The following is a 57,671-nucleotide window of genomic DNA, read 5'->3' on the forward strand; positions in this document are numbered from 1 at the left end:
ACGCGGGCGCTCGGCACCACGGTCACTGTTGTACCGAGGACGCTCGCCGGCGCCGCCACGATCGTCACGGGCAGGGCGCTCATCCCGGTTGAACCGGGGGCGCTCAGCACCACGATCGTTGTTGAAACGAGGGCGCTCAGCACCACGGTCATTGTTGAACCGAGCACCGTCGTTGCGGGGGCGCTCGTCGCGGTGGTGCGGCGCCTCACGGCGACCAGACTCGGCGCGGCCGCGGATGCCACGAGCTTCGTCGCGACCGGCGCGCTCCTGTGCGCTCCAGCGGGTCTTGGATGCACCGCCCTCTGCGTCGGCGGCACGGTAGCCGCGGTGGCCCTGGCTCTTGTTTCCTGGGCGGCTGTCGTAGCCGCGACCTGCAGCGGCAGCTGAACGCTGTCCGCCAGCAGCCGGGCGTCCGGTAGAAGGACGGCCAGCACTCGGACGTCCAGCATCCGAACGCGAAGCATCCGAGCGACCGCCGCGACCACCCTCAGCAGGGCGACCTGCGTGACGGTCGTGGAACGACGTCTTCTTCGCGCCATAGCGCGGCTCGAAATTGCTCGAGGGTCGGCCACCCTGGGGCTTCTTGTTTTTAGGCAAGGTAAATCCTTCTGTTTCTCTGCACGAGAACAGCACCAATGCGCATGCGCTTCCAACATCGGTCGCGTACCGGTGGGGCACCGCGACCTGCGGGGATCGTCTTCAGGGACGAGGGCCATTCATGTGATGGTAAATGTGCGTCGAATGACGCTCACCATCGGCCCCTGGACTCACACTGAGACGAAAACTTCCGCATCCTTCGCCAAGCGAAGCGACACGGCTGTCCGAAGCCGACTGCGCAAGTCTACCCGACGCGTCTGAGAAAGACCCCCGTACGATGGCGGAGTGAGCTCGCAAACACCCACCGGCATCCAGATCCACCTTCAGCGCGGCGCCGTCTCGGCGCAGGTCGCTCAGGTCGGAGCATCCCTCCGCGGCCTCGCGGTTGGCAATGTCGACCTCGTCGCGCGTTACCCGGAGGACGTTCCCACGCCGTCGTGCTCGGGCGTCGTGCTCGTGCCGTGGCCGAACCGCGTGCGCGACGGCGCCTGGGATGACAACGGCACCACCCAGCAGCTCGCAATCTCCGAGCCGAAGCTGAACAACGCCAGCCATGGGCTGTTGCGTTTCACCGCCTATGAAATCGAGCAGACGGACGCGACCGCCACCCTGCGAGCGATAATCCACCCGCAGACCGGCTACCCCTACGAAATCGGCACCTCCGTCACGTACGCGCTGACGGATGCCGGCATCCAGATCACTCACACGCTGACGAACCGATCGGATGCCGCGGCACCGGTCGCCCTCGGAACGCACCCGTTCATGACAATCGGCGATGTCGATCCGCACGACCTGGTGCTCACGGTCCCTGCTCAGACCCAGTTCGAGACCGACGAACGGATGCTGCCTACCGGCACGTCCGCAGCACCGGAGGCCCTCCGGGAAGGTGTGCGCCTCGGTGACATCACGCTCGACACCGGCTTCACCGATTTGAGCCGCGACGCCGACGGCAAGGTGCGCCACTCGCTCGACGCACCAGACGGTCGCCGCGTCACTCTATGGCAGGGCGAGGGTTTCGACTTCGTGCAGGTCTACACCAGCACCGGGTACCCGGATCAGCCGCTCGCGGTCGCCATCGAGCCGATGACCGCTCCGGCCGACGCGCTGAACAGCGGTCTCGGCATCCGTCGCCTGGCGCCGGGCGAGACGTGGAACCTCAGCTGGGGCATCGAACTCAGCTGAGGCCGCCGCGCACTCAGACCGTCGGCGCCTGCTGGTCGCGCAACTCACGGCGCGTCAGCTGGTGAGCGGGCGCTGGCGTCTCGGGGCCAGGCTCGCTATCCACCGACGAAGCCGATGCATGCGGCCCAGCCTTGCGCGCATGACGCCGCTCTCTGGCACCCTCGACGAGGTTGTAGAGCGTCGGCAGCACGATCAGCGTCAGCACAGTCGACGACACCAGACCACCGATCACGACGATCGCCAGCGGCTGCGAGATGAATCCGCCGTGTCCGGTGATGCCGAGCGCCATCGGTGTCAGCGCGAAGATCGTCGCCAGTGCCGTCATGAGGATCGGCCGCAGACGTTTCTCACCACCGGCGAGGACGGCATCCTGGGTCGACAGTCCCTTCTCGCGATACTGGTTCACGAGGTCGACGAGCACGATCGCGTTCGTCACAACGATACCGATAAGCATCAGGACACCGATGAGCGAGGCGACGCCGAGCGGAACGCCCGTGATGATCTGCAGCAGAATCGCACCGGTGGCCGCGAACGGCACCGACACGAGCAGCAGCAGCGGCTGGCGCAGCGACTTGAACGCCGCAACCATCACGACATAGACGATCAGGATCGCCGCGAGCATGGCGAGTCCGAGCTGCGAGAACGAGTCGGCCTGCTGCGAAGCGACACCGCCGACCTCAGCACTGGTCCCGTCCGGAAGCTTCACGGCCTCGAGGGCGGCCGTGACCGACGCCGTCGCCACCGCGAGGTTGTCGGATGCCGGGGGAATCGTCACCGTCGCCGTCCGGCGCCCCTGCTCGGTGGTGATCGAGGTCGGGCCCTGACGCTCTTCGACGGTGGCAATGTCCTGCAGCGCCACCATTCCGAGTGCGCTCGGAATCATCATCGTGCGCAGCGCCTCGACGGTCGCGGGCGGCTCATTCGCAGCGATGTAGACGGTCAGTGCGGTGTCGTTGAGTTCAATCGTTCCGGCCTGCTGCGGGCGCATGGTGCCAGACACCAGGGTGCCGACGGCAACTTCAGACAGGCCACGATCTGCCGCGGCCTGGCGGTCTACGACCACAGCGATATACGGCAGGGATGCCGCAAGGTTGTCAGTGACCGCGCCGATGCCCTCGCGCCCGTCGAGCTCCGCGGTAACGGCTTTGGTCGCGCTGGCGAGCGCGTCGCTGTTCGGCGCGGTGATGTTCACGGCGATGTCGCTCGAGCCGAAGCCCGCTGCGGCGTTGACGCCAATCTCGCCGACGTCTTTGAGGTCGGCGACGGCATCCAGAACGTCGGCCCGAAGCTTCTCCTGGTCGACGTCAGCCGACGTCATGATCGAATACGTCACGCCGCGCCGCCGGAGAATGCGTCCCTGAGTGCGGAGCCGCTCGAGCCGATCGACAGCTGCACGTTTTTCGATGCCCTTGATGCCCTTGAGCGCCTTTTCGACGACAGCTGCCGCGGCATCCTGCGTCTCGAGGCTCGCGGTCGGGCCGAGGTCTTGTGTGACGGTCATCGTGTTCTGACCGGTGTCGCTCAAGAAGTTGATCTTCATCAGCGGGGCTGCAGCGAGAGTGGCGCCGAGCACCACAATCGCGATGATCACCGTGGCGCCAGAATGCTTGAGCGTCCACGTGAGAATCGGGCGGTACCTGCGCTGCAGAGCGGTGGGCGGGGCATCCGGGTGCTCGGGATCGATGACGTTGCCGTTCTCGTCGAGCAGCTCCTTGCCCGGCCTCAAGAACCAGTAAGCAAGCACCGGCACGATCGTGAGCGAGACCAGGAGCGACGCCACCATCGCGATCGTCACCGTCATCGCGAACGGCCGGAACAGCTCGCCCACCATGTCGCCGACGAACACGATCGGCAGGAACACCGCGACCGTCGTGATCGTGGATGCCGTGACGGCCGACGCGACCTCGCGCACGGCGAGACGGATGGCATCACCCTTGTCTGCGTCTCCTACGTAGTGCCGCTTGATGTTCTCGATGACGACGATGGAGTCGTCGACAACACGTCCGATCGCGATCGTCAGGGCGCCGAGCGTGAGGATATTCAGCGAGTAGCCGAACGCCTGCAGCCCGATGAACGTGATGAGCACGCTGGTCGGGATCGAGATCGCGGTCACCAGTGTCGAACGGATCGACATGAGGAACACCAGGATGACGATCACCGCGAACACGAGACCGAGCAGTCCCTCGGTGGCGAGCGTGTCGATCGACTGCACGATGAACGGCGCCTGATCGAAGACCACGGTGAACTTGGCATCCGGGAACGAGGTCGACAGTTCGTCGATCGCAGCGGTCACACCGTTCGAGACCTCGACGGTGTTCGCCGAAGGAAGCTTGGTGACCGAGATCGAGAGGGCGTCCTCGCCATTTACACGCGAAATCGATGAGGTGGGGTCCGACCCCAGCGCGACAGTCGCGACGTCGGCGATCGTGACCCCCGCGCCGACGAGGGGCAACGCCGCGATCTCGTCGACGGAGGTGATCTTCGCACCGGTCTGCACGGTCAGCGTCTCACCGTTCTCGGTGATGTCACCGCCGGGGAAGAGCGTGCCGTTCTGCTGCAGTGCGTCGCGGATCGCCTGGCTGCTGACACCCGCAGCGGCCAGCTTTGCGTTGTCGGGGGTGATGGTAATTCGTTGCCCGATACCGCCGACGATCTGCGCGGCGTTCACACCCTTGACGTCTTCGATCTTCGGGATCGCAACGTTCTCGAGGTCAGCCTGGGCTGTCTCGGCATTGTCGAATCCGGTCACCGCGATCTGAATCACCGGGAAGTCATCGATCGACACCGACAGCACCTGCGGTGTCACATCGGCGGGCAGTGTCGAGGAGATGCGGTTGATCGCCTGCTGCATCTTCTGCTCGGCCGTCGCGAGGTTCTCGCCGTAAGCGAAGGTTGCCTGGATGATCGAGGCATTGGTCGTGCTCGTGGCGCTGGTGGACTCCAGCCCCGGCACACCCTGAATCGCCTTCTCGATCGGGGTCGAAACGTCGTTCTCAACGACCTCCGGGGAGGCGCCAGGGTACGTCGTCATGACGACGAGCGCTGGCAGCTCGAGCGAGGGAATGAGCTCCTGCTTGAGGTTCGTCAGAGCGAGCCCGCCGAACACGGCGGCGACGATCGTGATGAGGGCGATCAGCGCGCGATTGCGCAGGCTGAGAACGGCGAGGTTCGACACGGCAGGACACTCTCGATTTGCTGTTATGCGGTAGGGATGCGCGGCCAGTATTCCATAGGCGACATACAGGATGCTGTACGCGGGCGATACTGCGCTCGCCTGTGCATCACAGCGAGCCGATCGCGATCCCGCCGAGGGCCGCGAGGACGCACACTGCGAACGTCCCGAGCAGGTGCAGGACCCAGGCCGGCCGCTCCCCGTCCTTCCACAGCGCGAGAGCATCGAGCATCGCGGTGCTGAAGGTCGTGTAGCCGCCGAGCAGGCCTGCGCCCACGATGAACGCAACGTCCGGAAGGGATGCCGCAACAACTCCGAGTGCGAACGAACCGGTGATGTTCACGACGACGATTCCCCACGGGAAGCGCCCCTTCGTCAGTGTCATGATCCCGATGTCGACGAGGTAGCGGAGTGCTGCTCCGATGCCGCCAGCAAGGGACGCGAGCAGAAAGATGAGCGGCGTCATCGGGCGCCACCCGGTCTTCCGATGCGCAGCCCTGCGAAGGCTGCACAAATGCCGAGCACAAGCGTGGCGAGCGCGTAGGCGCCGGCGAGCAACGGAGCGTCCGCCCACAACTGGATAGTGCCGACAGCAAACGCACTGTAGGTGGTGAACCCCCCGAGGATGCCCGTACCGAGAAACACTCGCAGATCCGCACCCCGATCCCCGAGTCTGTCGAAGGGTCGAGCAGCGAGCACTCCGATGAGCAGCGCCCCGATGATGTTCACCGCGAACGTCGCAGTGGGGAAGATGCCGGCATCCGGAATCAGAAAACTCAGGCTCAGTCGGAATGCCGTGCCGATCACGCCGCCCGCGAAGACGAGAAGCAGACGCCGGAGAGTCACGCGCACCGCGTCACAGCGATCAGAACGACCAGTCCGAACGCGATCCGCCTCATGTTTTTCGACGCTATCAGAGAGGTACGACCCACCCGTCCGCGTTCAAGTAGCGCAAATGACCCGATCCGGGGCTGAGTTCGGGTCATTTGCGCGACTCGAACGGTGGCTGGTTACAGGTTCGCTTCCGCGTAGACCCGGAGTGCGTCGCGCACGAACTCCGGGCCGCGCGTGCCGCCGTCGGCCGTGGCGTAGTTGGCGCCGAAGCGCGGGTCTGCGACATACATCTCGCCGAGTCCGAGCACGTAACTCTTGACGTCACCGCCTCTGGATGCTGGCGTGCCAGGCACCGAGGTCAGCCACTCCACATAACGCCGCGCAACATCTTGCGCCGCCTCGGATGCCGGATCAATTCCGCTCTCCGCGGCAGTGACCCAATCACGCCCAAGACCAGACACGCGCTGCTTCCACGCAGTGCGCTCGGCATCCGTCATGCCACGCCACCAAGCGTCGCCGCTGGCGTAGGCCTTCTTGCCCCAGCGCTGTTCGACCTCATCCTTGTACTGGGTGTGGTCGAAGCCGTCGAACATGTTCTCTGCCATGAGATCTTCTCCGTCTTTCAATGCCGTGATGGTGGATTCGACCGAAACGATCTGTCGCATCAGTCGGGTCTGCTCCTCGCGCAGGTAGGCGAGGTGGGCGGCGAGTGCGGATGCTTCCTCTGCTGCCCCTGTCGACGCCGCAAGCACCTCGGCGATCTGCGGCAGCCCGAGTCCGAGTTCTCGAAGCAGCAGGATCCGTTGCAACCGCACGAGCGCGCGCTCGTCATAGTGCCGGTAGCCGTTGTGCGCGATGCGCGATGGCTTCAGCAGCCCGATGTCGTCGTAGTGACGCAACGTCCTGCTGGTCGTGCCGGCGAGCCGCGCGATCTCTTGGATCGACCGGTCGCTTCGTTGCATGGCATCCTCCTTCCGTGGTCTTGCATCCACGATAGAAGTTGACGCGACGTCAATGTCAAGCGCCGAATTGCTCGCTTCGAATCGCGTAAGTTGCTGCATCCTGCGCGGAATAGAGCAACTTGCGCGATTCGAAGGACAGGGCGATAGGTAACTCGCGATATATCGTGTTATTGTGGTCGACGCGATATATCGCGACTCAATAGACCAGGAGAGTGCCTAATGACCGAGAAGTGGCTCATCGCCCCCGGCGAGGAACGCGTCATCGACATCGCCCAGGCGACCCGACTCAAGGTCGGTCTCGTCGGCGGACAGGTTGACGTCATCGCTCACGACGAACCCGGCATCCGCATCGAGGTGCACGGCGTCACGACCAAAGACCTGCGCATCGAGTGCAACGACAACGAGATCGAGATCGACCACCCGCAGTTGGGCTGGGACAACTTCCTTGAAGTGTTCCGCAACTTCGGATCCGGCGGTCCGCGCGCAGAGGTCAGCATCGCGGTACCCCGCAGCATTGCCCTCAACCTCGGCGTCGTCAGCGCTGGCGCTCTCATCTCCGGGCTCACCAATGATGCACGCCTGAACACCGTCTCCGGCGACCTGATCGTCGACACTCACACGGGAGATCTGACCGTGAATTCAGTGTCGGGTGACGTGCAGGTGCGGGGCCTCACCGGCTCCGCGAACGCGAACAGCGTCTCTGGCGACGTCGCGATCACCGGTTCAGTGCGCAAAGCAACGGTAGACACGGTCTCCGGCAGCATCTTGGTGGATGCCGCGGGCGCGGTGAACACCATCAACCTGAACACGGTCTCCGGCAACAGTACGATTCGCCTCGAGGAGACGCTCCCCGCCAACTACGTCGCACGCTCGCTGAGCGGACGCATGTTGATCGACGGTACAGACCGAGGAAATTCCGGTCCGACCAACTACACGGGCTCGACCGCGAGCTCGCCGGCTCGTTCGTTGTATGTGCGCTCCAACTCGGTCTCCGGAGACATCACTGTGCTCCGCCAGCCCATCATCACAGTCGCAGACGACGCGGAGTGGGACTCATGACCCCCGCCGTCTTCTCGCACGGCGACCTGCGCCTGTACCTGCTGTCGCTGCTCGCAGAGGCCCCGCAGCACGGCTACGGCATAATCCAGGCGCTCACTGATCGCACCGGCGGCACGTACACGCCGAGCGCGGGCACCATCTACCCGCGACTGGCGAAGCTTGAGGAAGAAGGCTTGGTCTCCAAGACCGTCGACGGTCGCACTACGATCTACGCGATCACAGATGCAGGCCGCGCCGAGTTGGCCGGTCGCGAGGGTGACCTCGCTGGCATCGAATCCGGTCTCGCCGACTCTGTGCGCCTCATCGCGAATGAGGTTCGACAGAGCGTGCAAGATGCGATGAAGAGCCTGCGTGCCGACCTTGCCTCCGCCGCGAACGATGAGCGCACCGCCGCGAAGTCCCGCCCGCGCTCATCTGCGTCAACACCCGATGACCGTGTCAGCAGCCGCGAGCAGCTTCATCGGGCGGATGCCTCAATCAACGCATTCCGCGCACGGGTCCGCACCGATGTGCGCACCCACGTCGCGCGCGGAGGTGTGCTGGCAGAATCCGTCGTCACGGATCTTGACACGGCTCTGGATGCCGCGGCTCGCGCCATCACACAGGCGCTGAGTTCCAGCTCCCGCTGACACCAGAGCCTCTGCGCCGGGTCGTATGAGATCTGCGCCGAAGCTAAGGAGATCTGAACGGACGAGCTAGTCCGTCCAGATCTCCTTCTGCTCGTCTGGCACTGATTCTTCAAGCGGAACTACCAGTACCGAACGGTGCTGGCGGTGAGCGAGGCGCGCGGCGACGGATCCGGTGAAGAACTCGCGGATCGACTCGCCGAGGCCGCGTTTGCGGGTACCGACGACGATGAGCTGCGCGTCGATCTTGTTGGCGAGCTGCTTTATCGCCAGTGCAGGATCGCCAACCAGCTGCCTGGCCGTCCACGTGACGCCGGTGTCGTCGAGAGCCGCAGCCGCTGCTGCCTGCACTTCTTCGAATTCAGCGACCCCCGCCTCGAGATTGAGATCGATCGGAGCCGAGTGCACATAGCCGTCGGGATCCTCATAAGTGACGAACCGTGTGACATCAACGTGTGCCACGACGAGCGGCGCATCGAGGAGAGTCGCATAGCGCACCGCCTCCTGCAAAACACGGGTCGCCTGACCGGGTTGCATGCCGACGATCACTGCTTTCTGCAATGCGGCGTTCTGCGTTGCTTCGTCGAGCGAGGAGGAGCTGTCGTCTGCCATGAGAATCGATCCCTTCAGGTGCCTAGGAAGGCCGGGAGGCCCGACCCTCATGCTATTCTGAATGCTACTCTTACCGGCCTACGCCGGTGTCGTGAAATGCATCGGGCCTCTAAACGCCCGCATCCTAACTCGTAAGGGGGTCTCGCGCATGGGCCGTGGCCGTCAAAAGGCGAAACACACCAAAATCGCCCGAGAACTCAAGGCGTATAGTCCGTCTTTGAACACCTCCGCGCTTGAGCGCGAACTTGCTCACCCCGTGGACGAAAATGCCTACGTCGACAAGTGGGCTGACGATTACGTGGATGAAGACGAAGACGAGCTCGAGAAAGCCTGAGCTCAAATGACTTCGACCCCGCTGCTTAGGTAGCGGGGTCTTCGTCGTCTCTGGAACGTTCCGCGAGCGACCGTTGGACTACCAGCGCCCGTGTTGGCGCTCCCACTCATCTTCGATGGTGCGGCGGCGACCTGCGATGATCCCGAACGGAATCGCAAAGATCAGCACGGCGCTGATGACGAGAAGCGGCGTGAGCCAGTCACCGGTCGCCCCGTGGAGGATGCCGATGACGAACGGGAACGCGGCGGCGCCGATGTAACCGACACTTTGCACGAAGCTGCTGAGTGCCACAGCACTCTCGGGGGTGCGCGCACGGATGCTGATAAGCACGAGCGCCAGCGGGAACAGGATGCCGACAACACCGAACAAGGCCGTCCACAGCCACACCAGCACCGGTGTCGGCGCCAGGATGAGACCCGCCACACCGCTGAGCCCGCATGCTATCCCGACGAGGAACAGCGCTCGCGTCGCCTGGAACCGCACGACCAGCACCGGGACGAGAAGCGATGCGGGCAGCCCCATGAAGGCGAAAAACGACAGCAAGAGTCCAGCGACGGATGCCGAAACCCCTGCCTGATCGATGAGGATGGAGGGCAACCAGGCGAAGGACACATACGCCATCGTCGAGGAGGTGCTGAAGACGACGGCGATCGCCCAGGCCAATGGCAGGCGCACGAGACGGGCGAAGATGCGGGAATCTCTCGGCGCGACGGCGATCGGTCCGGTGGCGAGGGCGACTGGGTCCATGTCGCGCCTGGCGCTGGCACTTCGACCTCCTCAGCGACCGACGGTGCCGCACTAGCGACCGACGCGGTAGCGGTTCCGCGCAGCAGCATCAGCACCCATGGGATCGTGCCAGCGAGGGCGAAGACACCCCACATCGCCAGCGAGAAGCGCCAGCTCACAGCATCCGCCACCGGCACCGCAACGAGCGGCGGGAGAAACGTCGAAAACGCCATCGCCGTCGTATAAAGCGTCATCATCAGCCCGAGCCGGTCGGGGAAGTGTTTCTTCACCAACGGCGGCAGCAGAATGTTTCCCATCCCGACACCGGCGAAGATCAGCGCGGTCGACGCCAGCAGCGTGATCGAGTCGATCGCCAGGCCCCGCACCACGAGCCCGACCGCGATCGCGATCAGAGCGATGACGGTTACGCGCTCTGGGCCGAATCGACGCACGAGCGTGGGGGTCAGTAGTCCGAAGATCGCAAAGCACACCGGCGGGGCCGTGCCGATCAGACCAACGACGGAAGAGGGAAGAGGGAAGTCGGCCGCGATGTAGTCGATCAGCGGAGACAGCGACGCGACCGCGGAACGTAGTGAAAAAGCGCACAGCACGATGCCGAGCACTGCGAGTACCCGCCCTCGCCAGAGTGGGCGTTGCTCGGTCACGACGTCTGAGAGCCTTCGACCCAGGCCAAGTACTCTTCGGTGACGCTGTCGGTGACGTAGCGACCGTCGAAGCAACTCATATCGAGGTCGGTGACCGCGGAGCCCTCAATGATCGCAGCCTTCAGGTCTTCGACCTCCTGGTATACCAGGTGATCGGCACCGAGCACTTCGGCGATCTCGGGAATCGTCCGTCCGTGCGCGATCAGCTCATGTTTCGAGGGCATGTTGATGCCGTACACATGAGGGAAGCGCACGGGCGGCGCCGCCGACGCGAACGTGACGGAGAGGGCACCGGCATCCCGAGCCATCTGGATGATCTGCTTGCTCGTCGTACCTCGCACGATTGAGTCGTCGATGAGCAGCACGTTCTTGCCCTTGAACTCGCTCGACATCGCGTTGAGCTTCTGGCGCACGCTCTTCTTGCGCACCGCCTGGCCAGGCATGATGAACGTGCGACCGACGTAACGGTTCTTGTAGAAGCCCTCGCGGTATTCAATGCCGAGCTTGCGGGCAACCTCCATCGCCGAGGGTCGCGCGGAGTCTGGGATCGGCATCACGACGTCGATCTTGTCGAGCGGTACGTGCTTGGCGATCGTGTCGGCGAGACGCTCCCCCATCCGCAGACGCGATTCGTAGACGGCGATGCCGTTCATGATCGAATCGGGACGCGCAAGGTAGACGTATTCAAATGCGCACGGTGTGAGCTTCGAATCTTCGGCGCACTGCTGGCTGAACAGCTCGCCGCGATCACTGATGAAGACCGCCTCACCAGGAGCAACCTCGCGCACGACCTCGTAATCGCCGTTCTCAAGCACCAGCGACTCGCTGGCAACGACCCACTCGTCGTGCTCTGCGCCGTCACGGCGGCCGAGGATCAGCGGGCGGATGCCGAACGGATCGCGGAACGCGAGCATCCCATACCCGGCGATCACGGCGATGACCGCGTAGGCGCCTTCGATGCGCTTCTGCGTGCGCGTCACGGCTTCGAAGATGCGCTCCGGGTCAAGATCGACATCGGATGCCGTCGACTGCAGCTCGCCCGCAAGCACATTCAGCAGCAGCTCGGTGTCGCTGGAGGAGTTCAGGTGCCGGCGGTCGCGCTTGGCCATGTCAGCGGTCAGCTCACGCGTGTTGGTGAGGTTGCCGTTGTGGATCAGGACGATGCCGTACGGCGCGTTCACGTAGAACGGCTGCGCTTCTTCTTCGCTGGATGCTGTGCCCTTGGTGGCGTAGCGGACGTGTCCTAGTCCGACGTTACCGAGGAGAGAGCGCATGTCGCGGGTGCGAAAGGCCTCGCGCACCATGCCTTCGACCTTCGTGATGTGCATGATGCCGTTTGGCTCCGCCGTGGCGATGCCGCTCGCATCTTGCCCTCGGTGCTGCAGCAGCAGGAGAGCGTCGTAGATGTCTTGGTTGACCGGGGCATTTCCGACCACTCCGACAATTCCGCACATGTGCTGTTACTTTGCTCCATCTGCGTATGCGCCCACGAGGCGCACCGCTCCGCCGTCGACGCCCTTGGCGCCCTGCTCGAATTCGCCCGCGGGGCGTGCACCAGTTCTGACACTCGCCACCTGCCAGGCGTGGATGCCTTCTTCGGCGAGCGCAGCGATAGCGGCATCCTTCTGGCTCTGGTCGATCACGGCGAGGAAACCGATTCCGAGGTTCCAGGTGCCTTCGGATGACTCCAGCGTGGAGCCGGCGATGTCGCTGAGCACGCGGAAGACGGGGCTCGGCGACCATGACGCACGGTCAACCTCTGCCCAGCTTCCCACAGGGAGCACGCGTGCGAGGTTCGCGGCGATGCCGCCGCCAGTGACGTGGCTGAGCGAGTGCACGGCGCCGTCGTCGAGTCGGTCGAGCAGGCGCAACAGCGGCAGCGTGTAGAGGCGGGTGGGCTCAAGGAGGGCCTCACCCCAGGTGGTACCGAAGTCGGCGGCGTTATCGCCGTAGGCAATGCCTGCTCCGGCGACGATGTGGCGCACGAGCGAGTAGCCGTTGGAGTGGAGGCCACTAGACGCCAAGGCGAGAACGACATCACCGTCGCGCACATGCTCGGCACCGAGCACGGCATCCGCTTCGACAACGCCGGTTGCCGCGCCTGCGACGCATAGTCGCGCACGCCGAGGAGTCCTGGGTGTTCTGCTGTCTCGCCGCCGACCAGCGCGGTGCCGGTCGCGGTGCACGCGTCGGCGATGCCGCGCACAATGTCGGCGATGCGCTCAGGGACGACCTTGCCGCAGGCGATGTAGTCGGTCATGAAGAGGGGCTTAGCGCCCACCACGACGATGTCATCGACGACCATGCCGACGAGGTCTTGGCCGATCGTGTCGTGCTTGTCGATCGCCTGCGCGATCGCGACCTTCGTGCCGACACCGTCGGTACTGGTCGCGAGCAGTGGCTTGGTGTAGCCGAGCAGTGCACTGGCGTCGAACAGGCCAGCGAATCCGCCGACACCGCCGAGCACTTCGGGACCATGCGTTGCGCGCACGGAAGACTTCATCAGCTCGACCGCGAGATCACCTGCAGCGGTGTCGACGCCGGCTTCGGAATAGGAATTGGTGGGGGAGGCTGCCACACGACAAGACTACCGTCGCTGGAGTGTCCGCATCTCCGCGTGACTTCTCAGGATCGAATGGCCAGATCGGGACACCGCGCGCGCGATCTCCCTAGGATGGGGCCATGGCCGACAAGCCGCAGTGGTTGATTCGTGAAGACGCCGGAGTCGCGGTGATCGTTGCGCTCGTCCTGCGGCAGATGCTCGGCATCCGCGCACCGGAGGACCTTCCTGTACTGCGCGACCTGCAGGTGCGCGCACCCGATGCGGTCGACGCCACCCCCGAGCTAGAAGCGCAGTGGCGCGAATACTGGGACATGACGGTCGAGCCTCGAGCACACCGCTCTGAGGTGCCGCTGGAGCTCATCGAGGGCTTCAACATGCTGGTCGCGCTGCCGGCCACCGGCGCAGAAGAGCTCCGCGACGCGATCATGCCTCTCGCCCCCATTGCCCTTCAATACGCACACGACGCACACGCCCGCTACTTCAACACTATGAAGACGGCGACCGGCGGCGGCGCGTACCGTGCCTACGCGAGTGCGATCGCTGAGTTCGAGCGCGAGATCGGGCGGCGAGCACACTCGTTCGAGCTGAACGTGCACGTGCTGCCGTTCTCGCAGCGCGGCATCTGGTGGGTCGGCGCGTTGACTGTGGCAGTTACCGACGGATTAAGACGTGACGTCGTGGCTTTTGACGCTGCCATCCGCCCGGTCATCGCCGAACTGGCGTGACAATCAGTCTGATTCGATGATCGTTTCTCGATCGACTCGCACGACGCGGTCGTGACGGCGGGCGATGCGCTCGAGCAGGATTGCGACCGCACCACCGAGTGCGAGACCGATCGGTACAGTCCAGAGCAGTGCGAAGCCGAACACCTGTCCTGGTGGGTAGATGACGTCGAGAACCGCAGACGGCTCGTACGTGCCGACCATGGTCAGGATGCCGGCGGCGATAATGCCGAGCACCACGCCGATGCCCATGAACACGCCGTACCGCGGCACGCGACGAACGGTCGCCTCGACGGTCTGACGGGATTCGGGGGAAGACATGGTCCCATTCTCCCACTGTTCTTCTATGGGCGCAGCGGGTGGGGCGGTGTCATTCCTCCCCACCCGCTGAATCTCAGGCGTCGACGGACTCGCTCGGCGCCTCGTTCTTGCTCGAGTTTCGACGAGCCATCAGCACACCGCCGCCTGCCAGCAGAAGCAGCAGCGCAGCGCCACCCACGAACCACGGCCAGACCGGCGCATCAGAGGAATCGATCGGCTCGACAGCGGCGCTGACCGCAGCGACGGGAGCATCGACCGCTTCTTCCTCGACGGTGACGGCACAGTCAGGACCCACAGGGATGACAAACGACACCGGATCGAAAGCTTCGCCAGCGGCGTAGGTGCCGAAGGCGGCAGCACCGGCATCCGTGAGCGTGGACTCGGCGCCGGTGACTGCAAGCACTCCGTCGAGCATCACAGCTCCAGCGAGCGAGTATTCGACGAATCGCACATCCTTCTGGTTGATCTGCTCGCCTTCCTGAGTGGTACCCGCGATGTCGAACACGATGTAGCCCGTGTCGCCGGCGAGTTCGATACGAGCAGCGTTCAGCTGCGTGTCGAGAGCGCCCTCGTGTCCGGAGAATGCGATCATTCCGCCGAACGCGACCAGACCACTGCCGGTTTCCGGGTCGTACGTTCCGGTGCCGCCGGACCAGACGTACTCAGGGAACTCGTAGACAACACCGGTGAGGTCCCAGCCTCCCTTGGCGATGCTTTCGATGTAGTTGCGGAAGCTCTCCTTGTACCCCCAGTTGAGCGTTGCCCCCTCGACCGTGCACATGCCGATCGCAGCCGTGGCCGCGCGGTCGAGGACGAAGACGAGCCCTCGGCTGATCGACCCTTGGAAGGTGAGCGTGTGTTCGCCGTCTTCCAGCGTCGCCGGAAGTGTGCCCGTCCACGTGGCGACGCCGTCGCATCCGCGTTCACTGTTCCCAGCAGGACAGGCGTCGAGTACACGACGACATTGATGTCCTGCTCATTCGTCTGGAAACCGGATGCCGAGATCGTTGTGGATGCGCCGGATTGAAGCGCCTCGAGGCTCGCTGCATCGATCTCGATTCCCCGCGTCGCCGGCGGCGCCGACGGAAGTGCGGCCTTCCGCTGGACGGATGCTGCAGCCACCGTGCCCACCGTACCGTTGGGGGCCGCGGCGACAGAGCCGATCGTGAACGTCACCGGGTTCAACACCGTGCTGTTGCCGTCGAGCACCTGGTCGCGACCGGCGGCCGTGAGCGACGTGGGTGCCGCCGTGTAAGTGACCGCACCGTTCGCCGTCGTCTTCGCCGCAGCCGCGAGGTCGATCGAAGCGAATGGCACCCGCGATCCGCCGCTGGTCACGTACAACGTCGCCGACGATGACGACGTGATCTCGATACGAGGGTTCGAGACGGTCACGTTGAGCGCCCCAGCGTGTCCGGTGAAACGCACCGAACCGGTGTAGCCCACAGCGCCGAGACCGGTCGCGGCGTCGTAGGTGCTGCCAGTTGCCTGACCGAACTGGAATTGACTACCAGAGCGCGTTGCACCACCCGAGACGAAGATCTCACCCTGCGCAATCTGGCCTGTGATGTAATTCACGAACGACGATGAGATCGCCCAGCGCAGCGAACCGCCTGCGACCGGATTCGTCGGTGCCGGCGGCGTGGTCGGCGTCGTCGGTGGCGTGGTTGGTGGGACCTCGGGCGTGCTGTTGTCGAGCTCCTTCCACTGATCAGCAGTGATGGTGACGCCCGTGCGCGCGTAGATGGTGTCCACGGTTGGCGTTGTGTGCTGTTGCCAGGCGATCACCTCGTACGACTTCTCCGGATCCAGCTTGTCGCCCGCAGCGGTCAGGTCGGTGGCAAAGGCGCCATCAGTAATCGTGCGCACGTACTGCATCGCGAGGAATCCGCCGGATGCGGTGACGTCAGCCTCCGCACCCTCCTCGATCAGCGCCACATATGCGCCCGCAATCGTGCCGAATCCTTGCCCTTCGACACCGACATGGAGGTCGGTCCCATCGGTGGAGACGTTCGTCTTCACCGATCTCTCCACTGCCGTCGAGTAGTTCAGCAGTGCACTCTGCTCCTGCGCGACGTTCGTCACTCCGCCCGCACCGTACGTGTACACGCCATATGCGCCGCCCTCAGGCTCAGCCGGAGCATCCTTCAGCGTCAGCGTCGCCCGGAAAGTGCCGTCGTCAGCGATGCCGACCCACTGTGCACGAATGATGTTCTGGTACTGAGAGGGAACCTGCTCGAGCACGCTCTCCGCGAGCGCCCACGCCTGAGTGCTCACCGAACGCGTGCCGGAAGTCGCACCCGCGGACGGCTGCCAGTTCGCAGCGAAATCACCGAACACGACATAGGTGCCCTGCGGGAGGTTCGCGGGGATCGGCACACCGCGTCCGCCGATGTTCGCCGCCGGGTCGAAGCCGCTGCCGTTCACAACGACCACATCTCCCGCTTTCAACGCGGTGTCGCGACCGGCGTCTCGCCATCCGCGAGGAGCACCTCGATAGCCGGCTGCATCTCAGCGGGCGTCTCCGGCTCAGCGGGTATCTCCGGCTCGGCGGGCACCTCCGGCTCAGCGGGTACCTCCGGCTCAGCGGGCGGGAAGACAGCGTCCCACTGCGCATCCGTGATCGACACGGCGGAGCGGCCGTAGAAGGTATCGGCCGAGAAGTTGCTGTGCTGCTGCCACATGACCACCTCGTATGACAGCGAGCGATCCAGCTTCGCCGTCGGCGCTGTCAGCGTGAAGGATGAGTTTCCTGCGCTCACCACGGGGAATGGCAGAGCGAACGCAACGTACTGCTGGTTGTTCAGCGCGTCGTCCTGCCCTTGCACGATGAGCGCCGCGTATGCGCCGGTAGCGTCGCCCAACCCGGAGGCGTCGACGTGGATTGTGAAGCCGGACTCAGAGGCAGCCGTGACCTGTGCGTTGACACCCGCACCGTCTGCGGCGAACGCCGCTGGCGCGGCGAGCGAGCCGAACACGGTCATCAGCACCGCCATCATTGCGGCTAGTACTGCACGGGTGCGACTCGATGTCGCAGGGGTTTCGGTCTTGTTCACGGATGTCTCCAGGCGTGCGTGTGCGCTCGGGTGCGCAATAGCGGGGCGTCTTCATGTCAACTGCTGTGGACAGGATTGGTTAGGCTTAGCTAACTTCCTCGCATCTGACCCTAGACGGACTGAGATCATTCCGTCAACTCTTAGGATAGGCTACCCTAATGCGCGCTAATCTCTGTCTTCTGATCTCGGCGGCGCTCATCATCGGACTCGCCGGCTGCGCCTCTCTCCCGGCGAACGCAGGGGCGGAGGACGCCGCATTCGATAGCTGTCCCTCAGCCGCACGACAGCTTTCAGAGCTCGACCTCGCCGACGACATCCGTGCGACCACCGGCGGCTCCACCGCATGCCTGCCGACGCATGCGATCGAACCGGTTGCCGACACCACCGCCCCCGACCTCCCCATCACAGTCACGGATGCAGAGGGTCGCGAGGTCCAGGTCACTGATGTCAGCCGCATCCTGGCCATCGATATCTCCGGCACGATCGCCTCGACTGTCTTTGCGCTCGGGATGGGTGACAACGTCGTCGGTCGCGATTCGTCGACCGCCTTCGTCGGAACCGAAGAGCTGCCGGTCGTCACGAAGTCCGGCCACTCGCTGAACCCGGAGGCGATCCTCGAGCTCGCACCCACCGTCATCCTCACCGACTCCTCCATCGGTCCGAAGGAGGTGCGCCAACAGCTTCGAGACGCCGGCATCCCCATCGTCGTCATCTCAGATGATCGGCGACTCAACAGCACCGACCAGCTCATCGGCGAGGTCTCCTCGGCGCTCGGGATCCCCAGCCGCGGAGAAGAGCTCATCGTGCAGATGGACGCAGATCTCAACGCGGCGCTGGACGAGATCGCGCGGGTTGCACCCACGGAGAAGTCCGATCGCGCGCGGATGCTGTTCCTCTACGTCCGTGGCAGCGCCAACGTCTACTACATCTTCGGCAAAGACTCTGGGGCAGATTCACTCATCGACGCAGTGGGCGGTGTCGATGTCGCGGCAGAGATCGGCTGGGAGGGGATGAAACCGATGACCGCAGAGGCACTCGTCGCGGCCCAGCCAGATGTGCTGGTCATGATGACAGATGGCCTGGAATCGGTCGGCGGTATCGATGGTCTCATCGAACGCATCCCCGCAGTGGCCGAGACGCCGGCCGGCATCAACCGCCGCGTGATCGACATGGCCGATACCGAGATCCTCAGTTTCGGTCCGCGCTCACCCGAGGTCCTCCGTGCGATCGCACGTGCACTCTACGCACCCGAGGCCGGCTCCTCCGAGACCACAGAATGACCGGCGAGGTCGTCACCTCGACGCCGTCGAAGCATCGAGGGCTGCGGTTCATCCTGGTCACGATTGGGCTGCTGGTTGCGCTGGTACTCACGTGCGTCATATCACTCGCGAGCGGTCAGTACACGCTGTCGCCGGCGCAGATTATCGGCATCTTGCTGCACGGCGTCGGCATCGATACCGCCTGGAACCCTACGAACGTGTCCGACGCCGGCGTGATCTTCAACATCCGGCTGCCGCGACTCGTGCTGGGCATCCTGGTCGGTGCGGCACTCTCCGTCTCCGGCGTGCTCATGCAGGCAATTTTTGGTAACCCGCTCGCGGATGCCGGTGTCGTCGGCGTCTCATCGGGCGCGGCACTGGGCGCGGCGGCCAGTCTGACCTTCGGCCTCACCACATTCGGCATGTGGACCACTCCGACGATGGCGTTCGTCGGAGGGCTCATCGCAGTGTTCGCGGTGTATTTCATCAGTCGCTCCGGCGGTCGCACCGAAGTCGTCACACTGCTGCTCACCGGGATCGCCATCAACGCCATCGGCGGGGCAGGGATGGCGTTCCTGACGTTCCTCGGCACGACCTCGACTCGCGAGCAGATCATCTTTTGGCAGCTCGGCTCGCTCAACGGCGCACTGTGGCCGAACATCGCCGTTGTCGCGCCGCTGACCGGACTAGGCGTCGTGATCGCACTGATTGTCGCGCATCAACTCGATCTCTTCGCCCTCGGTGAGCGCACCGCCAGACACCTCGGCGTAAACGTCGAACTGCTGCGGATCATCGTGATCATCACCGTCGCGGTCCTGGTCTGCGCCGCGGTCGCATTCGCCGGAATCATCGGCTTCATCGGTCTCGTGATCCCACACCTCATGCGCATGCTCATCGGCCCTGCGCACCTGCCTCTCATCATCTCCTCCGCGATCGGCGGCGCGCTGCTCATTGCGATCGCCGACCTCGTCGCGCGCACAGCCGTTCCCCTTGCGGACATGCCGATCGGCATGATCACGTCGCTCGTCGGCGGGCCCTTTTTCCTGTGGCTGCTCGTGCGGACCCGCCGCCGCTCCGGAGGCTGGGCGTGAGTGTGCAGCTGACGGCGACTAACATCACCGTGCGTCCATTTTCAGGGGGGAGTGCGATCCTTGAGGATGCCTCGATCTCGGTGAATCCGGGCGAGATCCATGCGTTGGTCGGGCCCAACGGCGCGGGCAAATCCACGATGTTCAGTGTGCTCGCAGGCGACCTCACGCCAGAATCCGGCACGGTCGAGCTCGCCGGCCAACCCATCGCGAAGATTCGTCCACGCGATCTGGCACGCACCCGCGCGGTACTGCTGCAGGAAAACGCGGTGTCCTTCCCCTTCTCCGCTGAGCAGGTGGTGCGCATGGGGCGTGCGCCGTGGGCACGCACGGAATCCGAGGCTGATGACGACGACGCAGTCGCCGCTGCAATGATCGCGACCAAAGTCGGCGCTCTTGCGCACCGATCGGTGTCGTCCCTGTCTGGGGGCGAGCGTGCACGTGTAGCGCTGGCGCGCGTGCTCGCTCAGTCGACACCGATCGTGCTCCTTGACGAGCCGACAGCATCACTCGATCTCAAGCATCACGAGGATGTGATGCGCCTGGTGCGTGCGCGGGCGGATGCCGGGGCCACCGTCGCCGTCGTCTTGCACGACCTCAATGCCGCGCTCGCTCACGCGGATCAGGTGACGCTTCTCGCATTCGGTCGGGTCATTGCGACCGGCCCTCCTGGGGATGTGCTCACATCCCCGCGCATCGAGATGGTCTACGGGCAGCCCGTCGATGTGTTCCCGCATCCGATCACGGGGGTACCACTGATCGTGCCGAAACGATGAGCACATGCTAGGGGTAGACCTGTCGCGGTTGAGCATGCAGGTGTGCCGGGCTACGGGCGCAGCGGCAGCAGATCTGCGAGATCGGCGCGTGTGCCGGATGCCTGCACACGACCCGCGGCGACAACCTCAGCCCACGACTTCGCACCGGTCGCGATGGAGATCCAGGTCGCGGCATCCATCTCGATGACATTCGGAGGCGTGCCTCGAGTGTGCCGCGGCCCCTGCACCACCTGCACCGCGCCGAACGGCGGCACCCGCACCTCGACGCTGTTACCCGGAGCCTTCTCATCGAGCAACTGCAGCAGGTAGCGCACAGCCGTCGCCATAGTGAGGCGTGCGGGCTTCTCGCCCGCGGATTGCGCGGTGGCCACAGCATCCAGCGCGGTCCTGCCTTCTGCGGTGTCGATCTTGCGGGCCATGCTCTCAGCCTACGACTGCGCGTAGGCTCGATACGTGACTGACAGCCCGCATGCGGAAGGCGCCCGCGCCCAACTTCTCGCAGCGGCGCACTCCGGCGACTGGAGTCGGCGGACACTCCCGCAACTGGCCGACCCCTCCGTTGCGCGCACGTCCGCCGTACTGATTCTGTTCGGAGTGCTCGACAGCATCCCTGCGCCGACGATCGATGCCGTCGTCGCGAAAGAGCTCGACGTGCTGCTTCAGCGTCGAGCATCCACACTGTCCTCGCACCCCGGCCAGGTCTCGTTCCCCCGGCGGCGGTCGGGATCCTGAAGACAGCGACATCGTCGCCACAGCGTTGCGTGAGGCCGAGGAGGAGACCGGCCTTGACCCTGCTGGCGTCGAGATTCTCGCGACACTCCCGGAGATCCCGCTCGCCGTCAGCAACCACCAAGTCACCCCGGTGCTCGGATGGTGGACCAGGCCGTCGAAAGTCGCAGCCGTGGACCACGCCGAGACCGTTGAGGTCTTTCGAGTGCCCGTCGCGCAACTGCTGGACCCGGCGACCCGATTCACTTCAGTGACCCGTCGTGGCGGCACGACCTTCACGGCCCCCGCGTTCGACGTTGACGGCACGATCGTCTGGGGCTTCACAGCGATGGTGCTGGATCGGCTGTTCGACACCTGCGGGTGGACGGTGCCGTGGGACGAGACCGTCCAGCGCGATGTCGTCTGACGGGGGCGCGCGCCGCTCGATAGTCTGGACGGGTGAAGATTCTCGTCCTCGGTTCCGGTGCCCGTGAGCACGCGATCATTCTCGCCCTCAAGGACGAAAGCGCGGATCACGAGCTGTTCGTCTCCCCCGGCAACGCCGGCATCGCGCAGGATGCGACGCTCGTCGCAGTCGACCAGCTCGATGGTGGCGCAGTCACCACTTTCGCCAATGAGAACTCGATCGATCTCGTCATCATCGGTCCGGAGGCTCCGCTCGTAGCCGGCGTCGCCGATGCGCTGCGCGAGCGCGGCATCCCCGTATTCGGGCCGGGCAAGGCTGCGGCCCAGCTCGAGGGGTCGAAGGCATTCGCGAAACGCGTGATGGATGCCGCATCCGTGCCGACCGGGCGCGCGGTGCGCGCAGCATCCATCGCCGATGTCGAGGCCGCATTCGACGACCTGGGTGCGCCGTACGTGGTGAAGGCCGATGGGCTCGCCGCCGGCAAGGGCGTCATCGTGACCTCCGATCGCGCCGAGGCGCTCGCTCACGCCACGCACTATCTTCCGGATGGCCCTGTATTGGTGGAGGAATTCCTCTCCGGCCCCGAAGTCTCACTCTTCTTTCTCTCCGACGGCGACACCGTGCGGGCGCTGAGCCCGGCGCAAGACTTCAAGCGCGCCTACGACAACGACGAAGGTCCAAACACCGGTGGCATGGGCGCGTACTCGCCACTGCCGTGGCTTGCTGAGCAGTTCGGCAGCGAGCAGTCGTTCGTCTCTCTGGTCACCGAGCAGGTCGCGCTCCCCGTCATCCGGCAGCTGGACGCGGAGGGCACCCCCTTCATCGGGCTGCTTTACGCGGGCCTCATTCTCACCGACCAGGGCGTGCGCGTGATCGAATTCAACGCGCGCTTCGGCGACCCCGAGACGCAGGTTGTGCTGCCGCGACTGGTCACTCCGCTTTCCGAGCTGCTGTTCGCCGCGGCATCCGGCACCCTCGAAGACCAGCCGGAACCGGTCTTCTCCGACGATGTCGCAATCACCGTCGTGCTCGCCAGCGAGGGCTACCCGGAGGCACCGCAGACCGGCCGCCAGATCTCGGGCCTTGCTGCGGCGGCCGCCGTTGAGGGCGTCCGTATCGTGCACGCCGCGACCGCAGGACCCGATGCACCAGGAGGCGACCTCGTCGCAACCGGCGGCCGCGTGCTGAACGTCGTCTCGGTCGGCACCGACTTCGCATCCGCTCGCGCTCAGGCCTATGACGCGATCGGTCGCATCACTCTCGACGGCGCGCACTTCCGCAGCGACATCGCCGCCCGCGTCGCCGAGTAGTCGCGCGCCCTACCTCTTCGCCCCCAGCAGGTTCGCCGGGCGCCGCAGGAACAGCACCGCAACGACGCCGAGCAGGATAAACGCCGCAGGCAGCAGCATCGTCTGCGCCATGGCATCGGCAAAGGGCCCGGCGACGGCATCCGGTAGCGCACCGCTCCCGAACCCTCCGGATGCGGCACCGCCAGAATCCGGCAGGTTCGCATCGAGGCGGCTCTGCATGAATGCCGCAACGGCGGCCGAGCCGAGAACAGATCCGATCGTCCTGGTGGTGTTGTAGATGCCGGCACCCGCGCCCGCCTGACGTGGAGGGAGGTTGCGCGTTGCAGTCGTCGCGAGCGGACCCCACATGCCGGCGTTTCCCAGCCCGAGGATCGCCGAGGGGACCAGCATCCAGAGAATATCGACTTCGGTGTTCATCATCATGGCGAAGAGGAACAGCGAAAGCGACACCAGCAGCAGGCCCGGGACCAGCATGATTCGGGGGTCGATTCGATCCAGTATCCGACCCGCGATCGGCGAGAGCACGCCCGCCATGATGGCCATCGGAATCAGCAACAGAGCAGACTCTGTCGGTGTCAGCCCGCGTGCCAGCTGAAGGAAGAACATCAGCGGCAGCCCCTGCGCTGTCACCGTGAAGCCGACCAGGGCGATGCTGATGTTCGACCAGGAGAAGTTGCGGTCGCGGAACAATTCCATCGGCACCAGCGGCTCGTTCTTCGTGCGCGACTGATACCAGATGAACAGCGCGAGCACGACGACTCCAGCGATGATCAGGCTCCACACCGAGATCGGCCCCCAAATCATTCCCCAGTCGTAGGTCGCGCCCTCTTGCAGCCCGAACACGATGAGGAAAAGCGCGATCGCACTGAGGAAGACGCCAGGGATGTCGAAGCGGTGCGGGTGCGTTGCGAGCCGCGGCACGTAGATCCATGCCAGCACGAAACCGATGATGCCGACCGGAATGTTGACGATGAAGATCCATTCCCAGCCGAGACCGTCGACGAGGAATCCGCCGGCGAGCGGCCCGACGAGCATCGCGACGCCCGAGGTGGCGCCCCACAGCCCCATCGCCGCTCCGCGCCGCTCGGGCGGGAATGTGCGGGTAATCACAGCCATCGTCTGCGGAGTCATGCACGCCGCACCGAGACCCTGCACGGCGCGCGCGACGATGAGACCGTCGAGCGTCGTCGACAAACCACACCAGAGGGATGCCGCGGTGAATACGGCAAGCCCGATCAGGTAGATGTTCTTCGGGCCGAACCGATCACCGAGTCGCCCCGTGATCAGCAGAGGGACCGCGTAGGCGAGCAGATAGGCACTGGTGACCCAGACCACCCGGTCGAGGTTGTTGGTCGTCGGGTCAAGGGCCGCCTTGATGGCGGGGTTGGCGACGGAAACGATCGTCGTGTCGACGAGGATCATGAAGAACCCGATCACCAGCGCCCAGAGCGCTGGCCATGGGCTCTGCGGGCGCTGTCCGACGGCGAAGGTTCCCGTCGAGGGGCCGGTAGACACCGGCGCGGATGCCGTGGCCTTGCGTTCGGCCCGGGTGGAATCCGTCATTGTTGTGCAGCCTTTCGCTGAGCGAGGTAGCGGTCTGAGTCATCGAATCCGGCGGCGCCCCAGGGGATCGCGCCAGCTTCGAGGCGAGTGAGGAGAGAGTCCATCCAGCCGATTTCGGCTTCAAGCAAGGTCTCCTGGCGCTGGATTTCTAGCAAGAATTGTTCCGGAACACCGCGCGCGCTTGTCTTGTGCAGATCAGCGAGATGCATCTCATGGTCGGCAGTGAGTGCCGATCGACGCGCGTGCAGAAGGCCGATCACATCGCTCAGTTCGAGGTTGTGAGACTCGGCGAGCGCGATGCGAAACTCGGTCGGTCGATCAGTTCGAGGCAACTCGCGCTCCACCCAATCTCTGACAGCATCGCGACCGCTTTCAGTGAGCGTGTAGGTGGTGCGCTCGGGACGGTTGCCGTCACGGTCGGTGCCCACCTCGTCGATCAGAGCTAGCTTCTGCAGCCGCGCGACCGTGTGATAGAGCGTGCCGTTGGTGATGGTCAACAGACGATCGTCGCGACGTGCGCGCATGAGACGCGCCATCTCGTAGGGATGCATGTCACCCTCACGCAGCAGCGCGAGAACCATCACGCCCATCGGCGTGAGTCGGTCCAGCAGGTCTCTCACTCTTGGTCCATTCCGATTAGTCCAGATGGACTATAACAGATGAGTGAGGCGCGAAACTAGCCCTCGCACCGGGATAATGGGCGGATGAGCACTCCCTCGGACAGCACCTCCCAGAGCATCCACGGCTGGCGACACATTTACTCCGGCAAGGTGCGCGACCTCTATGCCTCAGAGGATGCCGATGACACCCGCATCCTCGTCGTCGCCTCTGATCGGGTGAGCGCCTTCGACTTCGTCCTCTCCCCCGGAATCACGGGGAAGGGCGCACTGCTGACCCAGCTCAGCCGTTGGTGGTTCGCGCAGCTCAGCGAGTTTCCCAACCACCTCGCTGAGGGCGACCTCCCTGCCGAGGTCGCAGACCGCGCGATGCTCGCACAGTCGCTGGAGATGCTGCCGATCGAATGCGTGGTGCGCGGATACATCACCGGCTCCGGCTGGGCCGAGTACCAGGAGAGCGGCACGGTCTGCGGCATCGCGCTGCCTGCGGGCCTAGAAAACGGTGACCGCCTGCCAGAGCCACTGTTCACCCCCGCGTACAAGGCACCCATGGGCGAGCACGACGAGAACATCACGTTCGAGCAGACCGTCGAACTCGTCGGTGAGGGTCGCGCAGCAGAACTCCGCGACACCTCACTCGCGATCTATGCACGCGCCGCGGCCATTGCCGAAGAGCACGGTCTGATTCTCGCCGACACCAAGTTCGAGTTCGGCATCGACACCGACGGCGTTCTGCGCCTCGCCGACGAGGTGCTCACCAGCGATTCGTCTCGCTATTGGGATGCCGCGACCTGGGAGTCTGGCACGACCCCGGCCGCGCGGATGGCGAGCTTCGACAAGCAGATCGTGCGCGACTGGCTGGCATCGAACTGGGACAAGCAGGGCGAGCCGCCGGTGCTTCCTGACGAGATCGTCGAACGTACCGCCGACCGGTACCGCGAACTGATCCAGCGCCTGAGCGCCTAGTCGGGGGAGCTTCAGGAGCCGGAACATTTGCTCGCTGAGCCTGTAGAACTTTGCGTCAGGCCATCTGCCTCACGTCGGCATCCGGCATCGCCTCTGCCCAGGGAACACTCAGGAATCGATAGTGTTGCTCCAGCATTCCTGCCACCCGCGATACATTCCCGACACCCCGATACTGAGGAGCCCCCGCATGCCCGTGTGGAAAATTCATGGCGATGGCCACACCGTTGCCCCCGGCGAGGTCGTGAAGCCCGACGAGCGGCTGAACTGGCCGGCCACCTTCGCGATCGGCGCCCAGCACATCGTCGCGATGTTCGGTGCGACGTTCCTGGTGCCGATCATCACCGGCTTTCCAGTGTCGACGACCCTGCTATTCTCCGGCGTCGGAACGCTGCTGTTCCTGCTGATCACGCGCAACCGGCTGCCCAGCTACCTGGGTTCGTCCTTCGCCTTCCTTGCACCGATCACTGCGCTCAACGGCGGCAACGCGCTCGAGACACCGGAGCAGATCGGACAGGCACTCGTGGGAGTGCTCGTCGTGGGGCTGCTGCTGGCCGGAGTCGGCTTCCTGGTGCAGGCGGTTGGCAGCGGCTGGATCGACAAGCTCATGCCTCCGGTCGTCGCAGGTTCGATCGTCGCACTCATCGGCTTCAACCTCGCGCCTGCGGCGTGGAACAACTTCACCCTGCAGCCTGAGCTCGCCACCGTGACGCTCGCCGCCGTCGTGCTGTTCAGCGTGCTGTTTCGCGGGTTCCTCGGGCGGATCTCGATCTTCCTGGGCGTGATCGTCGGCTACATCATCGCTGTCTTCACCGGTCAGGTGAAATTCGAGGGCGTCGAAGAGGCCGCTTGGATCGGGTTGCCCGACTTCCACCTCGCCGCAGTCACCGACCCTGGCGCCTGGGCGATTGTGCCGATGTTTCTGCCGGTCGTTTTGGTGCTCATCGCCGAGAACATCGGCCATGTGCGCGGTGTCGCCACGATGACGAATGACCCATCGATCAACAAGCACACCGGCCGCGCGCTGCTCGCCGATGGTCTTGCCACCACACTCGCTGGCGGCTTTGGCGGCTCTGCCACCACCACCTATGGCGAGAACATCGGCGTGATGGCAGCGACCCGCGTGTATTCCACTGCCGCCTACTGGGTTGCCGGATTCGCCGCGATTCTGCTTGCCTTCTCCCCCAAGATCGGTGCCGTGTTCAACACGGTCCCCCCGGGCGTGCTCGGCGGCGTGACCACCGCGCTGTACGGCCTCATCGGCGTCATCGGCATCAAGATTTGGGTCGACAACCGCGTCGACTTCTCGCGCCCGGTGAATCAGTACACGGTCGCAGTCTCGTTCGTCATCGCGGTCGGCGGGTTCGCCATGAACTGGGGTGGGTTCCAGCTCGGCGCCATCGTCCTCGGCACCGTCGCGGCACTAGTGATCTATCACCTCGGCAATGCAATCGCCCGCTGGCGCAAGACCGGTGCGGATGACGGCGGCCCCATCCCCGCCGTCGGACAGCTGGGTGGCGACCCAGAGTAACGCACCGCTTCTGGTGGCCGCACGGATGGGCGGACTTCGCAGTGTCGGGCGGAATAATCCGGCCCGCGGCTCCGCCCATCCGTGCGTTCTCCGCCCGAGCGTGCGGGCGGGAGCGCAGCACGGATGCCGCGATTCAGCCGATGCGGGCGATCACTGCGCCGGCATCGACCATGTCTCCTACAGATGCAGCGTGCACCAGCACCCCGGCGCGGTGGGCGGTGACCTGAGTCTCCATTTTCATCGCGTCAAGCACGGCTGCGGCATCGCATCCGAACGCCTTGTGCTCGGTGCTTTCGCCCGAATGGGCAGCGCGTGAGAGCGGACGGGAATATCCTGCCGTAGCTGCTGGTTGAGACCAACATGAACGAATTACTTGCCCCGGCAACAACGATGGGTGCGGTCACGCTTCTCGTGTCCGACCTCGATGGGATGACGGCGTTCTACCGCGATGTCATCACACTGCAGGTGCTGCGCGCAGACGGCAGCGAGGTCGCGCTCGGTCGCGCCGGGCACGAGCTTGTCGTCCTCCGACACGAGCCGAAGTTGCGCCACGCGGCACCCGGATCGGCCGGCCTGTTCCACACGGCGATCGTGTTCGAGTCGCAGGCTGCCCTCGCGGCAGCGCTCGCCTCGGTCGCTCAGCGCGCCCCGCAGACGTTCACCGGCAGCGCCGATCACCTGGTCAGTCAGGCGTTCTACCTCACAGATCCCGAAGGCAACGGCGTCGAGCTGTACTGGGATCGCGCGCGCTCCGAGTGGTCGTGGACCCACGGTCAGATCGAGATGGCGACCCTCTACCTCGACCCGAATTCCTACCTCCAAGACCACCTGACCGACGAGGTCGCTGCTGGCTCGACCGCAACGGATGCCGCGCAGATCGGCCACGTGCACCTCTCGGTCGGCGATGTCGCCTTTGCCCGCGACTTCTATGTGCGTCGCCTCGGCTTCGATGTCACGGCATCCATGGGCGAGCAGGCACTGTTCGTCAGCGCTGGCGGCTACCACCACCACATGGCGATGAACGTCTGGAACTCTCGGGGTGCAGGACCGCGGATGCCGGCACTCGGCCTCGGCCAGGTCGATCTCGCACTGCCGAACCCTGACGCTCTCGGCGAGCTCAACGAACGCCTCACGCACTTCGGCACTCGGGTACAGGACGACGGGCGAACTCTGAGCTTCCTCGATCCTTGGAACAACGCGCTCAAGGCGCAGGTCGCTGCCTGAGCTGTCCTCAGACCTAAGCGGAGCGCCGCACCACGAGTTCGGTCGGCAGGATAGTGACGTGATCTGGCGAGCCGCCGGAAAGGCGGTCGAGCAGCACGTTCGCCATCGTCTCGCCCTGTGCCACCATCGGCTGACGCATCGTCGTCATCGGGGGAACTGAGGATGCCGCAACGGCAGAATCATCGAAGCCCATCACCGCGACGTCCTCGGGGACGCTCAGACCGGCGGCGCGCAGCACCCGCAGTGCGCCTCGAGCCATCAGGTCACTACCCACGAAGATGGCGTCGGGCGTGCCGACCGCAAGGATCCGTTCCGCTGCCTCGGCACCGCTCTCTTCGGAGTAGTCGCCCTCAGCCTCGGCGAACGGTGTGAGTCCGGCATCCGCCAGCGCATTCCGAAACCCCTGAATACGATCGATGGCGGGGAGCATTGTCAACGGTCCGGAGATCGTGGCGATGCGCGTGCATCCCCGAGCGATCAGGTGCTCTGTGGCAGTTCTGGAGGCAGCAACGTTGTCGACATCGACGTAGTAGTCGTTATCGCGACTGCGTACCGGCCGGCCGCCGTAGACAACGGGCACGGCATCCGCGATCCGTTCGATGAAGGCGTCACTGGTGTGCTGCGAGACGATGAGTGCGCCGTCGACGCCACCATTGCGCACGAAGCTCGTCATCTTGTCGCCGGGATCGTCGCTGGCAACCAGGAGATTGAGCAGGTAGTCCGAAGCCCGCAGTCTTCCGGTGATCCCGGCGACGATCGAAGCGAAGAACGGGTCGCCGAAGAAGCGCGTCGTGTCTTCAGGAACGATCAGGGCGATCGCGTGCGTCTGCCGGGAGGCCAGCGATCGTGCGGCACGATTGGGAACGTAGCTGAGCCGTTCGATTGCCGCACGCACCGACGTGAGGGCTTCCGCACTGACAGAGGTGGAACCGTTAACGACCCGTGACACGGTCGAACGGGACACCCCGGCCGCGTCCGCCACCTCTTCAATGGTCGCGCGTGACGACACAGTTCTCCCTTCGGCCGGCGCTACGCCGGATGCTCCTGTGCCGTTCGCGCTCGATCAGAGAGCGCGTTCGGCAATTATGCGAGCGTACTCCCGACCGCTGTCCTTGAGGCTGCGCTGCTGGGTGTCGTAGTCGACTCGGACGATGCCGAAACGCTTGTCGTAGCCCCAGGCCCACTCGAAGTTGTCGAACATCGACCAGTAGAAATAACCGCGGACATCGACTCCGGCATCCGCCGCGTCGAGCACAGCGGCGAGGTGCAAGCGCAGGAACTCGGCGCGGTCAGCGTCGTGAACGCGCGTCTCGCCATCCTCTATGACGACCTCGTCGTTGTAGGCGGCACCGTTCTCGGTCATGTAAAGAACTGTTCCGGCGGGCTCCGCGTAGTCGGTCCAGACCCGCTGCAGCAGGCGGGTGAGCCCCTCGGGCTGCACTTCCCAGTTCTGCGCGGTGCGGGCAAGACCGCGTTCCACGGAATGGATGCCGTCGCTGGAGGGGTACGGGCTGCGCACCTGCCTCGATGTGCCGGGGCCACCAGAGGCAGGCGGCACTGCCGGGGCCGTTCCCGACACGAGGTCGCCGTGGTAGTAGTTCACGCCCTGCGTGTCGATCTTCTGCGAGATCGTCTCGAGGTCGCCGTCGTGGATGGCGGCTTCGAACTGGTCTACGGCATCCGCATCGATCGCTCGAATGTCTTCAACGATGTCTGCGGGGTACTCACCACGGTAGATCGGATCGAGGAACCAGCGGTTGAACTGTCCGTCGACGCGGCGGGCCGCGTCGACATCGGCGGGAATCTCGGGATCTGCCGGGTCAGCGACGGTGTGGTTCAGAGTGATGCCGAGGTTGAGCTCAGAGTCACGTGCGCGCAGTTCACGAACCGTCTGGCCGTGCGCGAGCAGAAGGTGGTGCGAGGCCAGCAGGCCCTCGGCGACGCTGGTGTGCCCCGGAGCATGTTCGCCCCCGGTGTAGGAGAGGAACGACGAGCACCACGGCTCGTTCAATGTCGTCCACACATTCACGCGGTCACCGAGCGCATCGTGCATGGTGCCGGCGTAATCGAGAAAGCGGTCAACGGTGTCGCGGTTCGTCCACCCGCCCTTCTCTTGCAGAGCCTGCGGCATGTCCCAGTGGTACAGCGTCAGCCACGGCAGGATGCCAGCACCGAGCAGTTCATCGACCAGGCGCTGGTAGAAGTCGACGCCGGCCTGATTGACCGCGCCGCCGTCCGGGCGCACGCGCGACCATGAGGTCGAGAAACGATACGTCTGCAGTCCGAGCTCGGTCATCAACGCGACATCTTCGGGATAGCGGTGATAGTGATCGCACGCCACATCGCCGTTCTCGCCGCCGATCACCGCACCCGGCACGCGGGCGAAAGCATCCCAGATGGAATCCGTGCGTCCGTCTACGCGCGCTGCGCCCTCGATCTGATAAGCCGCAGTTGCGGCGCCAAAGAGGAAGTTCTCGGGGAATGCACGGGTCATAGAAGTCATCCTTTCACCGCGCCAGCCATGATGCCACTGACCAGCTGCTTGCCTGCGACCACGAAGAGCACGAGCAGGGGCAGGGTCGCGAGCACCGCGCCGGTGAGCACGATCGAGTAGTCGATGTAATACCCCGACTGCAGCTGGCTGAGCGCCGTCTGCAGTGTGGGGTTCTGGGGAGAGAGCACGATGAGGGGCCAGAGGTAATCGGTCCACGCCGTCATGAAGGTGAACAGCCCCAGGATCGCCATTGCCGGGCGCGCAGCCGGGATACCGACGGTGAGGAAGGTGCGGAACTGGTTCGCGCCGTCCATGCGTGCGGCCTCGATGAGCTCATCAGGGATGACGTCGACGAGGTACTGGCGCATGAAAAAGACGCCGAAGGCGGTGACCAGCGTCGGCACGATGACCGCACCGATACTGCCCGTCCACCCGAGCTCGCGCATCACCATGAACAGGGGGATGATTCCGAGCTGCGTGGGGATCGCCATAGTGCCGATGACGAAGATCATGAGCCCCTCGCGGCCCTTGAACCGCAACTTCGCGAAGGCATAACCTGCGAGCGTGGAGAAGGTCACGACCGAGATAGTGATGATCGCGGAGATGAGGAAGGAGTTTCCGAGCGCCAGCCAGAACGGGATTGCGTCGAAGACCTTGGCGGCGTTGGCGAAGAAGTTGCCACCGGGGATCAGCGGCAGCGTCTCACCACGAGTGGCGTTGGTGCCGCTGGCCACGACGACTGACCACCAGAGCGGGTACACGCTGCCGATGATGAAGGCGGCGAGCAGACCATAGGTAAGGAATCCGGGACGGCTGCCGATGCCGGCGGAGCCGGTTTCCCCGCCGCGACGACGGCGGATCTTCTCTGGCACACTCAGTGCCTGCGTGGCGGTCATCGTTCGACTCCTGTCGTGCTGGCGTTCTTTCGGGCGCGGCGGCGCTGACTGCGTGGTGAGGCATCGCCGGTAGCGATTCGCCGTGAGATCAGGAAGTTGATCAAGCCGATGACGACGATCAGTAGGAACAGCAGGATGGCGACGGCGGATGCTTCACCGAGGTTCCTGCGGAAGAACGCGAGTTCCCAGAGGAACAGCACTGTGGTCTGGAACTGTCGGTCACTACCGCCGATCCCGCCGGCGGTGGAGACGTCGAACAAGCGCGGCTCGGCGAACACCTGCAGACCGCCGATGGTCGCCGTGATGATGACGAAGATGAGAGTGGGGCGGATCGTGGGGATCGTGATCGAGAAGAAGCGGCGGATGGGGCCTGCGCCGTCGATGGCGGCGGACTCGTAGAGATCGCGCGGCACTGCCTGCATCGCGGCGAGCAGGATGAGGGCGTTGTACCCGGTCCAGCGGAAGTTCACCATCGTGGCGATCGCGATGTGCGAAAGGAAGGTGTTGTGCTTCCACTCCTGATCGACGATGCCGATGAGGTTCAGCAGGTTATTGGCGAGGCCATCTGCCTCGTTGAAAATGCTGGAGAAGATGATCGCCACGGCGACAGGGGTGACGACGAATGGGATGAGAATGCTCATTCGCCAGAATGTGGCCGCCCGCAAACCGCGGTCAAGCAGGTAGGCGACGATCAGCGCGACAGCGAGCTGCGGAATCGCGGAGAGCAAGAAGATGCTCAGAGTGTTGAAGATCGAGTTCCAGAACATCGAATCGCCGAGGATCTCGACGAAGTTACCGAGGCCGACAAACTCGCCCTGTCCTTTGAGTAGATCCCACTCGAACACAGCAACGTAAATCGTGTAGAGCAGCGGGAAGAGGCCGACCAGGCCGAACAGAAGGAAGAACGGCGAGACGTACAAGTACGGCGACGCGTTCTGGTCGAAGCGGGAGACGCGGTGACGCCACGACGGCTTCGCCGTGGCGTCCGGCCGCCTGCTGGATGCCATGTCCCGGCGCTCCTCAGGCTTGGTCGTTGTGAGTGTCATTTTTGATTCCTCGTCGTGTGCGCGTGGCGGTGCTTCGACAGGCTCAGCAGCCGTGGACCGGCTCCCCATAAGCCGGGCCTGCGACTCCCCAGAAGTCGCAGGTCCGCTACCGAGCCTGTCGAAGTGGGATCAGTTGACGAGCTCGTTCAGAAGCTTGATCGCCTGGTCCCAGGCGCCGTTGGTGTCAGTTTCGCCACGGTCGAGGCTGTTCAGCGCCGGACCGAAGACGTTCTCCTGGATGACGGAGTCATCCGCACCCTTGAACTGCGCGACAACGCCCTTGGCGCGCTCCGCGAGAATTGCTCCGGTCGGGGCATCGTTGAAGAATGCGTTCGGCGTCGCATCAGCGGCCAGAGTCTCCTGCGCCTTGATGGTCGAGGGGAAGTTGCCCGCAGATGCAGATTGCTTCACCTGCTGCTCAGGCTGAGTCAGCCAGTCAGCGAGTGCTGCGGCTGCTTCCTTGTGCTGCGAGCTCTCCGGGATCGTCAGGAACGCGCCACCCCAGTTGACAGCTCCTCCAGGGAACACGTCGGCGAAGTCCCAGCCGGTCGACGCGTCTCCGCCGCCAGCTTCGACCTGACCCTGCACGACACCCAGCATCCAGCCAGGGCAGACGAAGGTGGCGAAAGTACCGTCAACGAACGACTTGCCGCCGTTCCAGTCCCACGCTGCCTGTGCAGCTGACTGGCCGCCTTCAACGGCAGCTCCCAGCAGCTCAAAGCGGTCCTTCAACTCGGCGTTGCCGTCGACGTTCAGTTCGCCGTCGGCGGTGTAGTAGCCCTCATCGAGCTGATTGACCATCGCGTTCCAAACGAAGCCGGAGTGATCGAACCATGCCTTGCCGGTCTTTGCCTTGTAATCGGCGCCGACGGCGAAGAAGTTCTCCCAGTCGCCGTTCAGCAGCTCCGCCACGGACTCTCGGTCACTGGGCAGGCCAGCGGCTTCGAACGCCGCGCCGTTGTAGCAGATACCGCTCGGACCGATGTCCGTTCCGTAGCCGATCACACGGCCGTCGGCGTCGGTGCCCTGCGCGTACTTCCAGTCCACCCAGTCGCTCTTGCGGTCTTCGATTCCGTAATCACGGAGGTCGACGAAGCTGTCGGAGACCTCCATGACGGCGCCGAGCCAGCCCTCTTCGATCGCGACGATGTCGCTGAGGCCGGATCCGGCGGCAAGTTTGGTGAAGGCGTCGGTGCGGGCGTTGCCACCGGTGTCGATGTTCGACGCTTCGATGGTGACGTTCGGGTTCTGCTTCTCGTATTCCTTATACAGGTCGTCGTAGCCGAAGGTGCCGAAAGTCGTCACGGTCAGCGTGACTTTCTCATCGGCGCTGCCGCCGGAGTCGCTCGCGTTAGTGCCGCCGGCGCAGCCGACAAGCGCGAGAGCGGAGATGGATGCAACGGCAACTGCCGTCGTCATCCGGCGCTGGGTACGTGTGTTCACGGGTCACTCCTTTGTGTGGTGATGATTCTTGGTGATGCTTCGGGACAGCTGTGGGAGCGCTCCCACAGCTGATGAGTCACTCTATGAGAGCGCTCCCACGAATGTCAAGCACTCCGACACAACCCATGGTCAAGTAGCCTTGCCCGGTGCCTTTCTCTGAGCTGTCGCCCGCCCTCGTCCGTGCCGAATCACTGATCCGCAGCATCCCGGACTATCCAGAGCCCGGCATCCTGTTTCGTGACATCACGCCACTGCTGGCCGATGCCGAGGCGCTCCGGGTGACCACCGAGGCGATCATCGAGCCGTTCGCCGGGCAGTTCGACGTGATCGCCGGAATCGAAGCGCGCGGTTTCCTCATCGCCAGCGCTGCCGCACTGGCAGCTGGCGTCGGCCTCATCCCGATCCGCAAGGCTGGCAAGCTGCCACGCCCCGCGGTGTCTGTCGACTACGCGCTGGAATACGGCACAGCGACAATCGAAATGCACGACGATCTGCCGAAGGGCTCGCGTGTACTGCTGATCGACGACGTCCTCGCCACCGGAGGTACTCTCGCCGCCGGACGCCAGCTGATCGAGCAGCTGGGTTCGCACGTCGCCGGCATCTCGGTGCTATTCGAAATCGACGGTCTCGGCGGTCGCGATCTCATTGGCGACCTGCACACCGTCTTCCACTCCTGAAGCTTCCACTCCTGAAGCGCCCTTCCACCCCCCGACCAGGAATGCAACCTCGGCGGTGCCGATAGACTGATAGCGCCCGCTTTTCCCGCGACATCCGGAGCCTTCAATGCCCACCATCGTCGTTGACGTCATGCCCAAGTCTGAACTGCTCGACCCGCAGGGGAAGGCCGTCTCCGGAGCGTTCGCGCGTCTGGGCGTTTCGGGCTTCAGCGATGTCCGCATCGGCAAGCGCTTCGAGCTCAAGGTCGACGGTGAGGTCACCGATGAGATCCTCGCCGAGGCGAAGAAGCTCGCCGATGACGTGCTGTCGAACTCGGTGATCGAAGACGTCGTGGGCATCGAGGTTGTCGAGTGAGCGTCCGCATCGGCGTCATCACCTGGCCCGGCTCGCTGGATGATCGCGACGCGCAGCGCGCGATCCGTCTGGGTGGCGGCGAGCCCGTTGCCCTCTGGCACGGTTCTCACGACCTCGAGGGGGTCGACGCGCTCGTGTTGCCCGGCGGTTTCAGCTACGGCGACTACCTGCGCAGCGGCGCAATTGCCGCGCTCTCGCCGATCATGTCTGAGGTGAAGGATGCGGCCGGCAAGGGCATGCCGATCCTCGGCATCTGCAACGGGTTCCAGATGCTCGTCGAGGCGCACCTGCTGCCCGGCGGCCTGATCCGTAACGACCACCAGCACTTCGTGCGGCGCGACCAGAAACTCACGGTCGAGAACAACGACACCGCCTGGACGAATGAGTTCCGCAGAGGCCAAGAGATCGTCATCCCGCTGAAGAACGCCGAGGGCGGCTACGTGGCGGACGACGAGACACTCAACCGCATCGAGGGTGAAGGTCTGGTTGCTTTCCGCTACGCGGGAGTCAACCCGAATGGTTCGCTGCGCGACATCGCCGGACTCACGAACGAGGCGGGCAACGTCGTCGGCCTCATGCCGCACCCCGAGCACGCCACCGAAGCGGGCTTTGGCCCCACGACGAGCGCCGCGATGCGCTCCGGTATCGACGGTCTGGCATTCTTCACGAGCGCGATCTCCGCCGTCTCGCGCGTCGCCGCCTAGCGAGAGACCCCCTCAGGCTCACCCTCTCGCTCACCCGAGGGCCGGAGGCCACACCCCGATCAGCACGGCCATGATCACGATGGTTACGAGTTCGTGCGCGATGTTCATGGTCGTGAGCGCGGTCGGTCGACCTTCGAAGGCGTCGTGCGTGATGAATCGCGCGGCGGTAAATCCCGCCCACAGCAGGATTGCCGTCACGACAGAGGCCGCGAAGAACGATCCTTCGTAGAAGTGCCAGGCGATGGCGGATGCTCCGGCCAGAACCCATGCAGTGATGAAGCTCACAATCACGGTGGTGATAATCGGCCACAGTGCGCTCTTCGCGGAGCCGGAGAGGTCGACCTTCGCGAGTTGCGCCCAGCGATTGCCGAAGACTTTCGGCGTGTACCAGATCGTGCCGACGATCATGGTCGAGAGCGTGGCCAGCAGGACCGCCCAATAGTTGATCTCGGGAATCATGATGTTCCTCCTCATCGACGGATGCCGCTCAGGCTACTCCTCGGCAGGGAACTTTCCGGGATAGGAGCGCATCGGGCCGCAACGCCTAAGGGCGCGGGCACCGCCGATAAGCTCAACGTGTGAGTCTCTTTGTCACCGTCCCCGCTGCCCACCTGGTCGAGAACATCGGCGCGCTCCCCGAGGGAGTCGAGCTTGAGGTGTGGGACATGCAGTCTCCGGCCCCACGCGGGCGGGTCGACATTGTCGTGCCGCCGTACATGGGTGGGTCTTCCACATACGGTGCCCTCGAGAACATCGAGGTCGGGCTCGTGCAGAGCCAGTCGATCGGTTACGACGGTGTGGCAGACAAGCTCCCCGCTGGCATCCGGTTCGCCAATGCCGCGAGCGTGCATGAGACGTCGACGGCAGAGATCGCACTCGCCCTCACGCTCGCTGCACAGCGTCAGTTCCCTCGTTTCGTGCTCGCGCAACAGCAGGGCGAGTGGTCCCCCGTGTTTGCCGAGAGCCTTGCCGACCGACGGGTGCTGCTTGTCGGCTTCGGCGGCGTCGGCGAAGCGATTGCCATGCGTCTTGAGCCGTTCGAGGTGAAGCTGACCGTCGTCGCCCGCACCGCCCGTCCGGTGTGGCACGAGCGCCTCGGCCGCCTCGATGTGCACGCGATCGATGAGCTGCCTGCGCTGCTTGCGGACGCGGAGATCGTGGTGCTCGCCCTGCCAGGCGGAGACGCGACACAGCACTTGTTCAACGACGAGATGCTCGGGCTGATGCCCGATGGTGCGCTGCTCGTCAACGTCGGTCGTGGCACGCTCGTCGATACGGACGCGCTCGTCCGACAGGGCGGTCGAATTCGCGCCGCACTCGACGTCGTTGATCCCGAGCCGCTTCCGGCGGAGCATCCGCTCTGGAAGACCGATGGCGTGCTCATCTCGCCGCACGTCGGCGGGGCCTCGACCGCGATGGAACCGCGAATCGCGCGCCTTATCCGCACCCAAATCGATCGGATGCTGCGCGGCGATGCACCGGTCAATGTGGTGATCAACGGCGACGCGTGATCAGCCGCGCCGGGTGACGGATAGGCTCATGGCATGACAGATCTTGAGCAGTTTGCCGCGCCCGGTTCCGAGTGGTGGCGCAGCGCCGTTATCTATCAGATCTACCCGCGCTCCTTCGCGGATGCGTCGGGCGACGGAATCGGCGACCTTCCCGGAATCACCTCCCGTCTTGATGCTCTGCAAGAGCTCGGCGTCGACGCGATCTGGCTGAGTCCGTTCATGACCAGCCCGCAGAAGGATGCCGGCTACGACGTCGCCGACTACCGCGACGTCGACCCGATCTTCGGCACGCTGGCGGACTTCGATGAGATGCTCGCACAGGCTCATAATCGCGGCATCCGCCTTATTGTCGACCTGGTGCCGAACCACTCCTCCGACCAGCACGTCTGGTTCCAGGAGGCGCTGAAGGCGGCCCCGGGCAGCCCCGAGCGCGCGCGCTATGTGTTCCGCGACGGCAAGGGTAAGAATGGCGAGCTTCCTCCGAACAACTGGGAGAGCGTCTTCGGCGGCGGCATGTGGGAGCGCGTGACCGAGGCCGATGGCACGCCTGGGCAGTGGTACCTGCACATCTTCGACGTCAGCCAGCCCGACTTCGACTGGACGAATGAAGAAGTGAAGGAAGAGTTCCGCTCGATTCTGCGCTTCTGGCTCGACCGAGGCGTCGACGGATTCCGAGTAGATGTCGCTCACGGCATGATCAAGGAAGCTGGCCTTCCCGACTACGCGCCCGTGGCCGATGCCGACTCGATGGGTGGCGGCGAAGCCAGTGTCCCGTATTGGGGCCAGAACGGCGTTCACGACATATACCGCGATTGGCATAATGTCCTCGCTGAGTACGACGGCGACCGGGCGATCTGCGGCGAGGCGTGGTTGCCGACGCTCAAGATGACGGCGCTCTGGGTGCGTCCGGACGAGATGCACCAGACGTTCAACTTCCCGTACATGATGACCCCGTGGGATGCCGAGAAGCTCGCGCCGTCATCCGCGAATCGCTCGAAGAGTTCGGCGCTGTCGGAGCGCCGAGCACTTGGGTGCTCTCTAACCACGACGTCATCCGGCACGCATCTCGCCTCGCACTGACGGCCGACAGCCCGCAGGGCGAGGGCATCGGCCCGCTCTCCAAGGGCAAGCCCGACCCCATTGTGGGTCTCTCGCGCGCGCGAGCAGCAACAACCGTGATGCTGTCCCTGCCCGGATCCTCTTACATGTACCAGGGCGAAGAACTCGGCCTGCCCGAGGCGATGGAGATTCCCGACGCATTCCGTCAAGACCCCACCTGGTTCCGCACGGGTGGCAAGCGCTACGGCCGCGACGGATGCCGCGTGCCGATCCCGTGGGAGGCCAATGCTCCGGCGTTCGGCTTCAACACCACCGGTGACGCCTGGCTGCCACAGCCGGCCGAGTGGGCAACGTTCGCCCGTGATACCGAGCAAACGGATGCTACGTCCACCCTCAATCTGTATAAGCAGCTCTTGCGCCTGCGGCGCGAGCGCGAGCTCGGCACGGGTTCGCTGGTGTGGGAAGACCTCGGCGAGACGGCCGTGGCGTTCCGCCGAGGCGACCTGCATGTCGCAATGAACCTCGGCACTGAACCGCTGGAACTTGGCGACGACGTGACCTTCGTCGTGCAGAGCCAGCCGTTCGACGGCACAAGCCTGCCGATCGACACGGCGGTCTGGTTCACCAAGAACTGACCGGCGCCTGAGGCCGTTGGGAAAACCCGGATCATCCGCACCCACCACGGCGTGTCCACACCCGACGCGCCGTGGGGATGACGAATCATCCGGGTTTTCCAGAGCACAGGGTTTTCCAGAGCACAGCGCGGTCACGCAGGCGGGAAGCCGCCGCTCAACCGGTCGTGAAACAGGCCGCTCGCATCATTCAGCCCGACGAGCTCGACCGTCTTGCCGTGGCGCGCGTACTTCGTCTCGATAGCATCCAGCGCGGCAACCGTCGACGCATCCCACACGTGCGAGCGCGACATGTCGATCACGACGCGGTCGGGATCGTCGGCGTACTCGAATTGCGTCGTCAGGTCGTTGCTCGAGGCGAAGAACAGTTCTCCGTCGACGGCATAGTGAGCGGTGTCGTCCGTCACCGTGCGAGTGACGGTGACGAAGTGCGCGACGCGTCTGACGAACAACACAGATGCCAGGACCACACCGGCCACGACCCCGATCGCTAGATTGTGCGTGATGACCACCGCCAGCACGGTCACGAGCATGACCACGGTCTCGCTCTTCGGCATCCGCTTCAAAGTCGACGGCCGGATGCTGTGCCAGTCGAACGCGCCGATCGCAACCATGATCATCACCGCGACGAGCGCCGCCATCGGGATGGTTGCGACGAAGTCGCCGAACACGACGACGAGCAGGAACAGGAAGACGCCGGCGAAGAAGGTGGAGATACGGGTGCGCGCACCGACGCCTTCACATTGATCATCGTCTGGCCGATCACCGCGCATCCACCCATGCCGCCGAAGATGCCGGACAGCATGTTCGCGACACCCTGCGCCCACGCTTCGCGCGTCTTTCGCGAGTGGGTGTCGGTGATCTCGTCGACGAGCTTCGCGGTCATCAGCGATTCGAGGAGACCCACGACGGCGACGGCGAGCGCGAATGGGGCGATGATCGTGAAGGTCTCCCAGGTGAGCGGCACGTTCGGGATGAACAGTTCGGGAAGGCTGTGCGGCAGCTCACCCTGATCGCCCACGGTGGGCACGTTGATCGCGAACACGATGACGACGGCCGTGACGATGATGACTGACACGAGCGGCGCCGGATGATCTTCGTGATGCGAGGCATGAAGATCATGACGAGGATGCCGAGTGCCACGAGCGGATACACCAGCCACGGCACATTGAGCAGATGCGGCACCTGCGAGCTGAAGACGAAGATCGCGAGCGCGTTCACGAAGCCCGTCATCACGCTCCGCGGGATGAAGCGCATGAGCTTCGCAACACCGAGCACCGCGAGCAGCACCTGGAAGACACCGGCGAGCATCACCGTCGCGATGAAGAAGTCGATGCCGTAGAGCGGAGCGACCGGGGCAATGACGAGCGCGACGGCGCCAGTGGCTGCGCTGACCATCGCCGGGCGTCCACCGAGGAAAGCGATCGATACCGCCATGATGAACGACGAGAACAGCCCGACCTTGGGGTCGACGCCCGCGATCACCGAGAACGCGATGGCCTCGGGGATGAGTGCGAGTCCGACCACGAGTCCCGCGAGGACCTCGCGCGTCAGCATCCGCGGAGATTTCAGCGCGGTGAGGACGGACGGGTTCGGCCGGTAGCGGGCGCGGTCGTCGGCGGCAGTGGTCACGAAGTTCAACACTAACCGTCCGCCTTTACCCCCAAGGGTCAGGCAACGGTGAACTCGGCTGTGAGTAACACCTCGTTCCGCGAACTCGGGCCCACGAGCAGCTCGAACTTCCCCGGCTCCACCACGCGTGTACCAGTGGCATTCACCAAAGTGCACTCCTCGACGGGCAGTTCGAGCGCAACGCGAAGGGACTCCCCCGGCTCGAGCGACACCTGCTGGTAGGCCTTGAGCTCTTTATCGGCCCAACTCACACTGGTTACTGCATCCCGCACGTACACCTGTACGGTCTCGACCGTCGGTCGGGCACCCGTATTGGTGACGGTCACGTGCCCGGTGATGGTGTCCTCGATACTCAGCTCGGACTGCGAAAGTTCGAGCGCAGAGTACGAAACACTCGTGTACGAGCGCCCCTCCCCGAACGCCCACGCCGGCGACTGAGTGAGGTCGGCGTATCGGTCGCCGTGTTGACCGCGAATCTGGTTGTAGTACGTCGGCTGCTGGCCGGCATGCCTGGCGAACGAAATCGGCAGACGCCCGGTGGGCTCGATTGCCCCGGTGAGCAACTCAGCGATGGCGCGACCGCCCTGCATGCCCGGGTTCGCGACCCACATCACAGCGGCAGCGCGTTGCACGGATGCTGGCAGCACCAGCGGTTTCGACGCCAGCAGCACGACGACCACAGGGGTGCCGGTTTCGACCAGCGCGTCGAGGAGCGCGTTCTGTCCACCGATGAGTTCCAGCGTCGCGGTCGAACGGCCCTCGCCAAAGAGACCGAAGGTGTCTCCGACGACGGCGACCACGACATCCGCTGAGGTGGCTGCGGCAACCGCTTCGGCAATCTGAGCGTCATCGGGTGCACACGCTCGCACTACGGGCGGCCTCGGCTGGCCGTCCGGCCAGGTCGCACCGGACGGATCAGGCTCGAGTGTGAGGATGTCGGCGCCGCGGGCGTGCACGACGTCCCACGGTGCGATCTCACGCAGTCCATCAAGCACCGTGGTGATCATCTCGCGCGGTTGTCCGTCGAGCCAGCCGGCCTGGCCGGAACCGCCGGCCCAGTCCCCGAGCTGCGTCTGCGCGTCATCCGCCAGTGGCCCCACGACCGCAACGCGCACCGTCGCGGCAGGCGCCAGTGGGAGCACACCGTCGTTCTCCAGCAGCACGAGCGAGCGCCGTGCCACTTCCAGATTCAGCTCGGCATGCTCGGCAGTACCGACGAGTCCGTCGAGCTCGTCGAGCGGGATTCGCGGGTTCTCGAAGAGTCCGAGTTCGAACTTCAGAGTGAGGATCCGCTCGACAGCGGCGTCGAACGCACCTTCCGTCAGTAGACCGTTTTGCACAGCATCCAGAGCGCCCTCGAAGAAGGTGGGCGTGGTCATGATCATGTCGTTACCAGCAGTGACAGCAGCGGCAGCAGCATGCGTGATGTCGGGATGCACGTGCTGTTCCCACACCATCCGGCCGACGTTGTCCCAGTCGGTGATGAGCGTTCCGGTATACCCCCACTCGCCGCGCAAGACATCGCTGAGCAGCCAGTCGTTGGTGCTGATCGGCACACCATCCATGGTCTGGTAACCGAGCATGAATGAACGGCAGCCCTCACGGGCCACGCGCTCGAACGGCGGCAGGAACCAGCTGCGCAGCTTCCGGCGCGAAATGTCAGCCTCGCTGGCATCCCGTCCGCCCTGCGTCTCGGAGTACCCGGCAAAGTGCTTGGCGGTGGCGAGAATCGCGGTCGGGTCCTCCAGCCCTTCACCCTGATACCCCTTGACCATCGCGGAGGCGAGCTCGCCGAGAAGGAACGGATCCTCGCCGAACGTCTCGTTCACGCGCCCCCAGCGCAGGTCTCTGGCAATGCAGAGCACGGGTGAGAACGTCCAGTGGATGCCAGTGGCCGCCACTTCGACCGCGGTCGCGCGCGCAACCTTCTCGACCAGTGGGGCATTCCAGGATGCCGCCATGCCGAGCTGGGTCGGATAAATCGTGGCGCCCGGCCAGAACGAGTGGCCGTGCACGCAATCTTCGCCCACGAGCAACGGGATGCGCAGCCGGGTCTGAGCGGTCAGCTGACTCGCCTGGACGATGCGCTCCGGCGAAGTGTGCAGAATCGACCCGACGAGCCGCCGCAGCACATGGTCTTCGAGATCGTCGCGCGCGTCGAGCTGCAACATCTGCCCGACCCTTTCTTCCAGCGTCATACGTGCGAGCAGGTCGGCTACCCGTTCGGAAATGGACAGGTCGGCGTTCAGATACGGCAGGGTCAGGGTCTCAGGAGTCATCACTTCTTGTTCTCTGTGTTCGATTCGGCGCTGGTGCGCACCACGGTGACCGCGTCGTTGACGTCAAGGCCCTTTTTCTTCATGGCGCGCGCACGCTCACCCGCAGAACGCAGCCGCGGGTTGACGTACTCGTCGATGCCGAAGTTGATCAGCGACAGAGCGACACCGATGGCGGCGATGCACAGCCCGGGGGGCATGTACCACCACCACTGGTTCTGCCCGAACGCTCCCTGGGCCGAGGCCCAGTTCAGGATCGTTCCCCAGTTGTAGGTCGTCATCGGAATCACGCCGATGTACGACAGCGTCGTCAACCCGAGGATGGCCGCGGTCACCGTCCCGACGAAGCTCGCGGCGATCAGCGCCATCAGGTTCGGCAGCATCTCCCTCGTGATGATGCGACGCAGTGGCTCTCCGTTCGCACGCGCGGCCTGAACGAAGTCGCGATTGCGCAGCGACATGGTCTGCGCGCGCAGCACACGAGCGCCCCAGGCCCACCCGGTGAGTCCCAAGACGGCGGCGATCAGCACGAGCGGAGGATCCTCGAACATCGCAGCCACGATGATGATCAGCGGGAGGCCGGGAATCACCAGGAACACGTTGGTCAGTGCCGACAGCGCCTCGCTCTTCCATCCGGACAGGTACCCGGCGATCACACCGACGACGATGGCGATCACTGTGGCGATTGCCGCGGCGAGGAATCCGACGACGATGACGCCGCGTGCGCCGTGGATGACCTGGCTCAGCACGTCTTCGCCGATATGGGTGGTGCCCAGCCAATGCGCAGCGGACGGCGGTTGCAGTCTTGCCGTGTTGTCGATTTGCGTTGGCGAGAAGGGCGCCAAGACATCGGCGAAGATCGCGACCAGGACAAAGAACGCCAAGATAGCCAGACCCGTGATCGACTTGCCATTGCGGAACATTGCGAAGGCACTAGTGAACTTCGCCCAGAGCGTCTGGCGTGGCTTGGTGTTCTGGGCGCCTGAGCCGCTGGTGCGAACGGCGAGCGTCTCCGGGGAACCTGCACCGGTCTGCCGCCGAAGGGCATCCGTCGTTTTCGCTGTGGTGGTCACTGTTCAGGCCTCCGTCTGGCGCGTGCGCGGATCAAGGAACGCGTAGGCGATATCAGCGACGATGTTCGCGACCAGCACCGAGAGAGTGATGACCAGGAACACGCCCTGCATCAGCGCGTAGTCCTTGGCGTTGGTGGCATCCAGTAGCAGCTTGCCCACCCCGGGGTAGCTGAACACCATCTCCATCACGATCGTGCCGCCCACGATGAAGCCGATCGAGAGTGCGAAGCTCTGAATCTGCGGCAGAACCGCGTTGCGGGCCGCGTACCCCCAGAGCACACGCCGTTGCGGCATGCCCTTGGCCTGAGCGACGGTGATGTAGTCCTCATCGAGCACCGTGAGCATCATGTTGCGCATCCCCAGCATCCAGCCGCCGAGTGATGCGATGACGATCGTCGCGGCGGGGAGCGTGCCGTGATGGATGACCTGCCCGATGAACTCGGGGGTGAGGCCCGGCGACGTCCCGATGCCGTAGGCCTTGCCGATCGGGAACCAGCCGAGGTTCACCGAGAAAACGGCGATCGCGAGCAGCCCCAGCCAGAAGTAAGGAATTGTGCTCAGGAACGTGGTGATGGGGATGAGTGCATCAAGCCTGCCCCCGCGTCGCCAACCGATGATTCCGCCACCTATGGTGCCGATCGCAAACGACACGATCGTCGCGAAGCCCACCAGGCCCACGGTCCACGGAAGCGCCTGACTGATCACTTCAGTTACCGGCCGCAGCCCGTGCAGCAGCGAAACACCCAAGTCGCCGTGCAACAGCAGACCCCAGTAATCGAGGTACTGCTGGAACAGGGACTTATCGGTGTCCAGCCCGAGAAGCGCGCGCAGCGCGTCCGCAGCTTCCGGAGAAACGTTGCGGTTGCGCGCGAGGTACTGGCTGACCGCATCGCCCTTCATCATCCGAGGCAGGAAGAAGTTGATGGTCAACGCCGCCCACAGCGTGAAGAGGTAGAACGCTGCGCGACCGCCGAGGAATCCCCACGGAATGCGTGATCTGCCTGCGATGACCTTCGTCGCGGTGGTGCCGATCTCGACGGCCGTTGAGGGGGATTCTGCGAGGGGAAGCTGGGGTTCAACGGCAGTCATCATTTGCCTCCGAATTCGCTGGTCATCGATGCAAAATGCCGCTCAGGGTCTGGGGATGCCGCGCGGAGTTCTTGGGTATAGGGGTCCTGCGGTCGCAGGATGACATCGTCTGCAGTGCCGTGCTCGACGATCCTGCCCTGATTGAGCACCATGATCTCGTCGCTGAAATGCCGCGCGGTGGCGAGGTCGTGCGTGATGTACAGCACGCCTAGCCCCTCTTCGCGTTGCAGGTCGGCGAGCAGGTTCAGCACTCCCAGACGGATCGAGACGTCAAGCATCGATACGGGCTCGTCAGCGACCAGGATTTTCGGTCGCGAGGCCAGCGCTCGGGCGATCGCCACGCGTTGACGCTGTCCGCCAGACAGCTCGTGAGGTCGGCGGTCGATCACGGCATCAGGAACCAATCGAACACGCTCCAGCAACCAACGCACCTCCGCCTCCGTCTCCGCCTTCGCAACCACGTTGTCTAGACGCAGGGGGCGTTCGAGGTGGTATCTGATGGAGTGGTACGGGTTGAGTGAAGCGAACGGGTCTTGGAAGACCATTCGCAGCTGTTGCCGGTACTTCCGCAGGCCTCGGCCTCGGCGCGGAATGGGTTTGTCATCAAGCAGCACCTCGCCGCTGGTCGGCGTCTCGAGTTGCGTCAGGATCTTCGCGATCGTCGACTTGCCGCTACCCGATTGTCCGACCAGACCGATTGTCTGGCCTGAGTGCAGGGTGAAGCTCACATCGTCGAGTGCGGTGAGTTGACCTGCCCCACGGACGTTGTAGACCTTGGTGACGTGTCGCAGTTCGAGGACGCTCATCGCACCACCACGCCCTTCTCACCGGTGAGACGTGGGAACGACGAAAGTAGGGTCTTGGTGTATTCGTCCTGCGGCGAGCGCCAGATCCGCTCGGCGGTATCGAGCTCGACGATCTCCCCTTCACGCATGATCGCGATGCGATCGCTGATCTCCAGCAACAGCGGAAGATCGTGGGTGATGAAGATCACCGAGAAGCCGAACTCCGCGCGCAGCTGTGAGATCTGACGAAGGATCTCGCGCTGCACGAGCACGTCGAGCGCCGTCGTAGGCTCATCCATCACCATCAGCTGGGGCCGAAGGGCCAGCGCCATCGCGATCATCACGCGCTGACGCATGCCCCCGGAAAGCTCGTGCGGGAACGAACGGACGCGCTGCGCGCCCACCTTCACGATCTCGAGAAGCTCGACGACGGCCTCTCGGCGCTGCTTCCTGTTCATTCCGGGGCGGTGGACTTCGAAGACATCCTCCAGCTGCGCGCCAATGGTGGTGACGGGGTTCAGCGCATTCATCGCGCCCTGGAACACCATTGAGATTTTGTCCCACCGGAATCTGCGCATCTGCTCGATGTCTAGAGCACCCACATCGATGTCATCGCCAGCGGCATCGTGGAAGACGACGGAGCCGCTCGTGATTACCGCCGGGGCCTTGAGGAGACGCTGCACACCGTAGGCGAGTGTGGTCTTGCCGCAGCCGCTCTCACCGGCAAGGCCGAGAATCTCACCGCGCTTCAGTTCGAGGGAGACGTTCTTCACCGCCTCGACGGGCGGGTCAACGTCATACACGACGGAGAAGTCGCGGACGGACAGCAGGGTGTCTGGCATGGATTTAGCCTTCGTGCGTGGGCGAATCGTGGACAGCAGGACGGTAGCTGAGCCTGTCGAAGCATCCGGTAGCGGATGGCATCCGACTCTTCGACAGGCTCAGCTACCGAACGCCCTACTTCGCCTTCAGGTTGGTAAGAATCTGCACGATACCGGGCTGCGTCGGGTCGGCCGAGGCGTACTGGTCATCTTCGGACGGGAAGCCGACGTAATTGCGAGTGTTGAACTGGCCGAGCAGCGGGTGTGCGCCCAGCGGGATCGCAGGTACGTCTTCGACAAATGCCTTCTGCAACACAGCGACGGCGGCCTGACGGTCTTCGTCAGACGACGCGTTGGCGTAGGTATTGAGCGCTTCGGTCACTGCCGGGTTGTCGTACCGGCCGAAGTTGAACTGCGCCTTGTCGTCGACGATCCACTTCGGGTCCATGGTCGAGGTGTAAAGACCATAGGCGTTGCCGGTGTCTTCGAGCCAGTGGATGATCGCCTGGAAAGAGCCTTCCTGACGCGCCGCGTCCCAACCGCCCCAGTCGGGCTGGTCGACCTTGACCTCGATGCCGAGAGACTTGTCGAGCTCTTCGGCGATGAGAGCCTGCTCAGTGTTCCAGTCGCTCCATCCGGCGGGGACGGAGATCGAGAACGAGACAGCCTCGCCATCCGGGTCGATCAGCGCCTCGTCCTTCCAGGTGTAGCCCGCGTCGGTGAGGATGCTCTTCGCCTTGTCAACGTTGACCTCGTAGTTCACATCCTGGTAGTCGGGAACAATTTCGTCCTCGAGGAGCGTTCCGAGTCCGGTCACGTTCCAGATCACTTCGCTGGCGCCCTCTCGAGCGATGTCGACATACGCTTGACGGTCAATCGTCCAAGCCAGCGCCTCGCGGAGAGCGGGGTTGTTGAAGGGCTTGGTCTGCAGGTTGAAGAACAGTGTTCCGGCGCCAGCGGTGGGCGAGACCAGGAAGTGGTTGTCCTCATCTACCGACAGGTAGCTGTCTTCGATCTGCGGAAGGAACGCCTGCGCCCAGTCCGCCTCGCCGGACGCAAGGGCAGTGGTGAGTGCTGCATTGTCGCCGTAGGAGACGTAGTTGAGCGTGGGAACGGCCAGCTCGCCGCCCCAATAGTCCTCGTTCGCCGCCAGGGTCACCGATTCGGTTGTCCAGTTCGACAGCACGTAGGGACCGGTGCCGACAGCAAGGCCTTCGCCGGTGAGCGGGTCGGTGTTGGGGTCTTCGATGTTCTCCCAGATGTGCTGGGGCACGATCGGGGTGTGCAGCACGCGCGCCTGGGCGGTGTACTTCGAGTCGCCGAACTTCAGAGTGATCTTGTCGCCGTCGACTGTCGCACCCTGGTAGTTCAGGCCCGCGGAGTCTGTGAGCGTGCCATTGAGGAACTGGTCGAAGGTGAAGACGATGTCGTCACCGGTGAACGCTGTGCCGTCGCTCCAGTTGACACCGCTGCGCGGGACAACGGTGAGCTCGGTGTAATCGTCGTTCCACTCGACAGACTCGGCCAGCCACGGGGTGGTGGCGAGGTCGCCGGTCGGGTTTACGAGCGCGAGAGGCTCGAAGATGACTTTGGCGTAGCCGTACTTCGACGCCGAAGAGTCGCCGAGGTAGGGGTTGTGCGATTCAGTGGTGATCGCACCGTCCGGCTTGGCGATCGTGAGGGCGGCACCGGTAGAGCCAGACCCTCCGTCGCTGCCTCCCGATGGGGAGCATCCGGCGAGGGCACCGACGCTGATGGCGGTAATTGCGGTGATCGCAATCAGTGATTTGCTGAGCTTCATTGCTTCTCCTTGGGCACGGGTCATTGTGCAGGGGTGGACGAGCTGCGGTACTCGGGTAGAGCTTTGCTTACCAGTGAGAAAGTAAACTGAATGTGAGGTTACCGACAAGTAAGTAAGCTTGCAAGTACCGCTTACCAGACCGTTACACTCAGCTCAGGAGGATGCCATGGCCAGTGACACGCAGGACACAACCCGCACTCGTCCTGCCACCCGCCTCAAGCGCACAGAAATCCTAAAGGCCGCGGTCGAAATCTTCGGCAACAAGGGCTCGACGAACGGGACCCTTGCCGACGTCGCCGAGCAGGTCGGGATGACGCACGCTGGCGTGCTGCACCACTTCGGTTCGAAGCAGAATCTGCTGCTCGAGGTACTCGCCTACCGCGATCAGGCCGACGTCGCCGACCTCGTCGAGCAGCACATTCCGGGCGGACCGGAGTTGTTTCTGCACCTCGTGCGCACTGCATTCGCCAACGAGCAGCGCCCCGGTATCGTGCAGGCCTACACCGTGCTGTCGTCGGAATCCGTGACCGACGACCACCCGGGGCGGGAGTACTTCGAGGAGCGCTATACGACGTTGCGGCGAGAGGCATCCGAGGCGTTGCACGAGCTGTGCGTGCAAAAGGGCGTCGCCGATCCGCAGACGATCTCAGCGGCATCGGCCAGCATTCTTGCCGTCATGGATGGCCTGCAGCTGCAGTGGCTCCTGCATCCCGACACCGTCGAGCTCGGCGCAGCCAGCGAGTTTGCGATCCGAGCGATCGTGAATGCCGTGCTGCAACCCGGTCCGGAGCTTGAGACTTTTACCCGCACCGCCTGACGCACACGTCGATAGGCTCGGCCCATGAGCATCGACCTTGAGGCACTGTACATCGACCTGCACCGGCATCCGGAGCTTTCTTTCCAAGAAACGCGCACAGCGGGCATCGCCGCCCAACATCTGCGCGATCTCGGACTCGAAGTCGAAGAGGGCGTCGGGATCACCGGAGTTGTCGCCGTGCTCGAGAATGGCCCCGGCCCCGTTGTCTGGGCACGCGCCGATATGGATGCCCTGCCCGTCGAAGAGCTGACCGGTCTCGCCTATGCGAGCACGGCAACCGGCATCGACCCCGCGGGCCACACCGTGCCGATCATGCACGCCTGCGGCCATGACATGCACGTGACCGCGATGATCGGCGCCGTCGAAAAACTTGTTGCCGACCGCGCCGACTGGTCGGGAACCCTTGTCGTGCTCATCCAACCGGCCGAGGAGTACGGCGCCGGTTCGCGCGCGATGCTGGATGCTGGCATCCTCGACCGCTACCCGAAACCAGACATCGTGCTCGGGCAGCACGTCACACCGCTCCCCGTGGGCACGATCGGTGTGCGACCTGGGCCGCAGATGGCTGCGGCCGACGGCATCACCGTCACGTTGCACGGCCGCGGTGGGCACGGCTCGCGCCCGCACACCACGATCGATCCTGTGGTGATGGCTGCGGCCACCGTCATGCGCCTGCAGACCATCGCCTCACGCGAAATTGACCCGCAGGGAGTCGCGGTCGTCACTGTCGGCTCCATCCACGCCGGCACCAAGAACAACATCATCTCGGCCGAGGCGAAGCTCGAGTTGAGCCTGCGGTATGCGACCGAAGAGATGCGCACCAAGGTGATCGCCAGCGTCGAGCGCATCGTGCGGGCAGAGGCTACGGCATCCGGCGCCGAGCGTGAGCCCGAGTTCCACACCGATCACCGGCTCCCGCCGACGATCAACGACGCAGATGCTACGGCACGGCTCACCGCGGCCATGGACCGCGCACTCGGCGAAGGCACGGTTGTTGATCCCGGCATGTTCACCGGCAGTGAAGACGTATCGTGGTTCGCTCGTGATGCCGGAGCACCCCTGGTGTTCTGGTTCTGGGGTGGAGTGGATCCGGCGACTTTCGCGGCTGCGGTCGAGAACGACAGCGTCGCGAGCGACATCCCGACGAACCACTCGTCGTACTTCGCACCGGTGATCCACCCAACAATCGAGGTCGGAGTGACGGCGATGGCTACCGCAGTCAGGGAGTTTTTGGACTGACGACGCCCCGCCGACTCTCCTCGTGCCGGCACAACTCCTGAGCGGCGACCAGAGTCCGGGCGGAACGGGTCAGTTGACGCGGATGAGCGAACGCTGCCACCCAGAAGACCCGTCCGGCGCAATCGGCGCTCGTTCTTCGACCTGCATGTCGCCGTTCTTGTTGATCGCGCGGACGGCGACGTAGTGCGTTCCGGGGGTGGCATCCCACTCCATCAGCCACTGCACCCAAGTGTCTTCATTGACGGGTGCCGAGAGCGTGGCCGCAACCCAGTCTCCGTTGTCGATGCTCACCTCGACGCTCTCGATTCCGACGCTCTGAGCCCAAGCGACACCGGCGATCGGGATGCGCCCGGCCTCAACAGCTGCGCCGAGTTTCGGGGTGTCGACCCTCGAGGAGAACTTGATCGGCGCCTCCGCGCTGTATCCGCGCGGCGTCCAATACGCTTCGTCGTCGGCGAAGGTCGTGACCTTGAGTTCGGTGAGCCACTTGGTCGCCGACACGTATCCATAGAGACCAGGAACGACCATCCGCACGGGGAATCCATGCTCGAGAGGCAGCGGTTCCCCGTTCATGGCGACCGCCAGGATCGCGTCGAGACCGTCGTCGGTCAGAGCAGACAGCGGCGTGCTCGCGGTGTAGCCGTCAACGCTGCGCGACAGCACCATGTCAGCTCCGGACTGCGGCCCGGCCTTGGCAAGGACATCGCGCAGCGGCACGCCGAGCCACATCGCGTTGCCCACCAGCTCGCCACCGACCTCGTTCGAGACGCAGGTCAGCGTGATGGCGTATTCGTCGAGCCCCATGTCGAGGATGTCTTGAAAGCTCAGCTCCACCCGCTGATCGACCATGCCGTCGATCACGAGACGCCAGGTCTCGGGGTCGATCGTCGGCACGGTGAGCGCGGTATCGACACGGTAGAAGTCCTCATTCGGGGTGAAGAGCGGACTCAGCCCAGGAACGTCGAGCTCGGCGCCGGACGGCACCGTCACTCTCGAGCGCGGGGACGGCAGGCGCAGAGCGCTGCGGATCGACTCGACAGATGCCACCGCCATGCTGACAGTGCGGGCGGTGATACCGACGATGATGGCGGATGCACCGGCAACTGCCGCCAGGACGAAGAAGCGCCGCCGGTCGACACCGGTCGGGGTCCTCTCACCGTCGGCGTGGCCGGTGGAGGCGCCTGCGTTCGCCGTACCAACTGCGCTATCCCGCCACGCCCGCAGCCGGCGGCAGAGAAGGACGAGAACAAGGACGCCGACGACTGTACCTAACACCGGCGGAAGAAAGGCGAGCGGCGTCACACCAGCGCGAGTCAGAATTGCCGCGGTCGAGAGCGCGCCAGCGATGACCAACGCGACGGCGCCCAGGGGAGGGCGCACGAACTGCAGGATTCCCGAGATCGCGGAGGCAATGAATACGGCAAGGCCGAGCCCGGCCAACAGGGCGATCTTGTCGTACTCGCCGAAGGTGGCGATCGCGAACTCCTTGAAGGGCTGCGGCACGATGTCGATCACGAACCCGCCCACCGCGAGGATGGGGCTAGCCGCACGGGCGAACAACAGCGCGAAGAGCTCCGCCGTTGCCAGGAACACGCCACCGCCGATCACGCCGGCGAGCGCAGACCACAAGATGAATCGTTTAGCACTGCTGCGCTGGGTCACGGTCGTCTCCTCTGTCGCCGGTTTCGGCGTTCTCCCCAGTTATTCGGAGACGAGGCGCAATCGGATGTGACGCGGGGGCAGACTGCGACGATCGGTCAGACCTCGACGACGTGCGGAGGGGGCGGCGGCGCGAGCTGCCGTAAGGGTTCGCCGTGCGCCTCGCGGTGCAGTCGCTCCATACGGCTGTCGAGCTCAGAGGCCGCATCCGCCGCATCCGACAGGCTCTGGACGAGGTGCGAGGGAACTTGATTGGCGAACTTGTAGTAGATCTTGTGCTCGAGGCTCGCCCAGAAATCCATCGCGATGGTGCGAAACTGCACCTCGACCGGCACCAGCAACGGCCCGGTCGACAGGAATACCGGCACGTCGATAATGGCGTGCAGGCTCTTGTAGCCGTTGGGCTTGGGAGAGGCGATGTAGTCCTTAACCACACGCACGGTGATGTCGTCTTGCTGGGTGAGCAGATCGAACAGCCGGTACACATCCGCGACAAAACTGCAGGTGACCCTGACGCCAGCGATGTCGGTGATCTCTTCGCGGATGCGATCGAAGTCGGGCTCTTCGATGCCCTTGCGCGCGATCTTCTCCACGATGCTGTCTGGAGTCTTCAGCCGGCTCTTCACGTGCTCGATCGGGTTGTACTCGTGATCGTGAGTGAATTCATCCCGCAGGATGGAAATCTTCGTCTCGACCTCGCGCATCCCGAACTCGTACTCGCGCAGGAACTTCTGAAACTCGTCTCGCAGTTCGCGGGTTTGCCGGATGGTTTCTTCGGTGACCTCGATGGTCGTCATGAAAGCGACGTTACGCGTTGGGGTTCAGAACCGGCTGTACGTTCGCGGCCAGCGGATGCCGTGAGGATTCCGTGTGGGTGGGCTCGACACCCGTAGGGATTCCGTAAGGATGCCGTCCCCCAGAGCTCCATGCGGCGTACGGTCGTCGTTCGTGACTGATGAAACGCGCGATACTCCCGATGCACCGCAAATTGCGAAGCGGCTGCTCATCGGTGAACCCCTGACCTCCGAGCAGATGAACGACCAGCTTCTTCCGAAGCGGCGAGCGCTGCCGATCTTTGCGTCGGATGCTCTGAGCTCCGTGGCCTACGCCCCGCAAGAACTCGTGATGATCCTCCTCATCGGCGGGCTGACCTTCCTCTTTTTCACACCCATCGTCGCGGTGGCCGTGATCGTTCTGCTGGTAGTGGTCGTGCTCAGCTACCGTCAGCTCATCAAGGCCTACCCCTCCGGCGGCGGCGACTACGAAGTGGCGTCGAAGAACCTCGGTGAAACCGCCGGAGTGGTCGTCGCCGCCGCCCTGCTGGTCGACTATGTGCTCACCGTTGCGGTGTCCGTAGCATCCGGCGTCGACAACATCATCTCGGCCCTGCCGGGGCTCAACGCGTGGCGCGTCGAGCTCGCCGTCGGCTTCGTGGTGGTGATCATCATCGTGAACCTGCGCGGTGTGCGCGAGGCATCCGCTGTCTTCGCGATCCCGACGTACGTGTTTATCGCGTCGGTGGGATTCATGATTGTCACCGCGCTGATCCGCACCGCGCTCGGCGATGCGCCGGTCGCCTCGAGTGCGGATTTTGCCGTGCACGCCGAGGATCTCAGCCAGGCCGCGGTGATTCTGCTCGTCCTTCGCGCATTCTCCAGCGGATGCTCGGCCCTCACCGGCGTCGAAGCCGTTTCCAATGGCGTTCCGGCCTTCCGTGCCCCCAAGGTGCGCAACGCCCAGGCGACCCTCGTACTGATGGGCTCGATCGCGATCTGCCTGTTCGCAGGTCTCACTGCCCTCGCCCTCATCACCGGCGTGCACTACGCAGAAAACCCATGCGATCTGATCGGTTTCAACTGCACGAACCCGCAGCCGAGCCTGATGGCGCAGGTGGCCGCGGCAACCTTCGGCGGCGGCAGCGTGCTGTTCTTCATCGTGCAGGCCGCGACCGCCTGCGTGCTGCTGCTCGCCGCGAACACTGCGTTCAACGGCTTCCCCCTGCTGGGTTCGGTTCTCGCCCGCGACGGCTACGCGCCCAAAGCGCTGAACACGCGCGGCGACCGGCTCGTATTCTCCAACGGCATGATCCTGTTGGGGATCGGCGCAATCGCCGTTCTCGTCGTGTTCCAGGCACGGCTGACCACGCTGATCCAGCTGTACATCATCGGCGTCTTCGTGTCGTTCTCGCTCGGGCAGCTCGGCATGGTCCGGCATTGGCGTCGGATGCTGCGCGGTGAGTTGCGGGAGAAGACTGCTGCGACGGCATCCGAACGGCACTCTGCGCATGCCGGCCTGATCATCAACGGGGTGGGCGCCGTCTTCACCATCCTTGTGCTGATCGTTGTCACAATCACGAAGTTCACCCACGGCGCGTACCTGGTGTTCTTCGCGATCCCCGTGCTCGCACTTTTGATGGTGGGGATCAAGCGCTACTACCGGGATGTCGAGCATGAGATCGCAGTGGACGACACCACCCGGTTCGGATCGTCCGGTGACGTCGCGCTCGTGCTCGTGAACCGGTTGCAGAAGCCGGTCCTGAAGGCACTCGACTATGCGATCGCCGCGGATCACGAAAAGACGATCGCCATCCATGTCGCGTCCGCCACAGACGACAGCGAGGAACTCCAACGCGAGTGGCGGAAGCACCAGATTCCGGTGCCGCTGGTGATCCTCGAATCGCCCTATCGCACCTACGCCGAGCCCGTCGGACACTACATCAAGGCATATCGCGAGAAGCACGGATCGTCTGTCGTAACCGTCTACCTGCCGCAGTACATCGTTGGGCACTGGTGGGAACGCCTGCTGCATAACCGGCGAGCACGTCGGATCGCGAACCAGCTGATGCTCGTACACGGAGTATCGATCACGCTGGTGCCTTGGCTGCTCGATTCTTCCGAGTTGATCTATGGACGCCGCTCGCGTCCGATCCCCGGCCAGGACCGTGCCGGTCGTCCGCCGCACGCCGGAGTCTAGGATGCAAACATCATGAGTACCGTTGCGGCCACAGTGGCTGCCGATCGCACGGCCCTGCCCCGAACGACCGGCGGAGCCTCGGCTGGCGCCGTGAAGTGCTCGGATTCGCCGTTGCCCTGGTCGGCGGACCGCTATTGACGTGGCTGCTGCTCGCGTTGCGCAGCCCCGAGTCGATCACCTACGAGGTGCTGTCGTACCAGTTGCTCGTTGTGATCGTTGCTCTTGTCGGGGGGCTGCGCCCTGCGGTCTTCACGGCCGTGTTGTCTGGTGTCACGCTCGACCTGCTGTTCGTGGCACCGCAGTTCAGTATCGCCGTCCAGCATCCGCTGCATCTTCTCGCCCTGGCGCTCTACGTCATCATCGCCGTGCTGGTGAGCCTGATCGTTGACCAGGCCGCCCGGCGTGCTCGCGCAGCCCAGCGGGCCTCGGCCGAAGCAGAACTGCTCGTCTCTGTCGCGGGCAACGTGCTGCGCGGTGAAAGTGCAGTGCTCGCCCTGGTCACCCGCACCAGAGAGGCGTTCGGTCTCAGCGGTGTGCGTCTGGTCGCGGTCGACGGCGAAGTGCTCGCCCGCGACGGGGAACCGGTGTCGGACGGAAGGTCGACGACGGTGCCGGTCGGCGCAGCACCCGACGGGACGCCGCGGGCGCTGCTCGAGCTGCACGGCGGGCCGCTGGGTGAGCCATCCCGTCGCCTCCTAGAGGTGATTGTCGCGCAACTGTCTGCGGCGATCGAGCACACCGACCTCAGTGCCACTGCACGCGAGGCGGAATCGCTCGCCGAGACCGATCAGGTGCGCACCGCCCTGCTCTCGGCTCTCAGCCATGACCTTCGTCGCCCGCTCGCCGCCGCAGTGGCCGCAGTCGGCGGGCTGCGCAGTCTGCACGATCTCTCTGACTCAGATCGGGCGGAACTGCTCGCCACCGCCGATGAGAGCCTCTCTGCGCTGTCGGTTCTCGTCACCGATCTGCTCGATGTGAGTCGCGTGCAGGCGGGAGTTCTTGCCGTTTCTGCGACGCGGATGGATGCCGTCGACAGCATCCTCGCGGCCCTCGATGAGCTCTCGCTCGGCCCTTCGGATATCGAGCTTGCACTTGACTCCGAGCTGCCGCCGCTGCGCGCCGACCCCGTGCTGCTGCAGCGGGTGCTGGTGAATCTGCTCGCCAATGCGCTCGCCTACGCGCCGAAAGACACCCCGGTCACGATCACGACCCGGCACGTCGGAGAGCATGCCGAGATTCGCATCATCGATCACGGAGTGGGCGTTCCACTCGAGCGTCACGACAGCATCTTCCAGCCGTTCCAGCGTTACGGCGATACCGACAACGCGACCGGTCTCGGCCTGGGACTCGCCTTGTCGAAGGGCTTCACCGAGGGGATGGGCGGCAGCCTGACTCCCGACGACACACCCGGCGGCGGCTTGACCATGGTCGTCTCTTTGCCTTTGATGACCAAGCCTCTGACCACCGAGCCTTTGACGACCGAGGAGGTTTCGGAATGAAGCTGCTCATCGCCGACGATGACCCGCAGCTGGTGCGGGCGCTGCGCATCACGCTCGCCGCGCACGGCTACGAGATCGTCGCCGCTGCGGATGGCGCGGCTGCGATCACCGCCGCTGCCCAGTCACGCCCCGACATCATCCTGCTTGATTTGGGGATGCCGCGGCTCGACGGCATCCAGGTGATTCAGGCAGTGCGTGGCTGGACGAACGCACCGATCATCGTGATCTCGGGACGCACCGGTTCGGCAGACAAGGTGGCCGCTCTGGATGCCGGCGCCGATGACTTTGTCACC

General features: G+C 64.4%; 48 protein-coding genes and 8 pseudogenes (1 of these 56 running past the window's edge). 23 read left to right on the top strand and 33 right to left on the bottom strand.

The genetic code is table 11. The annotated features are described in order from the left end of the window. Positions 1 to 597: pseudogene (locus tag DC31_RS18245) on the bottom strand (DEAD/DEAH box helicase); the annotation flags it as partial. Positions 598 to 882: 285 nt separating this feature from the next. Here DC31_RS18245 and DC31_RS15080 point away from each other — a divergent pair. Further along, positions 883 to 1,779, top strand: a complete 897-nt coding sequence (locus tag DC31_RS15080; RefSeq protein ID WP_051607090.1) for an aldose 1-epimerase family protein — start codon at positions 883 to 885, stop codon at positions 1,777 to 1,779. Between the two features lie 13 nt (positions 1,780 to 1,792). Here DC31_RS15080 and DC31_RS15085 read toward each other — a convergent pair whose 3' ends face one another. The 4 genes from DC31_RS15085 to DC31_RS15100 all read right to left on the bottom strand — a co-directional run bounded on the left by DC31_RS15085 (position 1,793) and on the right by DC31_RS15100 (position 6,747). Continuing rightward, the gene (locus DC31_RS15085) at positions 1,793 to 4,954 is read right to left on the bottom strand and encodes an efflux RND transporter permease subunit (protein ID WP_235201557.1); all 3,162 of its coding nucleotides are present in this window, start codon (positions 4,952 to 4,954) and stop codon (positions 1,793 to 1,795) included. A 106-nt stretch (positions 4,955 to 5,060) separates the two neighbouring features. Next, positions 5,061 to 5,417 (bottom strand): fluoride efflux transporter FluC, encoded by a 357-nt coding sequence (locus DC31_RS15090; RefSeq protein WP_036281590.1) that lies wholly within the window; start codon positions 5,415 to 5,417, stop codon positions 5,061 to 5,063. Next, a complete protein-coding gene (locus DC31_RS15095) occupies positions 5,414 to 5,797 on the bottom strand; it encodes a fluoride efflux transporter FluC (RefSeq protein ID WP_235201558.1) in 384 nt (127 codons plus the stop codon). Before DC31_RS15095 ends, DC31_RS15090 begins: the two co-directional genes overlap by 4 nt. A 164-nt stretch (positions 5,798 to 5,961) precedes the next feature. Then, complete coding sequence (locus DC31_RS15100) at positions 5,962 to 6,747, bottom strand: MerR family transcriptional regulator (protein ID WP_036281804.1); 786 nt, start codon at positions 6,745 to 6,747, stop codon at positions 5,962 to 5,964. Between the two features lie 219 nt (positions 6,748 to 6,966). On the opposite strand from DC31_RS15100, the gene DC31_RS15105 reads away from it, so the two are divergent. Together DC31_RS15105 and DC31_RS15110 are read left to right on the top strand one after the other, a co-directional pair. Further along, the gene (locus tag DC31_RS15105) at positions 6,967 to 7,806 is read left to right on the top strand and encodes a DUF4097 family beta strand repeat-containing protein (protein ID WP_036281595.1); all 840 of its coding nucleotides are present in this window, start codon (positions 6,967 to 6,969) and stop codon (positions 7,804 to 7,806) included. Beyond that, positions 7,803 to 8,435, top strand: a complete 633-nt coding sequence (locus DC31_RS15110) for a PadR family transcriptional regulator (RefSeq protein WP_036281597.1) — start codon at positions 7,803 to 7,805, stop codon at positions 8,433 to 8,435. The genes DC31_RS15105 and DC31_RS15110 overlap by 4 nt, the downstream gene beginning before the upstream one ends. Before the next feature lie 66 nt (positions 8,436 to 8,501). Here DC31_RS15110 and DC31_RS15115 read toward each other — a convergent pair whose 3' ends face one another. Continuing rightward, positions 8,502 to 9,044: a universal stress protein gene (locus DC31_RS15115; protein WP_036281598.1), complete on the bottom strand. Its 543-nt coding sequence runs from the start codon at positions 9,042 to 9,044 to the stop codon at positions 8,502 to 8,504. 148 nt (positions 9,045 to 9,192) lie between these two features. Here DC31_RS15115 and DC31_RS15120 point away from each other — a divergent pair, with 148 nt between their 5' ends. Further along, positions 9,193 to 9,378 carry a DUF3073 family protein gene (locus tag DC31_RS15120; protein ID WP_036281806.1) on the top strand — a complete coding sequence of 62 codons (186 nt, stop codon included), beginning with the start codon at positions 9,193 to 9,195 and terminating at the stop codon, positions 9,376 to 9,378. A gap of 78 nt (positions 9,379 to 9,456) precedes the next feature. Here the strand turns inward: DC31_RS15120 and DC31_RS20015 are convergent, their stop codons facing one another. The 4 genes and pseudogenes from DC31_RS20015 to purM all read right to left on the bottom strand — a co-directional run bounded on the left by DC31_RS20015 (position 9,457) and on the right by purM (position 13,347). Beyond that, complete coding sequence (locus DC31_RS20015) at positions 9,457 to 10,125, bottom strand: MFS transporter (RefSeq protein ID WP_268748250.1); 669 nt, start codon at positions 10,123 to 10,125, stop codon at positions 9,457 to 9,459. A gap of 101 nt (positions 10,126 to 10,226) precedes the next feature. After that, positions 10,227 to 10,769, bottom strand: a pseudogene (locus DC31_RS20020) (MFS transporter); the annotation flags it as partial. Continuing rightward, entirely contained in the window at positions 10,766 to 12,223 is a 1,458-nt protein-coding gene (gene purF / locus DC31_RS15135; RefSeq protein WP_036281601.1) for an amidophosphoribosyltransferase, read from the bottom strand. The pseudogene DC31_RS20020 and the gene purF, both read right to left, overlap by 4 nt. A 6-nt stretch (positions 12,224 to 12,229) precedes the next feature. After that, a pseudogene (gene purM / locus DC31_RS15140) lies at positions 12,230 to 13,347 on the bottom strand (phosphoribosylformylglycinamidine cyclo-ligase). 104 nt (positions 13,348 to 13,451) lie between these two features. Here purM and DC31_RS15145 point away from each other — a divergent pair. Beyond that, positions 13,452 to 14,057: a hypothetical protein gene (locus DC31_RS15145; protein ID WP_036281604.1), complete on the top strand. Its 606-nt coding sequence runs from the start codon at positions 13,452 to 13,454 to the stop codon at positions 14,055 to 14,057. A gap of 3 nt (positions 14,058 to 14,060) precedes the next feature. Here DC31_RS15145 and DC31_RS15150 read toward each other — a convergent pair whose 3' ends face one another. The 4 genes and pseudogenes from DC31_RS15150 to DC31_RS17240 form a co-directional block, all read right to left on the bottom strand. Further along, positions 14,061 to 14,375: a hypothetical protein gene (locus DC31_RS15150; protein ID WP_036281607.1), complete on the bottom strand. Its 315-nt coding sequence runs from the start codon at positions 14,373 to 14,375 to the stop codon at positions 14,061 to 14,063. A gap of 73 nt (positions 14,376 to 14,448) precedes the next feature. Further along, entirely contained in the window at positions 14,449 to 15,156 is a 708-nt protein-coding gene (locus DC31_RS17230) for an HtaA domain-containing protein (RefSeq protein WP_081813901.1), read from the bottom strand. A 437-nt stretch (positions 15,157 to 15,593) separates the two neighbouring features. Next, positions 15,594 to 16,253: pseudogene (locus DC31_RS19740) on the bottom strand (HtaA domain-containing protein); the annotation flags it as partial. Positions 16,254 to 16,822: 569 nt separating this feature from the next. Beyond that, the gene (locus tag DC31_RS17240; protein WP_152545454.1) at positions 16,823 to 17,431 is read right to left on the bottom strand and encodes a hypothetical protein; all 609 of its coding nucleotides are present in this window, start codon (positions 17,429 to 17,431) and stop codon (positions 16,823 to 16,825) included. 158 nt (positions 17,432 to 17,589) lie between these two features. Here DC31_RS17240 and DC31_RS15165 point away from each other — a divergent pair, with 158 nt between their 5' ends. From DC31_RS15165 to DC31_RS15175, 3 genes are read left to right on the top strand one after another with little or no spacing between them, the layout of a single operon-like run. Then, positions 17,590 to 18,711 carry a heme/hemin ABC transporter substrate-binding protein gene (locus DC31_RS15165; protein WP_036281609.1) on the top strand — a complete coding sequence of 374 codons (1,122 nt, stop codon included), beginning with the start codon at positions 17,590 to 17,592 and terminating at the stop codon, positions 18,709 to 18,711. Beyond that, positions 18,708 to 19,781, top strand: a complete 1,074-nt coding sequence (locus DC31_RS15170) for a FecCD family ABC transporter permease (RefSeq protein ID WP_036281611.1) — start codon at positions 18,708 to 18,710, stop codon at positions 19,779 to 19,781. The genes DC31_RS15165 and DC31_RS15170 overlap by 4 nt, the downstream gene beginning before the upstream one ends. Continuing rightward, entirely contained in the window at positions 19,778 to 20,554 is a 777-nt protein-coding gene (locus DC31_RS15175; protein ID WP_081813902.1) for a heme ABC transporter ATP-binding protein, read from the top strand. The genes DC31_RS15170 and DC31_RS15175 overlap by 4 nt, the downstream gene beginning before the upstream one ends. A 50-nt stretch (positions 20,555 to 20,604) precedes the next feature. Here the strand turns inward: DC31_RS15175 and DC31_RS15180 are convergent, their stop codons facing one another. Continuing rightward, positions 20,605 to 20,973, bottom strand: coding sequence for a sterol carrier family protein (locus DC31_RS15180; protein WP_036281613.1), 369 nt, complete (start codon positions 20,971 to 20,973; stop codon positions 20,605 to 20,607). A gap of 34 nt (positions 20,974 to 21,007) precedes the next feature. On the opposite strand from DC31_RS15180, the pseudogene DC31_RS15185 reads away from it, so the two are divergent. Continuing rightward, positions 21,008 to 21,689: pseudogene (locus DC31_RS15185) on the top strand (NUDIX hydrolase). A gap of 32 nt (positions 21,690 to 21,721) precedes the next feature. After that, positions 21,722 to 22,999 (top strand): phosphoribosylamine--glycine ligase, encoded by a 1,278-nt coding sequence (gene purD / locus DC31_RS15190; protein ID WP_036281616.1) that lies wholly within the window; start codon positions 21,722 to 21,724, stop codon positions 22,997 to 22,999. Between the two features lie 9 nt (positions 23,000 to 23,008). On the opposite strand, the gene DC31_RS15195 is transcribed toward purD, so the two are convergent. Beyond that, a complete protein-coding gene (locus DC31_RS15195; protein ID WP_081813903.1) occupies positions 23,009 to 24,562 on the bottom strand; it encodes a DHA2 family efflux MFS transporter permease subunit in 1,554 nt (517 codons plus the stop codon). Then, positions 24,559 to 25,182 carry a PadR family transcriptional regulator gene (locus DC31_RS15200; protein ID WP_036281618.1) on the bottom strand — a complete coding sequence of 208 codons (624 nt, stop codon included), beginning with the start codon at positions 25,180 to 25,182 and terminating at the stop codon, positions 24,559 to 24,561. The genes DC31_RS15195 and DC31_RS15200 overlap by 4 nt, the downstream gene beginning before the upstream one ends. Before the next feature lie 84 nt (positions 25,183 to 25,266). On the opposite strand from DC31_RS15200, the gene DC31_RS15205 reads away from it, so the two are divergent. Continuing rightward, positions 25,267 to 26,145: a phosphoribosylaminoimidazolesuccinocarboxamide synthase gene (locus tag DC31_RS15205; protein WP_036281621.1), complete on the top strand. Its 879-nt coding sequence runs from the start codon at positions 25,267 to 25,269 to the stop codon at positions 26,143 to 26,145. Positions 26,146 to 26,332: 187 nt separating this feature from the next. After that, positions 26,333 to 27,673, top strand: coding sequence for a uracil-xanthine permease family protein (locus DC31_RS15210; RefSeq protein ID WP_036281623.1), 1,341 nt, complete (start codon positions 26,333 to 26,335; stop codon positions 27,671 to 27,673). A gap of 133 nt (positions 27,674 to 27,806) precedes the next feature. On the opposite strand, the gene DC31_RS17835 is transcribed toward DC31_RS15210, so the two are convergent. After that, on the bottom strand, positions 27,807 to 27,926 hold the full coding sequence (locus DC31_RS17835; RefSeq protein ID WP_268748251.1) for a biotin/lipoyl-containing protein: 120 nt from the start codon (positions 27,924 to 27,926) through the stop codon (positions 27,807 to 27,809). 107 nt (positions 27,927 to 28,033) lie between these two features. On the opposite strand from DC31_RS17835, the gene DC31_RS15215 reads away from it, so the two are divergent. Then, the gene (locus tag DC31_RS15215; protein WP_036281625.1) at positions 28,034 to 28,897 is read left to right on the top strand and encodes a VOC family protein; all 864 of its coding nucleotides are present in this window, start codon (positions 28,034 to 28,036) and stop codon (positions 28,895 to 28,897) included. Positions 28,898 to 28,910: 13 nt separating this feature from the next. Here DC31_RS15215 and DC31_RS15220 read toward each other — a convergent pair whose 3' ends face one another. The 5 genes from DC31_RS15220 to DC31_RS15240 form a co-directional block, all read right to left on the bottom strand. Further along, complete coding sequence (locus DC31_RS15220) at positions 28,911 to 29,906, bottom strand: LacI family DNA-binding transcriptional regulator (RefSeq protein WP_036281628.1); 996 nt, start codon at positions 29,904 to 29,906, stop codon at positions 28,911 to 28,913. A gap of 54 nt (positions 29,907 to 29,960) precedes the next feature. Further along, positions 29,961 to 31,391 carry a GH1 family beta-glucosidase gene (locus DC31_RS15225; protein ID WP_200872948.1) on the bottom strand — a complete coding sequence of 477 codons (1,431 nt, stop codon included), beginning with the start codon at positions 31,389 to 31,391 and terminating at the stop codon, positions 29,961 to 29,963. Between the two features lie 5 nt (positions 31,392 to 31,396). After that, on the bottom strand, positions 31,397 to 32,287 hold the full coding sequence (locus DC31_RS15230) for a carbohydrate ABC transporter permease (RefSeq protein WP_036281634.1): 891 nt from the start codon (positions 32,285 to 32,287) through the stop codon (positions 31,397 to 31,399). After that, positions 32,284 to 33,333, bottom strand: coding sequence for a carbohydrate ABC transporter permease (locus tag DC31_RS15235; protein ID WP_036281636.1), 1,050 nt, complete (start codon positions 33,331 to 33,333; stop codon positions 32,284 to 32,286). Before DC31_RS15235 ends, DC31_RS15230 begins: the two co-directional genes overlap by 4 nt. Positions 33,334 to 33,462: 129 nt before the next feature. Further along, positions 33,463 to 34,752, bottom strand: a complete 1,290-nt coding sequence (locus tag DC31_RS15240; RefSeq protein WP_200872958.1) for an ABC transporter substrate-binding protein — start codon at positions 34,750 to 34,752, stop codon at positions 33,463 to 33,465. Positions 34,753 to 34,922: 170 nt separating this feature from the next. Here DC31_RS15240 and DC31_RS15245 point away from each other — a divergent pair, with 170 nt between their 5' ends. The 3 genes from DC31_RS15245 to purQ all read left to right on the top strand — a co-directional run bounded on the left by DC31_RS15245 (position 34,923) and on the right by purQ (position 36,512). Next, complete coding sequence (locus tag DC31_RS15245; RefSeq protein ID WP_036281640.1) at positions 34,923 to 35,453, top strand: adenine phosphoribosyltransferase; 531 nt, start codon at positions 34,923 to 34,925, stop codon at positions 35,451 to 35,453. Between the two features lie 106 nt (positions 35,454 to 35,559). Beyond that, positions 35,560 to 35,808: a phosphoribosylformylglycinamidine synthase subunit PurS gene (gene purS / locus DC31_RS15250; protein ID WP_036281643.1), complete on the top strand. Its 249-nt coding sequence runs from the start codon at positions 35,560 to 35,562 to the stop codon at positions 35,806 to 35,808. Continuing rightward, on the top strand, positions 35,805 to 36,512 hold the full coding sequence (purQ, locus tag DC31_RS15255; protein ID WP_036281645.1) for a phosphoribosylformylglycinamidine synthase subunit PurQ: 708 nt from the start codon (positions 35,805 to 35,807) through the stop codon (positions 36,510 to 36,512). Before purS ends, purQ begins: the two co-directional genes overlap by 4 nt. Before the next feature lie 30 nt (positions 36,513 to 36,542). Here the strand turns inward: purQ and DC31_RS15260 are convergent, their stop codons facing one another. Next, entirely contained in the window at positions 36,543 to 36,971 is a 429-nt protein-coding gene (locus tag DC31_RS15260; RefSeq protein WP_036281647.1) for a DUF1761 domain-containing protein, read from the bottom strand. A gap of 119 nt (positions 36,972 to 37,090) precedes the next feature. On the opposite strand from DC31_RS15260, the gene DC31_RS15265 reads away from it, so the two are divergent. After that, entirely contained in the window at positions 37,091 to 38,023 is a 933-nt protein-coding gene (locus DC31_RS15265; RefSeq protein ID WP_036281648.1) for a 2-hydroxyacid dehydrogenase, read from the top strand. Positions 38,024 to 38,056: 33 nt separating this feature from the next. Further along, positions 38,057 to 39,717, top strand: a pseudogene (locus DC31_RS18250) (glycoside hydrolase family 13 protein). A gap of 131 nt (positions 39,718 to 39,848) precedes the next feature. Here the strand turns inward: DC31_RS18250 and DC31_RS15275 are convergent. From DC31_RS15275 to DC31_RS15305, 7 genes and pseudogenes are all read right to left on the bottom strand, one after another. After that, positions 39,849 to 41,271 (bottom strand): annotated as a pseudogene (locus DC31_RS15275) (SulP family inorganic anion transporter). Between the two features lie 113 nt (positions 41,272 to 41,384). Continuing rightward, on the bottom strand, positions 41,385 to 43,625 hold the full coding sequence (locus tag DC31_RS15280; protein ID WP_081813906.1) for a glycoside hydrolase family 3 N-terminal domain-containing protein: 2,241 nt from the start codon (positions 43,623 to 43,625) through the stop codon (positions 41,385 to 41,387). Continuing rightward, positions 43,625 to 44,545, bottom strand: a complete 921-nt coding sequence (locus tag DC31_RS15285) for an ABC transporter permease (protein WP_235201565.1) — start codon at positions 44,543 to 44,545, stop codon at positions 43,625 to 43,627. Before DC31_RS15285 ends, DC31_RS15280 begins: the two co-directional genes overlap by 1 nt. Before the next feature lie 153 nt (positions 44,546 to 44,698). After that, positions 44,699 to 45,784, bottom strand: coding sequence for an ABC transporter permease (locus DC31_RS15290; protein WP_036281652.1), 1,086 nt, complete (start codon positions 45,782 to 45,784; stop codon positions 44,699 to 44,701). Next, positions 45,784 to 46,590, bottom strand: a complete 807-nt coding sequence (locus DC31_RS15295) for an ABC transporter ATP-binding protein (protein WP_036281654.1) — start codon at positions 46,588 to 46,590, stop codon at positions 45,784 to 45,786. Before DC31_RS15295 ends, DC31_RS15290 begins: the two co-directional genes overlap by 1 nt. Beyond that, positions 46,587 to 47,411 carry an ABC transporter ATP-binding protein gene (locus DC31_RS15300; RefSeq protein ID WP_036281655.1) on the bottom strand — a complete coding sequence of 275 codons (825 nt, stop codon included), beginning with the start codon at positions 47,409 to 47,411 and terminating at the stop codon, positions 46,587 to 46,589. Before DC31_RS15300 ends, DC31_RS15295 begins: the two co-directional genes overlap by 4 nt. 115 nt (positions 47,412 to 47,526) lie before the next feature. Further along, positions 47,527 to 49,191, bottom strand: coding sequence for an ABC transporter substrate-binding protein (locus DC31_RS15305; RefSeq protein ID WP_036281658.1), 1,665 nt, complete (start codon positions 49,189 to 49,191; stop codon positions 47,527 to 47,529). Between the two features lie 166 nt (positions 49,192 to 49,357). Here DC31_RS15305 and DC31_RS15310 point away from each other — a divergent pair, with 166 nt between their 5' ends. Further along, positions 49,358 to 50,008 (top strand): TetR/AcrR family transcriptional regulator, encoded by a 651-nt coding sequence (locus DC31_RS15310; protein WP_036281661.1) that lies wholly within the window; start codon positions 49,358 to 49,360, stop codon positions 50,006 to 50,008. A 24-nt stretch (positions 50,009 to 50,032) separates the two neighbouring features. Next, positions 50,033 to 51,247 carry an amidohydrolase gene (locus DC31_RS15315; protein ID WP_036281663.1) on the top strand — a complete coding sequence of 405 codons (1,215 nt, stop codon included), beginning with the start codon at positions 50,033 to 50,035 and terminating at the stop codon, positions 51,245 to 51,247. 69 nt (positions 51,248 to 51,316) lie between these two features. Here DC31_RS15315 and DC31_RS15320 read toward each other — a convergent pair whose 3' ends face one another. Continuing rightward, the gene (locus DC31_RS15320) at positions 51,317 to 52,909 is read right to left on the bottom strand and encodes a molybdopterin-dependent oxidoreductase (RefSeq protein ID WP_036281666.1); all 1,593 of its coding nucleotides are present in this window, start codon (positions 52,907 to 52,909) and stop codon (positions 51,317 to 51,319) included. A 95-nt stretch (positions 52,910 to 53,004) separates the two neighbouring features. Next, on the bottom strand, positions 53,005 to 53,703 hold the full coding sequence (locus tag DC31_RS15325; RefSeq protein ID WP_051607102.1) for a GTP pyrophosphokinase: 699 nt from the start codon (positions 53,701 to 53,703) through the stop codon (positions 53,005 to 53,007). 235 nt (positions 53,704 to 53,938) lie between these two features. On the opposite strand from DC31_RS15325, the gene DC31_RS15330 reads away from it, so the two are divergent. The 3 genes and pseudogenes from DC31_RS15330 to DC31_RS15340 all read left to right on the top strand — a co-directional run. Further along, positions 53,939 to 55,879 (top strand): APC family permease, encoded by a 1,941-nt coding sequence (locus DC31_RS15330; RefSeq protein WP_235201566.1) that lies wholly within the window; start codon positions 53,939 to 53,941, stop codon positions 55,877 to 55,879. 36 nt (positions 55,880 to 55,915) lie between these two features. Further along, positions 55,916 to 57,378 (top strand): annotated as a pseudogene (locus tag DC31_RS15335) (sensor histidine kinase); the annotation flags it as partial. Next, positions 57,375 to 57,671: the start of a response regulator gene (locus tag DC31_RS15340; protein ID WP_036281670.1), read on the top strand. The gene runs 375 nt beyond the window's last position; 297 of the gene's 672 nt are visible here — the first part of the coding sequence; the start codon lies at positions 57,375 to 57,377; the stop codon falls past the right edge of the window. The pseudogene DC31_RS15335 and the gene DC31_RS15340, both read left to right, overlap by 4 nt.

Origin of the sequence: Microbacterium sp. CH12i (assembly GCF_000685355.1) — a bacterium.
Taxonomy (GTDB): domain Bacteria; phylum Actinomycetota; class Actinomycetes; order Actinomycetales; family Microbacteriaceae; genus Microbacterium.

Excerpts from the sequence above, each read along its gene's own strand:
- DC31_RS15090 (WP_036281590.1), bottom strand. The coding sequence starts at position 5,417 with ATGACGCCGCTCATCTTTCTGCTCGCGTCCCTTGCTGGCGGCATCGGA.
- DC31_RS15100 (WP_036281804.1), bottom strand. The coding sequence starts at position 6,747 with ATGCAACGAAGCGACCGGTCGATCCAAGAGATCGCGCGGCTCGCCGGC.
- DC31_RS15105 (WP_036281595.1), top strand. The coding sequence starts at position 6,967 with ATGACCGAGAAGTGGCTCATCGCCCCCGGCGAGGAACGCGTCATCGAC.
- DC31_RS15110 (WP_036281597.1), top strand. The coding sequence starts at position 7,803 with ATGACCCCCGCCGTCTTCTCGCACGGCGACCTGCGCCTGTACCTGCTG.
- DC31_RS15115 (WP_036281598.1), bottom strand. The coding sequence starts at position 9,044 with ATGGCAGACGACAGCTCCTCCTCGCTCGACGAAGCAACGCAGAACGCC.
- DC31_RS15120 (WP_036281806.1), top strand. The coding sequence starts at position 9,193 with ATGGGCCGTGGCCGTCAAAAGGCGAAACACACCAAAATCGCCCGAGAA.
- DC31_RS20015 (WP_268748250.1), bottom strand. The coding sequence starts at position 10,125 with ATGGACCCAGTCGCCCTCGCCACCGGACCGATCGCCGTCGCGCCGAGA.
- purF (WP_036281601.1), bottom strand. The coding sequence starts at position 12,223 with ATGTGCGGAATTGTCGGAGTGGTCGGAAATGCCCCGGTCAACCAAGAC.
- DC31_RS15145 (WP_036281604.1), top strand. The coding sequence starts at position 13,452 with ATGGCCGACAAGCCGCAGTGGTTGATTCGTGAAGACGCCGGAGTCGCG.
- DC31_RS15150 (WP_036281607.1), bottom strand. The coding sequence starts at position 14,375 with ATGTCTTCCCCCGAATCCCGTCAGACCGTCGAGGCGACCGTTCGTCGC.
- DC31_RS17230 (WP_081813901.1), bottom strand. The coding sequence starts at position 15,156 with ATGTGCACGGTCGAGGGGGCAACGCTCAACTGGGGGTACAAGGAGAGC.
- DC31_RS15165 (WP_036281609.1), top strand. The coding sequence starts at position 17,590 with ATGCGCGCTAATCTCTGTCTTCTGATCTCGGCGGCGCTCATCATCGGA.
- DC31_RS15170 (WP_036281611.1), top strand. The coding sequence starts at position 18,708 with ATGACCGGCGAGGTCGTCACCTCGACGCCGTCGAAGCATCGAGGGCTG.
- DC31_RS15180 (WP_036281613.1), bottom strand. The coding sequence starts at position 20,973 with ATGGCCCGCAAGATCGACACCGCAGAAGGCAGGACCGCGCTGGATGCT.
- DC31_RS15195 (WP_081813903.1), bottom strand. The coding sequence starts at position 24,562 with ATGACGGATTCCACCCGGGCCGAACGCAAGGCCACGGCATCCGCGCCG.
- DC31_RS15205 (WP_036281621.1), top strand. The coding sequence starts at position 25,267 with ATGAGCACTCCCTCGGACAGCACCTCCCAGAGCATCCACGGCTGGCGA.
- DC31_RS15210 (WP_036281623.1), top strand. The coding sequence starts at position 26,333 with ATGCCCGTGTGGAAAATTCATGGCGATGGCCACACCGTTGCCCCCGGC.
- DC31_RS15215 (WP_036281625.1), top strand. The coding sequence starts at position 28,034 with ATGAACGAATTACTTGCCCCGGCAACAACGATGGGTGCGGTCACGCTT.
- DC31_RS15225 (WP_200872948.1), bottom strand. The coding sequence starts at position 31,391 with ATGACCCGTGCATTCCCCGAGAACTTCCTCTTTGGCGCCGCAACTGCG.
- DC31_RS15230 (WP_036281634.1), bottom strand. The coding sequence starts at position 32,287 with ATGACCGCCACGCAGGCACTGAGTGTGCCAGAGAAGATCCGCCGTCGT.
- DC31_RS15235 (WP_036281636.1), bottom strand. The coding sequence starts at position 33,333 with ATGACACTCACAACGACCAAGCCTGAGGAGCGCCGGGACATGGCATCC.
- DC31_RS15240 (WP_200872958.1), bottom strand. The coding sequence starts at position 34,752 with ATGACGACGGCAGTTGCCGTTGCATCCATCTCCGCTCTCGCGCTTGTC.
- purS (WP_036281643.1), top strand. The coding sequence starts at position 35,560 with ATGCCCACCATCGTCGTTGACGTCATGCCCAAGTCTGAACTGCTCGAC.
- DC31_RS15260 (WP_036281647.1), bottom strand. The coding sequence starts at position 36,971 with ATGATTCCCGAGATCAACTATTGGGCGGTCCTGCTGGCCACGCTCTCG.
- DC31_RS15280 (WP_081813906.1), bottom strand. The coding sequence starts at position 43,625 with ATGACTCCTGAGACCCTGACCCTGCCGTATCTGAACGCCGACCTGTCC.
- DC31_RS15285 (WP_235201565.1), bottom strand. The coding sequence starts at position 44,545 with ATGTTCCGCAATGGCAAGTCGATCACGGGTCTGGCTATCTTGGCGTTC.
- DC31_RS15290 (WP_036281652.1), bottom strand. The coding sequence starts at position 45,784 with ATGACTGCCGTTGAACCCCAGCTTCCCCTCGCAGAATCCCCCTCAACG.
- DC31_RS15295 (WP_036281654.1), bottom strand. The coding sequence starts at position 46,590 with ATGAGCGTCCTCGAACTGCGACACGTCACCAAGGTCTACAACGTCCGT.
- DC31_RS15300 (WP_036281655.1), bottom strand. The coding sequence starts at position 47,411 with ATGCCAGACACCCTGCTGTCCGTCCGCGACTTCTCCGTCGTGTATGAC.
- DC31_RS15305 (WP_036281658.1), bottom strand. The coding sequence starts at position 49,191 with ATGAAGCTCAGCAAATCACTGATTGCGATCACCGCAATTACCGCCATC.
- DC31_RS15310 (WP_036281661.1), top strand. The coding sequence starts at position 49,358 with ATGGCCAGTGACACGCAGGACACAACCCGCACTCGTCCTGCCACCCGC.
- DC31_RS15315 (WP_036281663.1), top strand. The coding sequence starts at position 50,033 with ATGAGCATCGACCTTGAGGCACTGTACATCGACCTGCACCGGCATCCG.
- DC31_RS15325 (WP_051607102.1), bottom strand. The coding sequence starts at position 53,703 with ATGACGACCATCGAGGTCACCGAAGAAACCATCCGGCAAACCCGCGAA.
- DC31_RS15330 (WP_235201566.1), top strand. The coding sequence starts at position 53,939 with ATGAACGACCAGCTTCTTCCGAAGCGGCGAGCGCTGCCGATCTTTGCG.